The organism is Gymnodinialimonas sp. JB5-7, assembly GCF_055693405.1.
The window spans coordinates 619,981-674,614 of sequence record NZ_JBVFUX010000004.1 but is presented as its reverse complement, the minus strand read 5'-3'; the positions used below and the strand labels follow the sequence as shown (position 1 = coordinate 674,614).

Here is a 54,634-nt window from a genome sequence, read left to right as displayed (position 1 = left end):
GAGAAGGGCGTTTTCTTGAACGCCTGCTCCAGCAATTCGCGGATCAGGCGGGCCGTGCCTTCGCCGGTTTTCAGGGCCACATTGCCGGTAAATCCGTCGGTCACGATGACATCGACGCGGTCAGACGGCAGGTCGGAGCCTTCGACGAAGCCCACAAATTCGAAATCAGCAGCGCCCGAGGCGCGCTCGATCAGATCAGACGCGACTTTAAGTTCAGCACGGCCCTTATGTTCTTCCGTGCCAACATTCAGCAGGCCGATGCGGGGGCGGGGCAGGTCCAGGCCGTTGCGGGCATAGCTTGCGCCCATCAGCGCGTATTGCAGCAGATCTTCGGCATCCGCGCGGATATCGGCGCCAACGTCGAGCATGACGTTGAAGCCTTGTGGATTGCGTGAGGGCCAGAGGCAGGCGATCGCGGGGCGGTTCACGCCTTCGATCTTGCGCAGGCGGATCATCGAGATCGCCATCAGCGCGCCAGTATTCCCGCAGGACACCGCAACCGTGGCCTCACCTGAGCGGACGGCCTCGATCGTGGACCACATGGAGGTATCTTTGCCATTGCGCATCACGTGGGACGGCTTGGCGTCCATCGTGACCACCCCCTCGGCGTGACGGATCTCACATTTCTCAGAGAGGCCGCGTTTGCGGGCGATCAACGGTTCCAACTCGGCCTTTGGGCCGTGCACGATGAAGCGTAGATCGGGGTTCTTGGAGACGGCTTTGGCGAGGCCCGAAATGACGGCAGAGGGGCCAAGATCGCCCCCCATCGCGTCCACAGATAAAACGGTGCCGTTCACCGTTCCTCCTGTCAACGCTGCGCCATCGGTCATGTGATCGGGCCCGCCCTTGGGTCAGGCGGCGATCAGGCCGCGTCTTCGTCGAGGTCGATTTCGTCAGCCTGCGCAATGACTTCGCGGTCATTGTAGGTGCCGCAGGACGGGCACACATGGTGCGGGCGCTTCAGTTCGCCGCAGGACGGGCATTCGTTGGGGTTTGCACCGTCAAGCGCATCGTGGGCGCGGCGCATGTTACGCTTGGAGCGCGTCACTCGATTCTGGGGGACAGCCATGTCACAACCTCGGGTTAGAAGGCGCAATCGGCGCGCCCTACTTGTCAAAATCCGTCTCGCATCCGGGCCAGTTTCAAGCTGCAAACGCGGCTGCGTCGCAAGCCCGAAAAAGGTCTGAAAAACCGGGGGCGAATGAGGCCGGGAACATACTCCGATTCCCCGGCCATGCAAGCCCTTTTCCACAAGGCATTTCCGGGGCTGCTCAGCCCTCGTTTTCGCCGTCTCCGTTGCCCTTTGCCAGTTGGTCGCGCAGGCTTGCCAGCCCGGCCAAGGGCTTGGCCTCTTCGTCCGTCATCGGGATCACGCCGGGTGCCGCATAAACTGCCTCGCCCAATTCGACACCTTCGGCGCGGGGGTAGTCCGGCACGGCAAGCGCCAGCGCCTCGGACAAGAGCTGCGCAAGGTCCAGAGACGTTGGCAAAGGCTCGATCGTGTCGTCCTCGGGCATCTCCATCTCTTCGCCGGAAGGTTCAGGCAAATCGACACGGTAGCTGCGCGTCACGGGCGCGTCGATCCGCGTGGTGACAGGCTCAAGCGTGACGACGCAATCCTGCACGACGGTGGCCCCCAGTTTGGCCTCCAGCCGCCAATCGGCCTTGCCCTCTGGCCTGACTTCACCCACAAGACGCACCTTTCGTAGGCCACGCAATTCCAGCGCCTCGGCCAAGGCCTTGCGCGCCTCAGCGTCCGGTTCCACCGAAAACGCGGTTGGCGCGGCGCGCCCCAAACGGGAAAGGGACAGTGTTGTGGATGGCATCGTCTCTCCTTCGCACAAGTCCTGTGGGGTCCTCGCTTGCCCCGTGCGTGCCTCTGAGGTAAGCCGATATTGCGGTTTTCAGCCTGTCGCAAGCAGGCCGCCGCCCAAACGAGCCCCCAAATGAAATTGGGGGCCCAGACGTGCAGTTCAGGCAGGACCATTTGAGATGTTTGATTTTCTGATTTCAAAGATGCGGGTCGCCCTATTGCCCCTTGGCCTTATTGCCGGACTGTCGGCCTGTGCCGCGACCTACACCAACCATGGCTATGTGCCGCCGCCGGAAGTCCTGTCGGAAATCGGCATCGGAGCCTCGCGTGATCAGGTGGCCGAGATTGCGGGTGCACCCGGCTCTGCCGGTGTGGTCCGGGATGAGGCGTGGTTCTACACCCAATACCGCGTGCGCAATTTCACGTACAATGCGCCGCAGGTGATTGAACGCGATATCGTCGCCATTTCATTCAGTGATGCGGGCCGTGTCACAAATATCGAACGGTTCGGGCTGGAAGACGGCCAGATCGTTCAGCTTTCACGCCGTGTGACGGAAAGCTCGGTCCGCGATGTGGGCTTCTTCGCGCAGATCTTGTCGAACTTTGGCCGCATCAACATCGCCGACGCATTGGGCGGTTGACGCAAAGATATCTTGCACGCTGGGGTTGTGGCGCACATCTTGTGAATGGCGCGCCTTGGATTGGCACGGCGCGAATGCATGTCCGCTGCTGGAGCAGGCCGATGATCAACTTGCGCAAAGGGCGCTACAGCGCCCGATTGGCCGATGGAGCGGATGATATCGACGCCGTGCATCGCTTGCGCGCCTTGGTTTTTCGCGGCGCGCAGGGGGACGACCATGATCCGTTTGATACCGATTGCGCGCATATGCTGGTGGAAGATCAACGATCCGGCACGGTTGTGTGCTGCTTTCGGATGATGCACCTGCCGTCGGGCGCAGACATCGGACGCAGCTATTCCGCACAATTCTATGAGCTTTCGGCCCTCAAAGACTTTGATGGTCCGATGGTTGAGATGGGGCGCTTCTGCATTCACCCCGAGTGGAAGGACGCCGATATCCTCCGAGTCGCCTGGGGTGCGATGACGGCTTATGTCGATGCCGAAGGGGTTGAGATGCTGTTTGGCTGTTCTTCGTTCCACGGAACGGAGGCTGATGAGTATTTTGACGCCTTTGCGTTGTTGCGGGATCGCCATCTGGCGCCCAAACGCTGGCTTCCGCGCGTAAAGGCGCCCAGTGTCTTTCAGTTTGCGCGGCGATTGACGGGCAAACCTGATTTGAAGGCGGCGCAAGCCAAGATGCCACCGCTGCTGAGGACCTATCTGCTGATGGGGGGATGGGTCAGCGACCATGCGGTGATCGACGATGATCTTGGCACTTTGCATGTCTTTACGGGGCTGGAAATTCGTGCGGTTCCGGCCACTCGTGCGCGGCTGTTGCGGGGCGTGGCGGGGTAGGGCGGTTGCGCCTATTGGCCCGCGTGGAAAGCCCGTGCCGTGGACAGCAGGTGCATATGGCGCGTCCCAAGCAAGCCTTCCAGCACCCGGGTGCGTGCCGCGCGCCGCTTTCGCATGGCCCACGTTGTATCCAGCCAAGTTCCACCCAAAGCCCGCAGGTCCGCCCCAGTGCCGCGTTTGAACCGCGCGAGGCCCGGCGCATGGTCGGGATCAGCTGCGCCCAGGTCGATTGCGGATATCCCCATCTGCTGTAGATCGACCATGGCGCGCCACATCAAGGCCGGTCCGGCAGACCGTGTCCGGCCTTCCGAATTGGTCCAGCCGATCTGATAGGTCGCGGTTGTGCTGTTGCGCAGGAATAGCATCGCCGCAACACGCTGACCGAGGTGATAGGCGGTGAACAGTTGGGCGCATCCAGGCCTGCTGCCTGCAAGGGCCGCAATCATCTCAGGCGGCAGGGGCTGGTACCAGAGGCGGGACGATTGCTTGGCCTCCGCCCGCAATAGCCAATGGTTGGGGTCCGCAGGCATCGGGCGGCGATGTAACTCCAAATTTTGCGTCAGCCCGTGGCGGAGGCGGTTGCGCCATTTCGGCGCGAGGCGATGCGCCATCTCCTCCGCTGTGGGTGCGAGGGTCAGCTCCGCGACCATGCGGGGCGCGGCGATCCGGTGAAACCCGGCTGTGGCAAGGGCTGCGGCGTCGTCGATCGTTTCGCTGTTCACAATCAAGTGGCGCGCGCCAAGCTGCCGTCGCAAATCAGCGGCGCTTTCCGGTGATAGGCCCATTTGCGCCCTTGAAAGCAAGGCCGTCTTGCCGATGACAGGAAGGGTCTTTCGCAAGGTCAGCACCTTGGCTGGGCCGATCCGTTCCATCCGGGCGTCAGACCCAAGCGCGCGGGAGGCGCGCAGCCAGACCTCGCTTTGTTGCAATGGCAGGATCGGATGGGGCTGTGTCGAAGGAAGGGAAGGGGCGCAATCAAACATGCGCCCCAGAATTCGGTCAAACTGCCAAAATTTGGTTAATGGTGCCGGTTCAATTCGCCAATGTCACCAAGGCATGGCGTTTCTTGCCCGCGCTCAACTTGATGGGCGTCCCTAGATCGCTGGCGACAACCATCAGCCCCGTATCGGTAACGGCTTCATCGTTCAGGCGGGCGCCACCTTCGGCGATCAGGCGCTTGGCCTCTTTGCCGGATTTCGCAAGGCCAGACCGCGTGATCAGTTGTACGATTGAAATGCCGTCGCCCAGATCATCCGCCGTCAGTGCAAGTGTCGGCAAATCCTCTCCGGTGCCGCCCTTTTCAAACACTTCGCGCGCTGTCGCCTCGGCCCCCGCGGCGGCCTCCGCGCCGTGCAGCAGGGTTGTGACTTCGCGGGCCAAGGCGATCTTGCCTTCATTGATCTCGGCCCCTTCGAGTGCGCCCAGGCGGTCGCATTCTTCAACGGGCAGCTCAGTGTAGAGCTTCAGGAACCGCCCCACATCCGCGTCCGGCATGTTGCGCCAGAATTGCCAGAATTCGTAGGGGCTGAGAAGGTCCGCATCGAGCCAGGTGGCGCCGCTGGCGGATTTGCCCATCTTGGTGCCGTCCGACTTGGTCAGAAGTGGCGTCGTCATGCCGAAGATCTCTTGGTCCAGCACACGACGGGTCAGGTCGATCCCGTTGACGATATTGCCCCATTGATCCGAGCCACCGAACTGCACACGGCAGCCGTAGCGCCGGTTCAGTTCCAGGAAGTCGTAGGCCTGCAGGATCATGTAGTTGAATTCGAGGAAGCTGAGCGATTGCTCCCGATCCAGCCGCGATTTCACGGATTCAAACGACAGCATGCGGTTCACGCTGAAATGCCGCCCGATATCGCGCAGGAAGTCGAGGTAGTTCAACCCATCGAGCCATTCGGCATTGTTGAGCATCAGGGCATCATTCGGCCCGTCACCATAGGTGATGTAGGTCGAGAAGACCTTTTTGATGCCCGCGATGTTTTCATCAATTTTTTCGGGGGTTAGCAGCGGACGTTCATCCGCCCTAAAGCTCGGATCCCCCACTTTGGTCGTCCCGCCGCCCATCAGTGTGATCGGCTTGTGGCCGGTCTTTTGCAACCAACGCAGCGTCATGATCTGCATGAGCGAGCCGACGTGCAGCGACGTCGCTGTCGCATCGAACCCGATATAGCCTGGCACCACCCCCGAAATCAGGGCGTCATCCAGACCCTGATAATCGGTGCAATCGGCGAGGAAGCCGCGCTCGATCATCACATGAAGAAAGTCGGATTTGGGGTGGTAGGTCATGACATGTCCGGGCCATTCTAGGGGTGCCGATGAAGTGCCGGGAGGGTCTAGCGGGAATGGCAGCCAAGGAAAAGGGGCGCGTTTGGGTCGCGGGTGCGATGTCGGGGACAAGCTTCGATGGGGTCGACGTTGCGGTCATTGAGACCGATGGCATTGAGGTCTTCGATTTCGGCGAGGTTCGCGAAGCCTCCTATTCCGATGAGGATCGCGCGGTGTTGCGCGCGGCGATGGGGGCCTGGCCCGGTGAGGCGCGCGCCGATGCAGCGGCAAAGGTCGTAGAAGCGGCCCATATTGCGGCGCTTGCAGGCCTGAGAGACGTGGACATGCTGGGCTTTCACGGCCAGACACTGGCCCATGACCCTGCGACCGGGCGCACCCATCAGGTGGGCAATGGGCAGGCGCTAGCCGATGCGCTGGGGATAGACGTGATCTGGGATTTCCGGTCCGCCGATATGGGGCTTGGCGGGCAAGGTGCGCCGCTGGCACCGTTCTACCATTGGGCCTGTGCACGCTGGATCGGGTCTGATGCGCCGGTTGTGTTTCTCAATCTGGGCGGCGTCGCCAACATATCGTGGGTGGATCCCAGGATGGAGGCGCCAGAGGCCGACGGTGCCTGCCTTGCCTTTGACACCGGGCCTGCCAATGCGCCTGTGGATGACCTGATGGCCCTGCGCGGCCTGGGCCGCTTCGATAAGGATGGGGCGCTGGCCGCGACGGGGCGTATCGACATGGGCATCCTCGAACGCATGCTGGCGGACCCGTGGTTCGATCTCAGCCCGCCCAAATCCCTCGATCGGGATGCCTTCTCGACCCTGGCGGAGGAGGTGGCGGGCCTTTCCGATGCCGATGCGGCTGCGACGCTCACGGCCTGCTCGGCGGGTGCCGTTGGGCGGGCCCTGGCCCATTTGCCGGTGAAACCCGACACAATCCTCGTGACGGGTGGCGGCAGGCGAAACGAGACGCTCATGGCAATGGTGGCGGATGCCACGGCGGCAGGGGTGCAGCCAGTTGAGGCCGCGGGCCTTGATGGCGACGCGCTTGAGGCGCAGGCTTTCGCCTATCTTGCGGTGCGCGTGGAACGCGGATTGCCCACGTCGGCACCTGGCACCACGGGCGTCGCGGCCCCGGTTGGCGGCGGCAAACGCGCACGAAAGCCCCGCGTGCTGCTCCCCTAAAGCCAATGCGCCCTCGCGGGCGTTGCGCCGGCTTTGCCGTCGCCGGGGGCCTCGCGCGCGTGGCGCGCGCTCGGCTTGAACCTAGTTCGAACAAGGGCGCGTCGCGGCACGCTATGGCGTAAAGGGACAGGTCGGACTTGCATATTTTTGGAACAAAGAGGGCCAGTTGGCACGCACTTTGCCCATCTTTGTTCCCTGAAAATGCCCGCCGGAGGCAAACCCGCAGTCGCGACGAGCGCAACAGGGCCAGTTTACGTGTCGCCCGGGCGGATCGCTGCGCTGCTAGCTTCTGGGAATGTCGAACCCCGGCGCTGCGAGCGTGAAGCCGTCAAAGGTGAATCCCGGGGACACGGTGCACGAGACGAGCGTGAAGGCGCCTGTCGTGCGCGCCGCCTGCCAATGGCCTTTGGGCACTATTAGTTGCGGCGCGCCTGCGGATAGATCTGGTGTGAGAAGCAGGTCACGCGCTGGCCCCTCATCCCGCTCGGCCAAGGACAAAACCAAGGGCGCGCCTGCATGGTAGAGCCAGATCTCCGTTGCATCGACCTTGTGCCAATGGCTGGCCTCGCCTTCTTTCAGCAAAAAGTAGATACAGGTCCCCGTTGGTCGGCCCTTGTTCTCGGCGATCCAGGTTTGACGAAAATGGCCCCCCTCAGGATGGGGGGCCAGATCCAGGTGCGCGATGATGTCATCCGCGGTCATTCGGCAGGGCGCGGCGCAGCCCCGTTGGTCGGGGCGTCTGATGCCTCTGGCGCGGGCGCATCGAGGGCCTCTGGCGCCGCACTCTTGGCGACGGGGCGGTCGTTCAGCGCGCTTTCGGCCAGGCCTTCGACGCCATTCTCAAGGCTCAGACCCAATTCATCCCCCAATTTGCGCAGGGCAGGCATCTGGACGGCCATGCCCATGATGCTGTCGAGCGCCTGGTTGACCACGGGCTTGTCGCCCGCCGCCGCGCCATTGCCACCGCCGCCATTGGCGCCGCCGAGCCCACCGACCTGATGGATCTTGATCGAGTCGATCTTTTCGACCGGCTTGACCATTTGCTCCATGATGGCAGGGATCGCCTCAATCCGGGCCATGTCGACCTTCATGCCAACGATCTGTTCCGAAAGCGCGTTCTCGGCCTCGGTAATGGCCCGCGTACCTTCGGCTTCGGCCAGCATGTCCTTCTTCTTGGCCTCTGCACGGATCGAGATGGCATCGGCCTCGGCCTGCGCCTCTTCACGACGGGCTGCGGCCCTGTCGGCAGCGGCGGCTTTCTCGGCCTCTGCTTCAACCCGTACGCGGGTCGCGGCACGTTCAGCTTCCCGCGCGGCTTCGATCAGCGCAATCTGCTTCACGCGCTCGGCCTCTGCCACTTCGCGGGCCGTGGCCACGGCCTCGGTCGCTTTGGTGGCCTCAGCCCGGGCGAGGTCCGCGGAGGCACGGGCGCGGCTTTCTTCTTCGGATTTCTGCTGAATGATGATCTGGCGTTCCTGTTCGGCCACCTCCAGCTCACGTTCCTTGGTGATCTCTGCATCGCGGATATTGCGTTCGCGGGCGATCTCGGCCGAGCGGACCTGTTCTTCGCGGGCAATCCGGGCGCGCTCACTTTCGCGGACGGAATCTTCGCGACGGAGCGCGATTTCCGCTTCCTGCGCGGCCTTCATCGTCTCGATCTGCTGGACCTGCGCGATGGCCGCCTGCTCTTCATCCTGCTGGATGGTGAGTTTCTGACGCTCGGCCTCCATTGCGGCACGGCGCACGGCGACGTCGGCTTCTGCGTCGATCTCGGCGCGTTCCTTCTTGGATTTCGCGATCACCTCGGCCAGCTTGCGCATACCGACGGCGTTAAAGGCGTTATTTTCATCGAGCGCTTCAAACGGCGTTTGGTCGAGCGCGGTGAGCGAGACCGATTCCAGCGACAAGCCGTTCTTCAAGAGGTCCTCGGAAATTGCGTTCTGCACCTGCTGGACGAAGTCCGAGCGGTTCTCGTGCAGGCCATCCATCGTCATTTTCGCGGCCACGGCGCGCAGGCCGTCGATCAGCTTGCCTTCGATCATCTCGCGCAGCTGATCCACGTAAAAGGTCCGGTCGCCCAGGGTCTGCGCAGCCCGTGCGATGCCTTCTTCGTTGGCCATGACGGAGACGTAGAATTCCACGCCCACATCCACACGCATCCGGTCTTGCGTAATCAGCGCGCCTTCGCCCGTCCGACGTACTTCGAGGCGCAGGGTTTTCATGTTCACGGGGCTGATTTCGTGCAGAAGGGGCACGACAATCGTGCCACCATCCATGATGACCTTCTTGCCGCCTGCACCCGTTTTGACCAGCGCGACTTCGCGCGTGGTGCGTTTGTAAAGCCGTCCGACGACCAGTCCGACGAAGACGAGCGCCGCAATGACGGCGATGACAATGATGCCAAGAAATCCAAGTTCCATAACGTGTCCTTTCTATGGGGGCGCCTGAAGGGGAAGAGCGCATTGAATGGGATTGTGCGGGTTACATCGGGATCAGTCTGAACCCGCCAGTGGGGCGATGGCGCAGCACAAGCACCTCTGTCCCCTGTTCGATTTCCGCCGCGTCCTGCATTGGCTCCGCGCGGAGGTAATGGGTGTTGCCGTAGCGATCCGTCACGCGTACCTCGGCCGGGCTGCCGCGCCGCGCCGTGCCTTGCGTGACCAGCCCGCGCCGGCGTCCGAGTGTGCGGGTGGACACCGACTGGCTTTCCGTCTTGGGCAGCAAACGGGCAAAGAGCGCTCCGAACCGGCCCGTGAACCACAAGGCGACGACAGTGCAAGGGACGACGGCAATCATGGCGGGCAGGGCAAAGCCCATGGTCGACGACAAGGTGCCCTGCAGTAAAATACCTGCCACTCCGAACGACAGAAACAGGCTCGTCAGCCAGATCAACGTGGGCATCTTGCCCAGACCAAGCCAGGACAGGGGCGACGCCCCAGCCTCGGCAGCGACAGGCGCTTCAACTTCCAGCTCATCCACGGCCAGTTCAAATTCGCCGGGATCGACATCAAAGGCGTCCAGCTCAACCTCTAGATCCAGATCGAGAACCATATCCGGGCCGTCCGCCAGATCGAGCTCAACCTCCGCCTCGCTCTCGCCAATCAGCGAGGCGCCAACAAGCAGCAGCAAAACCTCCAAGGCCAAAAGGCCAAAGAGAAGGGCAAGCGATACGGTAAAGGGCGCAAATGGCCCTGACAGAAGTGTGTCGAGCATTCGTTAAGGATCTCTGATTGTATACAGGTGTATACCAAACATAAGTGTTCACGGACCCGTTACAAGGGGCGCGCGCGGGAAGGGGGCGTGCAGTTACGTTAGAATTGCGGAGTTGTCCGCACATTGCAACGGCATGGATTCCTCCAGTTTGCGCCCGTTTTTGGGCGCGACCGCGCAAAGAAAAAGGCTCGCCGCAGGGGCGAGCCTTGAAAGCCGAATAGATCTGGGCTTTAGCCACGCAGGATCGACTTGCCCGCGTAGACAGCGGTCTCGTCCAGCTGCTCTTCGATGCGGATCAACTGGTTGTACTTCGCAAGACGATCCGACCGGGCAAGCGAGCCGGTCTTGATCTGTCCGCAATTGGTGGCAACGGCGAGGTCGGCGATGGTGGCATCTTCTGTCTCGCCCGAACGATGCGACATCACGCAGGTCATACGCGCGCGCTGTGCCATGGACACAGCCGAAAGCGTCTCGGTCAACGTGCCGATCTGGTTCACTTTCACCAGAAGGGAGTTGCCTGCCCCCCGCGCGATCCCGTCGGCCAGTCGCACCGGGTTGGTCACGAAAAGGTCGTCGCCGACCAGCTGCACCTTGTCCCCAAGCGCTTCGGTCAGGGCGATCCAGCCGTCCCAATCATCTTCCGACATGCCGTCCTCGATGGAGAGGATCGGGTAGTCGTTCACCAGTGCCTCCAGATAGGATACATTCTCGTCTGAGGAGAGGGATTTTCCTTCACCTGCAAGCTCATACTTGCCATTCTTAAAGTATTCGGTTGCGGCACAATCCAGCGCCAGCATCATATCGTCGCCCGGTGTGTAGCCCGCCTTTTCGATGCTTTTCAGAACGAAATCCAAGGCGTCACGGGTGGAAGACAGGTTCGGGGCAAAGCCGCCTTCGTCGCCAATGCCCGTCGAAAGGCCTGCAGCCGAAAGCTCCCCCTTCAGCGTGTGGAAGACTTCCGCGCCCATCCGTACCGCTTCCGCGATGGACGTCGCAGATACCGGCATGATCATGAATTCCTGAATGTCGATCGGGTTATCGGCATGCTCACCGCCGTTGATGATGTTCATCATCGGTACGGGCAGGATATGGGCCTGTGTACCACCGACATAGCGATAGAGCGGCTGCGCCGTGAAATCGGCGGCAGCTTTGGCGGTGGCCAAAGACACGCCAAGGATCGCGTTTGCGCCCAAACGGCCTTTGTTGTCCGTTCCGTCGAGCTCGCACATCGCGGTGTCGATGGCGACCTGCTCGGTCGCGTCAAAGCCTACCAGCGCGTCTGCAATTTCGCCGTTTACGGCTGAAACGGCCTCTTGCACGCCTTTGCCCTTGTAGCGGTTCTTGTCACCGTCGCGCTTTTCCACAGCCTCATACGCACCGGTTGATGCGCCTGAGGGAACGGCTGCGCGGCCCATCGTGCCGTCATCCAGCAAAACATCGACCTCCACCGTCGGGTTGCCGCGGCTGTCGAGGATTTCGCGGGCGTGAATGTCGATGATCAGGCTCATGGGATGTCTCTCCGTGCCGGGAATGGGCAGTAACGAGGGCGCTATAGCACCCTGTGCGGGGGCAGCAACAGCCATGTTTTGCGACTTTGTTAGCGGTAACATGCCGCAGCGTCAGCCAGCAGTCCTCTGCTCGCGCCAAAGCGTGTAGAGGCCGGTGGCGATCACAATGCCTGCGCCGATAAGGGTCAAGGCGTCGGGCCGTTCGCCAAAGACCAGCACGGCAAGGATCAACGCAAACACCAACCGTGAGTACCGAAATGGGGTGACAACGGCGATCTCGCCGATCCGCATGGCCGCAGTAATCGCGTAGTAGGCGACAAGAACGAAGGCGAGGCCGCCGATCAGATAAAGCATTACGCGCGGCTCCGGCATCGCGGCACCCCCTGGAAGGGCAGCATTGCAAGGCCCGAGGCACAGACCGCGGCAAAGCCCCAGGCGGCAAGCAGGAGGGTCGAGACCGATTGCGGGATCGCACGTGTTGCCAGGTCGCGCGCCGCAAGGCCGATGGCTGCGGCAACGGCCAGAAGGGCCGCGGGCTCAAACGTGGCACCGCCCGGGCGCACGATCAGAAGAACGCCGCCTAGGCCTACGACAATCGCAAGCCAGCGCCGCCAGCCGACATTTTGGCCAAAGACAAAGACCGCACCGATGGTCACAAGCAGGGGGTTGGCCTGAATAATGGCCGATAGAAGCGACAGGTCGATCAGGGCGAGCGCCGTCACAAAGCTGACGGTTGCGATGGCTTCCGCGACCAATCGCGCGATGAAGGGGGCGGTGAAAAGGGCAGGGTCAAAGACCCGTTGGCCCTTGGCTTTTGCCCAGAGGCCGAAGATCAGCGCACCGCCGCCGCCGAAAAATGCCATGACCTGGCCGACAGGTAAGGTGTTGAGGCTAAGCTTCAGGCAGGTATCGGCCAGTGCGAAGCCCAGGCTGGCCAACACCATCCATCCCATGCCTTTGAGGTTGTCCATTCCGGCTCCGTTTTCTTGTCAGAGCCGGCCCGGTTGAGGCCGTCCCTGAGCGGGTCCGTTCGGACCCAGCTCGAACTTTCAGGGGCTAACAAACGGTTAAGATTAGATCGGATTATGACTTAAAATCAGACTGATTAACCCCTGGTTGCAAGCGTGCAACCAGGGCCAATAATCGCTACTTTCGCTTTAGAGGTACCCCATAGAGCTCTAATCTATGGCCCTTCAGCTGATAGCCCAGTTTCGCGGCGATCTTTTCTTGCAAGGCTTCGATTTCGGGGTCCACAAATTCGATGACCTCGCCGGAATTGATGTCGATCAGATGGTCGTGGTGATCGCGTTCGGCATCCTCGTAGCGGGCGCGGCCATCGCCGAATTCCAGCTTTTCCAGAATGCCCGCCTCTTCGAACAGCTTCACAGTGCGGTAGACTGTTGCAATCGAAATCCGGGGTCTTCCGCACTGGCGCGTGCATAGAGTTCTTCAACGTCCGGATGGTCGTCCGAGCCCTCCAACACCCGCGCGATGACGCGACGTTGTTCCGTCATGCGCAGGCCCTTCTGGGCACAGCGGGCCTCGATCGTGTCGCTCATACGGGTCTCTCCGGGCGCGAATTGGCGTGCGCCAGAGGTCATATGGGATTTGCCCGCGCGGTAAAAGCCCGCGCGGACATGCGGCCTAGCCTTTGCGACCGGGTGGTAGTGGCGGGGCGGGAATGGGTTGCGAATAGGCGCGGGTGTTGTCGGACTTTTCCCATGGCTGATCAGACGCCGCACCATAGTGGCCTGACATGCGCCGTTGCACATGCCCGCGCGCCTTGTCCTCCAACCCCAGCGCAGCTGCGAGGTCTTCGGCGAATTGCCGTTCTGCGGCGCTGTCCACATCGATGGCCGACATCGCAACGGCAAAGATCTGGGCCTTGAGGGCGGGATGATCCGGCACGTCGCGCACGAAATCCTGGACGTCAATGCGCGCGTTAAGCTCCTCCATCACAAAGGCCCGTTCGCCCGGGTCCAAGCCTTCAAGATGGCGGGTCAACGCCTCACGCTCGGCCCCATCTATGCGTTCGTCCGCCTTGGCGGCCATGATCATCGCGCGGATCATGAGTGCGGCCATGGCCTCTTCATCATCGGTTGGCGGGTCGTCAGGCTCACCGCCATTTGTCAGGGCCTGGTTCAACCTGCGGCCAAAGGCCGGTTCGCGACCCGCGCCACCGCCGCCGGTCAGACCACCCAACAAACCGCCGAGCCCGCCCGCTGCGGCACCACCCCCCAGCATGCCGCCCAGACCACCAAGGGCGTTTGAGCCGCCGAATTCTTCGAGAAGGTCACCCAGGCCGCCACCCGATCGCCCGCCCGATCCGCCGCCGCCCAAAAGCTGGCCGATCCCGCCGGTCGAACCGCTACCCGATTGCGCACGCAGCGCGTCGAGCAATCCGCCCTCGCTGTCGCCTGACCCACTGCTTCGGTTTCGATTTGCAAGCGCCTGCGCGCCCTTCGTGGCCGCAACGCCTACTGCAACTGCGGCCAATGTTCTCATCAGGCTCATCGTGCATTCCTCCCCGTGCATGGATCACCATGGCCAAGCATTGCAGAGATTGGCCGTTCCACGAAGGGGTTTCGTGCGCAGGTCTTCCCCGCAGCTTGACACCGCCGATGGCCCATGACCTGTGCGAAGGGGTTTTCCGGAACGGAGCATTCATGCCCTCAAAACCCCGCATCGATGCCTTTGGCGCCCTGTCCCTAACCGGGTTTGCCGTGCTTCTGGCGTTCAATCAGGTTGTCATCAAGGTTGTGAACGAGGGGTTGCAGCCCGTCTTCTTCGCCGGGCTACGGTCGCTTGGTGGGGCGCTTCTGATCTTTGGCTGGATGCGGCTGCGCGGAATTGCACTGACCCTGCCGCGCAACACGCTTGTGCCCGGCATTGCGATGGGCGCGCTGTTTGCCCTTGAGTTCGTGTGCCTTTTTTGGGCGCTCGATCTCACCACGGTCACACGCACATCGGTGATCTTCTACACGATGCCGATGTGGATGGCGCTTGGCGCACATTTCTTCATTCCCGGCGATCACCTGACCGCTGCCAAGGGTGCAGGTCTCGCGCTTGCCTTTGCGGGTGTAGTCGTCGCCCTGACACTGCGTGGGGAGGGGGAGAGGCCTCACTCCTTGGGGATCTGCTGGCTCTTGCAGGCGCCATGGGATGGGCGGGATTGGCATTGCTGGCACGTGGTACAGCGCTGAGGCATGTCCGGCCCGAGGTGCAATTGCTGTGGCAATTGACGATCTCGGCGCCGTTGCTTTTGGTGGCGGCACTGTTTTTCGGGCCGCTCCTGCGCGCGCCTGAGGTCATCCATTGGGCCGGGTTGGGCTTTCAGATCGTGGTGATCGTATCCGCAGGCTTTCTGTTCTGGCTCTGGCTGCTGTCGATCTACCCGCCCAGTTCGGTGGCCGCATTCTCATTCCTGACGCCAGTATTCGGCGTTTTGATGGGTTGGTTGATGTTGGGCGATGCGGTCGGGCCCGGCATCTTGATTGCGCTGGCCCTGGTGTGCGCCGGGCTGATCCTGGTTAATCGCCAGCCGCGCGGGGCGTAGCGCGGGCTCAGGTGCCGCAGAAGGTTTGCTTAACGCGTTCGCCTTCTGTTGGCGCGCGTTGCAAATCTTCAATCTCAGGGCGGTCTGTAAAAGGATCGGCGAGGGCGGAATTCAATCGGTGGAAGGGGGCGTAATCGCCGGATACGGCGGCCTGAATGGCCTCTTCCACGCGGTGATTGCGCGGGATCAGGGCCGGGTTGACGGCGCGCATTCCCGTGATGCGGTCGGCATCGGTGCGGCTCTCACGCCCGAGGCGGGCGTGATACTCAACCAGCCATGGGTCAAACGCTGCGGGCGCGGCGAAGACTTTGCCTGCATCCTGCGGTGTGTCCGGAGCTGAGGGCCCGGAAGGTTTGCGTGAAATCCGCCCCCCTTGCGCCATGCGATTGAGCAAGTCGAAGGCGAGCGCTGCATCGCCATCCTCTTCGGTTTCTAGCCCCAGCTTGTGCGCGCAAGACCCGGTGCCATTCCGCGTCAAACCGCGCGGCAAAGCCGTTCACGGCCTCAGTGAAGTCTTCGATGGCGGCGTCTCGATCCGGCATCAACGGCAGCAACGCGGTGGCCAGTTGCGCCAGATTCCACGCGGCAATCTGCGGTTGGTTGGCATAGGCATAGCGCCCAAACTGATCGATGGAACTGAAAACCATCTCAGGATGGTAAATGTCCATAAAGGCGCATGGACCATAGTCGATGGTTTCGCCCGAGAGGGTCATGTTGTCGGAATTCATGACGCCGTGGATGAAACCCACACCCATCCAGGCCGCAATTAACTTGGCTTGGGCGCCGATGACGGCACCGAGCAGGCCAGACGGGCCCTCCGCCTCCGGGTAGTGGCGGGCAATGGTGTGATCGAGCAGGGATTGCAAGGCATCGGTATCGTTGCGGGCAGCAAAATATTGGAAGGTGCCCACGCGGATATGGCTCGACGCGACGCGGGTGAAGATCGCGCCCGGCATTCTGCCTTCGCGTAGGACGACCTCTCCCGTCTCCACAGCCGCGAGTGCGCGGGTCGTGGGGATCCCTAACGCGGCCATCGCTTCAGAGATGATGTATTCGCGCAGCACCGGCCCAAGCCATGCCCGCCCATCCCCCATGCGGGAATAGGGGGTCTGGCCGGCGCCTTTGAGCTGGATGTCAAAACGCGCGCCGTCGGGGGCAAGAACCTCACCCAGCATGACAGCGCGACCGTCGCCCAATTGGGGTGACCAACCGCCGAATTGGTGGCCCGCATAGACCTGCGCCAAGGGGGCGGCGCCCTCTGGCAGATCGTTGCCCGCAAACAGGGCGGCTAGCGCCGCTTCATCTGTTGGCAGCGTGAGGCCTAGGCGATCTGACAGGCCCGTTGTTCACCGCGATCAGCTTGGGTGTTGCGACTGGAACGGGCGTTTGCCGTGTAAAGAACCGCTCCGGCAAGGTGGCGTAACTGTTGTCGAACGGGAAATGGGCGGTCATCGGGCGCTCCGGCTTGGATGCATGGTATGTAGGGCTGTGGGGCGCAAGTTCACCAGTGGGCTTACGGCGACCAGAAATGGGTTTCGATATGGATTGGGATCGGCCCGGTGTTGGGCACCATTGCTTCCCCTTCAATCACGATGATCATGGCGTCGGTGCCGCCGGAAACCTCAGTCACTTGCAGCTGGTCTGGGGCGAAAACCATGGGGGGTGAGGTGCTGGGTCGCTCAAGCCGCAAGTTGGTGACGGACCAGCCGCCATTTGCCTCGGCTTCCCGCAGGGACATGGACAGGAAAGGTGGGAGGGGAAGCCCAGATGCATCTGCGCAAATGAAAGCTGCACGTCGCCGGGAATGTCCGGGTCCATCTCAGGTAACGGATTGCGCGATGTCAGCGTTATGGTCTGACCTTCAACTGTCAGATGCGAAAGGGCAGGGCCATCGGCGCTGGCGGGCGTGGCGGTGGAGATCAGTCCGAGGACTGCCAAGCAACGGATCAACGCAATTCACGCGTCTGGCGTTCCATAATGCTCTCGATACCAGACGCGCCCATGTTCGATGGAGGGCGTTTGGATCAGAATCACGACGGCGAAGCCGATGATCCCGCCCACAATCGCGCCCATCAGCATCCCCGATAGCCCAAGAAGAACCGCGCCGACCGCAACGATGATGCCGACGATCACCAGATAGACCCAAGGCATGACACCAATCTGTTTGCGGCCCTGTTTGTTCATTTCCTTGAACCGCTTCATTTGCTCTTTGCGATCCACGCCCTGGAGTTCGGGAACGGCGTTTGCGGACCAATAGATTTTCATGAATACCTCCGGTTTTTGAGCGCTCTGGTCAGAGGCGTCCGATGCGTTCGGTCAACAGATCAAAGAATCCTTCGGCGTCCACATCGCCCATGAACATGGCATTGGGCGCGCGATCTGTCACATGCCACCAATCGGCGACAGTCATGCCACGGGTCAATTCGGACTGCGTTTCGATCTCAACATTGACATGGCGGCCTGAAAACAGCTCAGGCCGGATTAAGTAGGCGATGACGCATGGGTCATGGAGCGGTGCACCGGCGCTGCCGTACTTTTCCTTGTCGAACCGCTCAAAAAAGTCGGTCCATTCGGCCACCATGCGACCGGGTTCGGTGCCGAGGGCGCGGAACGCCTCCACCCGGGGCGCGGTGGTCAGCGCCTTGTGGGTGACATCGAGCGGCATGACCGTGATCGGACGGCCGGATTTAAACACGATATCAGCGGCTTCGGGGTCGACGTAAATGTTGAATTCGGCAGCGGGTGTGATGTTGCCGACCTGAAAATAGGCCCCTCCCATCAACACGATTTCCTGCACATGCGCCACAACATCAGGCGCTTTCTCAAACGCGGTTGCGATATTGGTCAGCGGGCCAAGCGGACACAGTGTGACGCTGCCCGGAGGCTCGGATCGCAAGGTTTCGATGATGAAATCGACCCCGTGTTGATGTTCCAACGGCATGGACGGGTCTGGCATGACAGGGCCATCGAGGCCGGTTTTGCCGTGTACATGTTCAGCCGTGACCAATTCATGCCGCAGGGGCCGATCACATCCGGCAAAGACTTTGATGTCAGGCCGACCGGCCAGTTCACACACAATGCGCGCGTTCTTCGTGGTCAGATCAAGCGGCACATTGCCGGCGACGGCCACAACGCCGAGCACTTCAACCTCGGGTGAGGCGAGGGCCAGAAGAATAGCCACCGCATCGTCCTGCCCCGGATCGGTGTCGATGATGATCTTGCGCGGCATGAGCCACCTCCACTTGATGCGCGGGATGTTTGACCGATTGGTCAGGGGATGCAAGCTAGCGCGTGCGGGCTTGACGCCAACACAGGCTCGGCGCATCTGGAGGGGTATGCGCATTCTGCTTTATATCGTGATCGCGATCGTCGTGCTGGCTGTGGCCGCCGCTGCCTATTTCCGCCTCGCTCCGCTGGATGCCGAGGCGCTGCACGTGGATCCGGCGGAAGTGAGCCCGCCCGCCAGCCCCAATCACGCGTTGATGGTCGGTACGTCCGGGCATTTCATCCAGGCCACACCAGAGGAGATTGCCACGCGGATTGCAGCCGTCGCCGCAGCTGATGGCGCGACACGTCTTGCCGGATCACCTGAAGAGGGGCACGCCACCTATGTCGTGCGCTCTCGCGTCATGGGTTTTCCTGACATCATCAGTTTGCGCTGGCAGGCGCAGGATGGCGGCACGCAACTCGATATTTTTTCACGGTCGGTCTACGGCTATTCGGATTTGGGCGTGAACACGCGGCGTGCGCATCGGTGGTCGCAAGCCGCGCGCGGGGCCACGGTGTTCAGCGACGGGGATTAGCGCGGGTCATACCTGCCACACCCGTTCCTTGCCAGAAAGCCAAACCCATGTTGCCCCGTGACCGCCTCCGCCAGATCACCGACCGGTTCGAATTCCTCGAAGCGCAGCTCAATGGCGGACCAGATGCCAGTGAGATTGCGCAAATCAGCCGTGAATATGCTGAACTGAAGCCCGTTGTCGCCGAGATCGCCGCCTACGAGCAGTTGCTGGAAGACATGGCTGAGGCTGAGGCGATGCTGGACGATCCGGACATGAAGCCGCTGGCCGAAGAGGAGTTGCCGCGCTTGCGCGAAGCAATCCCCAAGGCGGAGCAAAGTCTGCAAATCGCCCTGCTGCCCAAGGATGCGGCAGATGCCAAGCCTGCCATGATCGAGATACGGCCGGGCACGGGTGGCGACGAGGCGGCCTTGTTCGCCGGTGACTTGCTGCGCATGTACACGCGCTACGCAGAAGCGCGGGGGTGGCGGCTGGAAATCATTGATCTGGCGGAAACGGAGCTGGGCGGTATCAAGGAAGTCACCGCGCGCATTGAGGGGGAGAATGTCTTTGCGCGCCTGAAGTTCGAATCCGGCGTGCATCGGGTCCAGCGGGTGCCAGAAACGGAGTCCGGCGGGCGCATTCATACTTCGGCGGCGACCGTTGCGGTTCTTCCCGAAGCGGAAGAGGTGGATATCGACATCCCCGCCGGCGACATTCGCATCGATACGATGCGATCGTCCGGGGCAGGGGGGCAGCACGTCAACACGACCGACTCAGCCGTTCGTATCACACACCTGCCATCAGGCATCGTGGTGACCAGTTCCGAGAAATCGCAGCACCGCAATCGTGAGATCGCAATGTCGGTGCTGCGCGCGCGGCTTTACGATCTTGAACGGCAAAAGATCGACGACGAACGCGCGGCAGATCGCAAATCGCAAGTTGGATCTGGCGACCGGTCCGAGCGCATTCGCACCTACAATTTTCCGCAAGGGCGCATGACAGACCACCGCATCAACTTGACGCTCTACAAGCTGGACCAAGTGATGACTGGCGATCTCGATGAGATTGTCGATGCTCTGACCGCCGAAGATCAGGCCATGAAATTGGCGGAGATGGCAGGGTGAGCACGACGGTCGGTGCGGCACTGCGTGACGCGCGCGCGGCGCTGCGCGCCTTTCTGCCCGACAATGATGCGGACCGCGAAGCGCGGCTTATGCTTGGGCAGGTCACAGGCCTGTCGCAGGCTCGCTTGGTGTCTGAGCCTGGGCAAACGCTGGAGCCGGGCCAAGTTCGTGCCATGGCCGATCTTTTGCGTGCACGCGAAATGCGCCAGCCGCTGAGCCAGATTTTCGGTGCTACGGAGTTCTACGGACGCCTGTTCACCGTAACCCCCGATGTGTTGACCCCGCGTCCCGATACGGAAACTTTGATCGATGTGGCCCTGTCCGAGGATTTTGCCCGCGTCCTTGATCTTGGCACCGGTTCGGGTTGCATCCTTGCCACTCTGCTTTCCGAGCGTACTGCCGCAACCGGGGTCGGGACCGACATATCAGGTGCGGCTCTCGAGGTGGCGGCCAGAAACGTTGCGGCCCACGGCCTTGAACCGCGCGCCGAATTGCGGAGGTCCGACTGGCTGGAGAATGTGGATGGCCCGTTTGATTTGATCGTGTCGAACCCGCCTTATATCGCGAAGGCTGAGTTGGACGCGCTTGAGCCAGAAGTCCGGGATTGGGAGCCGCACATCGCGCTTTCGCCGGGCGATGACGGGCTTGCGGCATACCGCGTCATTGCTGGATCGGCGTTGAAGTATCTTAGTCAGAATGGGCGACTGATGGTGGAGATCGGCTATAGCCAGGGACCTGACGTGTATCGCATTTTCGAGGAAGCGGGGCTTGATCAGGTGCTGTTGCATACCGACATCAACGGGCAGGACAGGGTTGTGATGGGGCGTCTGCCGGCATCAGCGGAATCCGTCTAAACACCCCGTTATTTGGGTAAAGGACCGCGTTTTTTGCGGTTTGGTTGACTTTGCGCTGGACAGGCGCGTCTGCCCATGTTTACTCAAGTCCAGGTGCGCAATACCGGGCAAGCATCGCCCAACCGCACCTTCCTTACCAGATAGCGTTGAGGCCAGCGGGGATGCAGGCACGCGCAAACTGAGATTAATTCTGGCCCGCCAATTGCGAGTGGCCGACCAACCAGGACAACTGGACCAAAACACACATGAGATCATCGAAGAACCGCTCGCGGTCCAAAGGGAACCGCAACCGCTCTGTCGGAAACATCGTCAACCGCGTTTTTGACAGCTCGGGGCCTGAAGGTAAGGTGCGTGGCACCCCGCAGCAGATCATCGACAAATACAACCAGCTGACGCGTGATGCGCAGTTGAGCAATGACCGCGTTGCTGCCGAAAACTTCCAGCAGCATGCGGAGCATTACTTGCGCATGCTGGCCGAAGCGCAGCGCGAGATGGATGCGAAGCGCGAAGCGCAGCAGCAACAGCAGCAGACCAACAATCAGAACAACCAAAACAACCAGCAAGGCGGTGGTGAAGGTGGTGGCGGCAAAAACAATCGTCGCAACCGGGACCGTGATCGCGACCAGCAGGGCCAGCCCGGCGCCGGTGATCAGCCGCAACCAGACGTCGCGGCCCAACAGCCCGCCGAGCAGGCCGGTGCTGAGCAGGGTTCGTTCGATGCAGTGATCGATAACGCAGCCGAAGGCGAAAGCGGGTTGGTGGAAACACCCGAGAGCGCGCCGAAGCCCAAGCGTCAACGTCGGCGCCGCAAGCCCGAGGGCGAAGGCGGCGATGGCGGTGGCGACCAGCCGCCACAAGAAGCCGCAGAATAAGAATTTAAGGGCCCGCGAGGGCCCTTTTTCATGGTCGGGCGATTTCACGCGCGAGAGCACAAAACCCTTCGATCGGCACTTGTTCTGCCCTTTCCGTGGGTTTGAGGCCTGCGGCCAGCAAACGATCTTCGATATCAGGGGCCAGACCTTTCAAGCCTGCGCGGAGCATCTTGCGGCGTTGCGCGAAGGCGGCCTTAACCACCCGGCTGAGGGTATCGGCATCCGCTTCGAACTTCGGCTCTGCCAAAGCCTCCAGATGGACAACGGCCGAGTGGACCTTCGGCGGTGGCGTAAAGGCTTCGGGCGGCAGGGTCATGGCAATCCGCGCAGTCGACCTCCACTGCGCCAGGACGGCAAGCCGGCCGTAGGCCTTGCCGCCGGGCTGCGCCACGATCCGTTCGGCGACTTCGCGCTGGAACATCAGCGTCAGGCTTTCCCATGGCGGCGGCCAGGACGAGGGCGTGAGCCAGCGTACCAATAGCTCGGTTCCCACGTTGTACGGCAAGTTCGCGACGACCTTGCGGGGCGCCAACAGAGCCTGCGGCCCAGTTGACCTGCAAGGCATCCTCGTTCAGGACGTCTAGGCGGCCCGGATAGGCCGCGGCAATTTCGGCCAGTGCAGGCAGGCAGCGCGCGTCCTTTTCGATCGCCACGACCCGTCGCGCCCCTTCGGCCAATAGGCCGCGCGTCAATCCACCGGGACCAGGTCCAACCTCCAGAATATCCGATTGGGTCAGGTCCCCAGCCACGCGGGCAATTTTTGCGGTCAGGTTCAAATCCAGCAGAAAGTTCTGCCCCAAAGACTTCCGCGCAGACAGGCCATGGGTGGCAATGACATCCCTCAGCGGGGGAAGGTCGTCAATCGCGCTCATCTGCCCGCTCCGTCACTCTGCGCGCGCCCGAGCGATGGCCATGTCACGGGCCATCTCAAGCGCTGCAATCAGACTTGTCGGATCCGCCATACCTTTCCCGGCAATGTCGAGGGCTGTGCCGTGATCTGGCGACGTGCGTATGAAGGGAAGGCCAAGCGTGACATTCACGCCACCGGCAAAGTCGATTGTCTTGATCGGTATAAGTGCCTGATCGTGATACATCGCGACCGCCGCGTCATAGTGCGCCCGCGCGCCGGCATGGAACATTGTATCGGCTGACCTCGGCCCCAGAAGGCTCATCCCCTGCGCGCGGAGCTTATCGAGGGTCGGGATGATCAGGTCGATCTCTTCCTGCCCCATGGCCCCGCCTTCACCGGCATGGGGGTTCAGACCGGCCACGGCGATGCGGGGATTAGTCAGCCCGAAGTCTTTGATTAACGCTGACCGCGTGATCTCAAGGGTTTCCGTGAGAAGGGCCTCGGTCAACACTTCTGGCACCTGAGCAAGGGCGATGTGGATCGTGGCGGGTACGACCTTCAGGTCGGGGCAAGCCAGCATCATGACGACGCGGTCTACTCCCGCGAGATGGGCCAGAAACTCAGTATGACCGGGAAAGGCGAATTGCGCCCCATCGATGAGAGCCTTTTTGTGGATGGGGCCGGTTGTGAGCGCCGACGCCTCACCCCGCATGACCAGATCTACGCCAAGTGTGATCGCTTCTACGACCGATGCGGCGTTGGCGGGATCGGCTACGCCGGGTGAGGCATTGCCGCCAAAGGCCAGCGGCAAGACTGGCAATCCATTGGCAGACGCTGCCATCGCGTCTGCGGGCACTGCAATCTCCACCAACGGTGTGTTCAGACCAGCTAAGTGTCTCGGGATCGCCAATTACGAAGAAGGGGAGGTCGGCGCCAAGATGTTCCCACGCCTTGGCCGCGATTTCCGGGCCAATGCCTGCAGGTTCACCGATGCTGAGCGCAATGGGTTTTGAAAGGCCCATGGGCCGCCCGCTCAATTCTCGAACGTGATGCGGGCTTCGGCCCGCAATTCCTCAAGAAATCCCGTGGCATAAGCTTCCAGGCGCTGGCCGATCAGCTGTTGGCGCACTGCGTCGCGCCCTTGTTCCGGCTCGGACCGTTCGCGATCGCACAGCATCAGTGCCAGCAACACGGTGCCGCCCGAGCGTGTGACGGACATGGACATTTCCCGTTCGTCCAGGGCGCGCAGGGCCAGGGCCACGTCTTCGGGCAAATCGCGCGGGGCGACCGACTGACGCTGGAAGCCGCCGGGGATGACACCGTTGAAATCGTTGCAAGTATCGACAGCATTGCGCAGACGCTCGGCCTCGGCCAGTGCCTCGGGCGTGCGCCCGCCGGGGATCGCAATGGACACGTAGTCAATCGCAGTCACCGGAAGATCGGGTGCTTCGACCTCGCGCTGCCCCCGGAACTGGAACAGCGCATAGGCCTGACCACCGCCAAGTGGCACGGGCTCCGTCACTTGGCCCACGCCCATGGACATGAAGAGATCCCGCAGACCTTCGGGCAGTTCGTTCAAACCACGCCACCCGGTCAAGCCGCCGTTTTCGCGGGTTGGTGCCGCGGAGAAGCGGCGCGCGGCCTCGGAAAATGTTTCCGTGCTGCCTGCAATCTGTGTGCGCAGACGCAGCAGTTCGGACACGAGGTTTTCTTGGTTCTCCGGTGTTACGGGAATGATGATTTCCGCCAGCGCAATCTGGATCCCGCCGCCAAGAACGGTGCCCAATTCCATCGCGCGGTCGATCTCTTCATCGGTGATCTCTGCGCGGGAACCGAAGCGGGACCGCACGACATTCCGCCAAGTGATGCCGTTGGCCACAAAATCCCGAACCGTTTCGGGCGCGACACCCTGCGATGCCATTTGGCGCAGGAATTGCTCAGGCCCCAGATTTGCGCGGGCTGCGAATTCGGTCAGACCGGTTTCGATTTCATCTGGCGAGGCTTCGGCCCCCAGTGCCAAAGCTGCAGCCACCTGAAGGCGTTCGTTGACCAGCGCTTCGGTGGCCTGTTGGCGCAGATCGCCTTGCGCGTTCAGGATTTGCAGAAAGCGGGCGCGCTGTTCGATTTCATAGTTCGTGACGACGGCGTCATCGACGCGTACGGCCACGGCAAACGGGTTCTGGGCCGCGGCCGGCATCGCAACCAGCGCCACCATGCCAAGGGCCAACCCTGCGACGAACACAGTGCGTGCCCCGTGGAGCAGCCGCTTCAATGTTCCAATCATGCCCGTCTCCCAGCTCAGATTTTTCAATCGCTTTTGCGGCCCGCTTACCGTGCCGTTTGTTTATCCTACCCGCGACAGCTTCTTGCCACGGACCGTCCTTCACGCCCTGCGCCGAAGCCAGCGAGCGATACGGTCAGCCCGACCCGGCCCGACGGGTCGAGACTGCTGCTGTCCGTATATCTGCGCGAAACGAAGAATTCCATATCGACGCACTCATTGCTGTAGCCGAGCGACAGGCGCGCGCGGCTGGGTGCGCTTTCAATGAAGTCGTAGCGCCAATCGACGCCGGCTTCCCACCCATTGGCGAGGCCATATTCGGCCTCAAACGCCCATTCGGAAATATCGTTGGGGCGTTGTTCGCCGGGGTCAGCCTCAAGGAAAGTATATGTGGATACGACCTGATGCCGGTCGCCCATCCAGTAAAGCGACATCTCCGACGAGGTGAAGTCGAAATCGGTGTCAAAAAGCGCCCTGTTTACCAGGCTGAGATGGTCGTTGAACCGCACATGGGCAGCGACGAGGAAATCGGATTGTACGCCATTTAGGCCTGAGCCGTCCGTCAATTGGCCTTGTTCATCTGTGCGCAGTACCACACCACCCGCCAGTGAATAGCTGAACCCCGATGGGGCCGTGCGCGTGTAAGTCAGGCCAAGGTTGGCGCGTGGGCCAATCTCGCGTTCATCAGCGCCAGGGAAGCGGTCGAGGGAGAAGAGGTTTGCCTCATCAAATTCCACAATGAAGCTGTCCTCGTTGGGGACTTCGTTGCCGTATGTCTCGGACCAGACAAGCTGGGCGACCGGCTCGATGATATGGCTGACGCCAGAGTCGGAAATGGCCTGAAGCGGATAGCGAAACTCGACTGCGCCGTAGGGTGTGATCCGGGTTTCGGTGCCATTGAGCACGCCACCCTGTTGGGTTGAGTAAACACCGCCGTGCACCGCCCCCTCAAAAGTCATCTCCAAACCGCCGAAAATCTCGGTTCGACGCCAGTCAAGCTCACCCGTTACGCGGAAAACATCGCGGCCATTCGCATCATCCCCCACGCTTTCGGCGGTCGAGAAACGGTAGAAACCCGTCCCTTCCAGCTCAGCGGTTAATGTTCCGCCAATCAAGGAAGGGGAGTAGCGGCGCACGATTTCGGCGTGTCCCACCCGCGTCGGCAAGACATCGTTGTCGACGCCTTCACGCAGCGACTCATAAAGCGTGCCATAGGCTTCGATATATTCATCACGGCGGACCCGGCTGATCCGTGCGAAGCTTTCCAAGATGTCGGGATCGGGAAAGCCATAGGTTGTCAAATAGCCCCGGTCACTGACCGCTTGCGCCTGCAAGTCCAGAATGAACCCACCGCCAACATCAAATTGCGCATCCGCGAAAAGGTAGGCGCGTGTTGCGTCGTCAGTCAGATCGTCCCAGCCGACGGCGCCTTCAGCTTCCAGCCTGCCGTTGCGGAAGGCCTGCCGATAGCGCAATTCAACGGTCTGGGTGCCCACGCCAATCCAGGGCGTGACCGTTATGTCGGCGTGATCGCCGAGCATGATGAAGTATGGCACACGGATCTGCGTACCGGTCCGGTCATCTGCGCGCACAGAGGGTGCAAGAAAGCCGGTTGCGCGTTCCAATGTGGGGTCCGGCAGGCGCATGCGCGGCAAATAGAATACCGGAACACCCATGACTCGGAACGTCGCGTTGTCGAAATAAAGCTGCTGTTCGATTTGATCGTGGACGATCCGCCGGGCGCGGATTTCCCAAATCGGTGTTGGGTTTTCGAAGCACACTTCACACGTGGACGCCACGGCCTGATACAATTGTGTATAGCGACCATCGGTGCGGTCAATCTGTGTAGCCGCAATCTGCAATTGGCGGTCCAGAACGAGCCGCGCTGATTGCAGAACACCGTTTTGAAGATCGCCAGACAGTTCGGCGAAATCCGCGAAAATCTGAGTGTTTCCGCCGGCATCTGTCAGCGTTAACGGGCCTTGGACGCGCAATTGGTCCGTTGCGCCATCGAACGAAATGGATTGGGCCCGCAGGCGCGCTCCGTTGTAGAAAACCTCGACTGAGCCGTTGGCCGAAACGGAAGAAGTTCCATCAAATCGGATATTGTCAGCGATCAACGTGGCTGGCGGCAGCGAAGGGGAGCCCTGCGCTGCGAGGGAGGCACCCCAGCAGAGGAACACGGCCAAAAGGGCCGCAAACATATGGCGCATGCGGCGCGTCACCCGTCCTCCGTATGCAATAACAGGCCGGTGGCCAAGAGAATTGCAGCAACCGGTGGCGTCCAGGCCACGAGTGTTGCCGAAAGTTGGCCGGTCTCGCCAAGCACTTCGGCAAATCGGCGGAGGAAGACGACGCCAAACCCGAGAAGAATAGCGCTGAGCACCATTACCCCGGTTTTCCCGAACCGCGTGTGGCGCATCGTGAAGCCCGCGCCGATCAAAACCATTGCCACCAGAAGAAGGGGGAGGACAACTGCATCTGGAACCAGGTTCGGTGTTGAAGCGCCGCAAAGCCCGCATCATTGAGTTGTCGAATAAACCCGGGCAGCTCAAAAATCGGTACCGTTTCAGGTTTGCCGAAACTGTCACGGATCTGCTCGGCGGTTAGCGTCGACGGCAAGGTTAGGACATCGTGCGTTGTGGCATCCGCTTCCGGGTTGCTTGACCCCACGAGGGGCCATCGCCGCACATCCGAAAGGGTCCATGCCCCAGACTCCAAAAGGGCTTCACGGGCATCCATGCGTTCCAACAATTGACCGTCGGCGTCGAACGTAAAGAACGATGTGTCAAACAGATGCGTCCCATCGCCGTTGGTGACAGCTGCGCGGATCACCGTCTGCTCGCTTCCCACGCCCTGCCGCAGCCAAAGCCCTTGGCCCGTGACGGAAACGGTTCTGCTTTCCTGTCCCAGAAGACGCGCCAAAGTCAGGTCGTATTGCCGCGCGGTCGCCGCAACCAGAGGGTTCAGTACAAGCAGCGACAAGATCCCGATCAGGAGCGCGGTCACAACGGGTGCGGCCGCAGAGCGCAGCGCAGAGCGGCCCGCCGCACGCGCCACTACAAGTTCAGACGTGCGCGACAACCCGAGAAACAGCACCAAGGTTGCCAACATCACAAAAAGTGGCATCAGCCCGTTCAGGCTGCGGGGTAGGTTGAGCAACGCAAGTTCCAGGACTGCACCAAAGCCCTGATCCCCGCCGATGCGACGCAGCTGATCCGCCATGTCGATCGGCAAAAGGATGGCAACAAAAACGGCCAGAACAATACCGAATGCGCGCAAGAAGCGCCCCGCAATGTAGAGATGAAGGATCATGCTGGAACAGCCCCCCATCCTTTGCGACGTCGCATAGCCAGTGCGACCATCGATATGGCCACAAATGCGGCGACGGCAGGTTGCGCGTAGGCCATCGGCCACGCATCGGCATCCGCACGCACGGCGGCCTCGCCTGCGTTGCGCACGATTTGCAGTGGCAGGACCAGCAGCACGGCAATCAGGATTTGTCGCCAAACGCCAAAGCGGCTGAACGAGCCCAACATCAAAGAAGCGGCGCCGATGAGCGGCACAAAGATCACAAACAGGGATTGTGCGATCCTGTCATGACCTTCGAACACCATATGCGCGAGTGGTACGTTCAGGACCTCGGCCATCATCTCGTCCGCGCTCAACAGCAGCGGCGTTGGCAATTCGCGAACATCGACCTGACGCAGGTCGCCGCCATCGATCAATGCGCCCACGTCGTACGTGAAATCGCTAAACGAAACCGTAGCAAGACGCCCGGTTTCCAAATCCAGCGTCTGGGCCAAACCGTCAAACATCACCAGACGCGGACCAGTGGGCGATCTGACCAATAGAGCATTGGTCGCTGAATAGGAGACTTCAACGCCACGGTTGGATGCGTCTTGCAGGAAGAGATCTCGAAACTCTCCCAACTCGGTGATCTCGCGGATGTACAGGGTCAGCCCGCCAGTAGGGTGAATGAACTCTCCAGCGCGCAGGAAGCGCCCCGTCAAATCATCGCGCACCTCGTCCTGGCGGTCGATGAATTGCGCGCGGGCTGTTGGCGCAAGAACATTGCCAAGCACGCCGATCAACACGGCCATCAGCAAACCGAAGAAAAAGACCGGACGCAGCAAGCGCAAAGCCGACAAACCAGCGGTTTGCAGAACCACCAATTCACTTTCACCAATCATGCGGTTGAAGATGTAGAGGGTTGCGACAAAGGCTGCGACCGGCAGGATCAACTGCACGATCCAAGGCAGGGTCAGGGCCGAGAATTCCAGGAAAACACTTACATTCTGGCCGTCGGCGATCAGGCTGTCGAACAAACGTGCGGCCTGGTTGACCCAATAGACCGACACCAGCACGAGGCTGAAGAAGCCGAACAGCATAACCAGCTGTCGCAGGACATATCGGTCATACTGACCCAAATGCACGAACCCCCATATGCGGTGTGTGGTTGGCAGACCGACCGCGTTATCTATGTTCTAAATCAGTTTTTTCGGGAAGCGTAGGGGTGATCTGGTCAACCCCCAATGACCAGCCTAATGTCGCGACCTGAATGTCACGCTTTTCACGCGCAGGAGCCGCCAGATGACCAATCCGATCGCCATAGATTTCGCCGAAACCGATCTTGATGCGCTGGCAGGCGCGGACGGCAAGATGGCGATTCTGGTAACGCCAGACGGCAAGCTTGATCCTGCCGGGCGACGGGTGAACCGCTTGACGAAACAGGCGGTGGCGCGGCTCGTTGAGAGCGACCGCTGGGAAAAAGTGAAGGCAGGTGAAGGGTTTACGATGGGCTTCCCGGCTGGGTTGGCCGCGAAATCCCTTCTCGTGGTGAAGTTGGATCGACGACCAACCGTGGAAGAGACTAGGCGCGCGGGTGCGTCGCTTGCGAAGTTCAAAGGCAAGGGCGCGCTGACAGTCTGTGTTGGTGCGCTGAACAAAGTGGGGGAACTCGCCTTGGGGCTTGCCCTGCGCGCCTATGAATTCACGGATCACAAGACCGCCGACAAAGAGGCATCAGAAGGTGCCATCGTCATGTGTTCGAAGCCCGACGAAGCAGCAGAGGCGGGAAAGACTGCGATGGCCGTGGTGGAAGGTGTCTTCTTCACCCGCGATCTTGTGAACGAACCTGCCAACGTCCTGACAACCCAGGAATTCGCAGACCGGCTGGAGGCGATGAAGGACATCGGCCTGAATGTTGAGGTTTTGGATGAGCCGGAACTGGAAAAGCTCGGCATGCACTCGCTTCTGGGTGTGGGCGTAGGCTCGGAAAGCCCGTCGAAGGTAGTTGTGATGGAGTGGAACGGAGGCGGCGATGAAGCGCCGCTGGCTCTGGTCGGGAAGGGTGTGGTCTTTGACACAGGCGGCATCAGCCTGAAGCCTGCGGGCGGCATGGAAGACATGACCATGGATATGGGCGGGGCGGGCGTCGTCTCTGGCGTTATGAAAACGCTGGCCTTGCGCGGGGCGAAGGCGAACGTCGTGGGCCTTGTTGGATTGGTCGAGAATATGCCCGACGGACGTGCGCAACGCCCGGGTGATGTCGTGAAATCCATGAAAGGCGACACGATTGAGGTCATCAACACCGATGCTGAGGGCCGCCTCGTTCTGTGTGATGTCATGTGGTACGCACAAGAACGATACAAGCCGACCGGCATGATCGACCTTGCAACGCTGACGGGTGCCATCATCATCGGACTTGGCCATGAAAACGCGGGCGTCTTTTCAAACAACGATGCACTTTGTGGGGCGTTTCTCAAAGCCGCCGGTGCGGAAGGGGAAGGCGCATGGCGCATGCCATTGGGGCAGGCTTATGACGACATGCTGAAAAGCCGGATTGCAGATATGAAGAACGTGGGTGGGCGTGCTGCGGGCTCGATCACCGCTGCGCAGTTTCTACAGCGGTTTGTGAAGGACGAAACCCCGTGGATTCACCTCGATATTGCAGGGACTGCATCGGTCAAGTCTGACACGATGCTGGCGCCCAAGGGGGCCACCGGATGGGGCGTGATGGCGCTGGATCGGTTGGTGCGGGACGAGTATGAACAGCCTTAGGTCAAATGAAGATCGCCAGCAAAGTCATGGGTGAGGTTTATTTTTATCACCTGACCCGCGCGCCGTTGGAAGTGACGCTCTTGACCCTATTGGGGAAGTCCCTCCAGGCCGGTTGGCAGGTGGCCGTCAGGGGCAGAACCGATGCCATGTTGGATCGGTTGGATGAACAGCTTTGGCTGCGCCCGGAAGACGGGTTTCTGCCCCATGGACGGTCCGGTGGCGCCCACGATAGTGCGCAGCCGGTTCTTCTGACCAAAGACGAAGCTGCTAATGATCCCACTTGCCTGATTTTGGTTGAAGGTGTTGACGCGACGCCGGAAGAGGTCGGCCAGATGGAGCGGGTCATGGTCTTGTTCGACGGCCATGATCACGGCGGCGGTGCAATCGGCGCGGGAGCAATGGAAAACGCTGACAGGTGCGGGCGCGGCTGCAAAGTACTGGTCAGAAGAGTCCGGTCGGTGGGAGATGAAGGCAGAAAGCGGCGGAGGCTAAGGTCTAGCGTTCCAAGAGCAACTGTCCGTCGGCAATCTCCAGTCGGGAAAACCGGCTCAGGTAAGACATTCCAAGCAAGCTTTCATCCATTTCGCCATTGTTCACGACCGCGCGCACGCCCGTATCCAGAGAACCGCCAAGGGCAAGCGTATCAAGGCGCACTGGCGCGGTCTCCACGGTGCCATTCGCTGTATTGGCCCGACCCGAGAACACAAGGCTCCCGGTATCTACACCGGCAGCTTCCGCGTCCGCGCGGGTTAGAACAATGGCGGTTGCGCCAGTATCGACCACAAACCGTGTTGGGGTGCCGTTGACCTCAAGCGTCAGATAAAAATGCCCGTCCGCCGCGCGGGGAACCGTCACCGCCTGATCGGTCAAAACCACCTGCTGTGGCTGAATTTGGCCGCGCAGATCGTTCCAAAGCAGAACGCCCACGAGGATGGTCATGAAAATCACACCCCAAAGCGCTAGTGCCTTGCCCATCTGGCTGAAATTGGGGCGGCGGTTGATCAGTGTGAAGCCGACAAGGCCAACCAGCAGCACCACGAGGTAGATGATATTTCCAGTGACCATGTCCATTGGCGCGTCCTCCGATGGCGTAGATATAGGTGCGGATCAGATGACTTGCAGGTCCCTCAGGCCGTCGATGACGAATTGAACCGAAAGCGCCGCCAGAAGCATCCCAAGGAGGCGAGTCACTACTGTGATCCCGGTGGGTCCCAGCAACCTTTCTAAGGGTGCCGCCAGCAAAAACAGGGCAAGCACGATCAACAGAACCAGGACCATGACACCGTGAACGGCAACGATGTGGAGGGCGCCAACCTCTTGCCCGGTGAGCAGTATCATGGAAGCGATCGCACCGGGGCCACCGATCAGCGGGATGGCGAGGGGGAAGACCGATGGGTCGTCATGGGCGTCCTCGGCTTGCGCGCTGTCGGCCTGCCCCTGGCGACGCTGCGTGCGGCGCTCAAACAGCATGTCGAGCGCGGTCAAAAACAGCAAGATGCCGCCCGCCATACGAAACGCGGGCATAGAAATGCCCAGGAAATTCAGCACCGCTTCACCGGCCAATCCGAACAAAAGAAGGATGCCGAAGGCCACGGCGACAGACCGGAACGCGATGATGCGCCGGTCTCGCGCACTCATGCCTTGGGTCATCGCCACGAATAGCGGCGTCAGGCCGATCGGGTCGATCACTACGAACAGGGTGACGAAGGCGGAAATGTAGAGGCTGAGGTCCATTGCGCGTCTCGGCTGTTATCCAACGGTGCGGCTTTGCCGCGCGTTCTTTTCTTCATAGTGGCGGCTCTGCCCCTGGCGCGTCTTTCCCCGTTCGGGAAAAACGCTATCCCCCGAGGTATTTTTGAAACAAGGAAGCGGGACGTCAGGGGGACGCGGCCTTTTCAAGCTTTTCTTCGGCCTTCACCCAAAGCGCCTCAGCCCGGTCGAGGCCTTCCATGACTTCTGCATATTTTGCCTGCCAAACCTGCAGGCTGTCTGCGTTTTCTTCTTCGTAGAGCGCAGGGTCAGCAAGTTTGGTGGCCAGCTTGTCGCGCATTTCTTCGATTTTGGCGACGCGCGCCTCGGCGCGTTTGACCTCGGATTTCAGGTCTTTGATATCGGCTTGGCTGACCTTTTTCTTTGGTTTGGCCGGCTTTTCCTTGGGCGGTGCCGTGTTCAGCAGCGAGGCGCGGTATGTCTCAAGGTCATGCTCATACGGGGCGACATGGCCATCTTTGACCAGCCACAGGCGATCGGCCACGAGACTGAGCAGGTGCATGTCGTGCGAGACGAGCACGACGGCGCCTGAATAGGCAGTAAGCGCCTCGACCAAGGCTTCACGGCTTTCGATATCGAGGTGGTTTGTCGGCTCGTCGAGGATAAGCAGATGCGGCGCGTCGAGCGTGGCCAGCAAGAGCGACAGGCGGGCCTTTTGACCGCCGGAGAGTTTGGCCACCAGCGTTTCGGCCTGATCGGCCCCCAGGCCAAAGAGGCCAAGCGCGCGCGAAGCTTTGGCGGCGCTTCCTCGGGGCGTTCGCGGCGGACATGGTCAAGTGGCGTCTCATCCAGATGCAACTCATCTACTTGGTGTTGCGCGAAGTAGCCGATGCGGAGTTTGGACGATGACGTGATGCGCCCATCCATCGCTTTAAGTTTGCCCGCCAAAAGCTTGGAAAGTGTCGATTTTCCTTCGCCGTTGCGCCCCAAAAGGGCGATGCGATCGTCCTGATCCAGGCGCAGGTTCAAGCGCTTGAGGACCGGTGTGTCGGTATAGCCCACGGCGGTTCCGTCCATGTTGACGATCGGCGGGCTCAACTCTTCTGGCGTTGGGAAGGTGAAGACGGTGCGCGCGGCGTCCTCGGGCGCGCGTATCGTCTCCATCCGTTCAAGCATTTTGACGCGCGATTGCGCTTGTTTTGCTTTCGACGCCTTGGCTTTGAACCGGTCCACGAAGCTTTGCAGATGGGCGCGCTGCGCCTCTTGCTTTGGCCGCCGCCGCCTGAACGGCGCGGCGTTCGGCTCGGGTCTTGGCGAAGGTGTCATAGCCACCGGTATAAAGCGTCAGTTGGCGGTCGTTGAGGTGCAGGATATGGCCCACCGCTCGGTTCAGCAGGCCACGGTCGTGGGAGATCACCAGCACCGTGTGGGGGTATTTCGCCAGATACGCCTCGAGCCAAAGGGCGCCTTCAAGGTCGAGATAGTTCGTTGGCTCGTCCAGCAGCAACAAATCGGGTTGGGCAAAGAGCACGCCGGCCAGCGCCACGCGCATGCGCCAGCCGCCGGAAAAAGCCGAACAGGGCATTTGCTGCTCGGCATGGGTGAAGCCCAGACCTTTGAGGATGGAGGCCGCGCGGGCTTCCGCCCCCAGGCATCGATGGCGCTAAGCCGTTCCTGTACATCCGCGATTCTTGCGGGGTCGGTCGGATCTTCGGCCAGAAGGGCCGCGCGTTCGGTGTCGGCCTCCAGCACGGTGTCGATCAATGAGGTCTTAGAAGAAGGCACCTCCTGAGCGACCCCGCCGATCTTGGCGCCAGAGGGCAGGGTGATGGTGCCAGAGTCCAATGTCAGCTCACCGCGCATCAGGCGGAACAGCGTGGTCTTGCCGGTTCCGTTTCGACCGACAATGCCGACCTTGTGCCCCGTTGGGATGGTGGCAGACGCGCCCTCCAGCAACGGTCGCCCGGCTACGGAATAGTTTATGTCATCAATGCGCAGCATGACGGGGACATGACGAATGCGCAGGGCCGCGTCAATCGGTCTTGGCTGGTAGGTTGCGCGGCGCGCTGGTAGGCGGAGAACATGTCCCGCGCCGCGCCCCATCTTGTCACGCTTGTTCTGCTCACGGCGCTGACCGTCCTAACGCTGAATATGTTTCTGCCCGCATTGCCCGCGATGCAGGACGCCTTCGGCGTATCAGAGCAGCAGATCGGGCTGGCAATCTCGCTTTACATGGCGGCAGCGGCCGTTTTGCAGCTGATCCTCGGCCCGTTGTCCGATCGCATCGGGCGGCGCCCGGTGATCCTTTCCATGTTGGGGATCTATGTGGTGGCGTCGGTTCTTTGCCTGTTGGCGACAGACATCACCATCTTCCTGATCGCGCGTACCGCGCAGGCCGTTGCGGTGGGTGGCGGAATCTTGTCTTCGGCCGTTGTGCGAGATTTGTACGAGGGGCGCCGAGCTGCCGCCAAACTCTCGCTGATCGCCTCTGCGATGGCCGTCGCGCCGATGCTGGCTCCGATGATCGGAGGTGTGATGGAGGCTGCCTTTGGGTGGACCTCCATCTTCATGGCTTACGCCATCTTAGGGGCCGCACTGCTGATTTGGTGCTGGCATGATTTGGGGGAAACCAAGGTATCAGGCGGGATTGCTACACTGGGTATCTCGGAATTGCTCATCTCGCCGTTGTTCTGGTCCTATGTTGGCGTTCAGGCGCTGGGGGTAGGGGTCTTCTACATCTTTCTGACGGGTGCTCCGTTTGTGATGGTCGACGCCTTTGGCCTGGGATCGTCCCAAACAGGCGTGGTGCTCGGCTCCACAACCGCCGGGTTCCTTGTTGGGGCCGGGGTGAGCGCCCGGATGGTGGAGCGTTTGGGCGAAATGCGATTGATCCTGTTCGGTCGCGCACTGCCTGTTCTGGGTATTGGTGCAGCCTGGGTCTACTTCACACTGGATGGCGCAGCCTTGTGGCCGCTTTTGTGTGCGACACTATGCGTTGGATTTGGCAACGGGCTATCGATCCCCAGCGCGGCGGCGGGGGCCCTGTCCGTTCAGCCAGAGCTTGCAGGAAGTGCGTCCGGGCTAAGCGGGGCAGTGATCCTGGCGCTCGGCGCGGGGTTGACGGCAATCGCAACAGCCGTTGTTGGGGCGGAGACGACGCCAGCCACATTGCTGGCGGTCATGGGGCTCGCTGCATTGGGCGCGCTGGCCTTTGCGGTAGCTGCCAGGGTGTTGGACAAAAGCTAGGTGGATACACCCTGTGCTTCGCCCCAGGTCTTCATGGCGTCCACTACAGGCAAGAGGGATTGGCCCTTCGCGGTGAGTGAGTATTCCACACGTGGCGGGATTTCGGCGAAGATCTCCCGATGCAGCAGGCCGTCAGCTTCCATCTCGCGCAGTTGTTTTGTCAGCATTTGCTTGGTGCAGCCCGGCGCCGCGCGTTGCATTGCGCCGAATCGATTCACATCGTTCATCACCATGAACAGGATCACAGGCTTCCATTTTCCACCGATCATGGACAGACACTGTGTCACCGGGCAGGCCGGCTCGCCCTGATTTGGCACTATTAGTCCCGATTTCATGACTACCTCAAAAAATATTGCGTAGTTGTCGGTAGCATATCTTTGACACCACCCTTTGACCATCGAAAATCCATGGATGGAGCGCCAAGATGAAACGGCTATTGATCACCGCTGCGGTAAGTCTTTCCGGGCTACCCGCTGCCGCCGACCCCTTGCTGGAAGGATTGCAAGAGCGGATCGTTGGGACTTGGACATCAATCACGTGCGAAATACGCCCGAGCCCAGATCCTGCGGGCGGAGCGCCGACCCCAACCTACCTGACCCGTGACTTCACATACGACGCCGATGGTGGGTTCGCTGCAAATATCACGGTCTATGCGGACGCGGCCTGTGAGATCCCGGCCGTGGCCTATGATTTTGCAGGTGAGATTGTCTGGCACGGTCCAAACCCGGCAGCCGAAGGCGCATGGAGCCAGGATTATGTGCTGAACCGGCAGTTGGAACTGACCCTCCTTGCGCCGCCAATGGTTGAGCAAATGAACGAGTTGCCAGAGGGCGCGTGTGGCGCGGGACCATTCGAGCTGAACGCCGTTCGCGACATCCTCGGCCAGCCCTGTGCGTTGCTGAATTTTGTCGAGGGCTCGGATATCGTCGTGGACCACGATTTTCTGTATGTCCGCGAAGACACCCCCAACATGCTCTTCATGGGCGGAAAACATGTGGATGGCACGGGATTTTACTACCCAGAGAACCGACCGACCGTGGGGTTGCAGCAGCCATTGATCCGAGAGGAGTAGGGGCCTTTTCAAGACCGGATGGGCATGTTAGCCCGCGCGCAAATCCAAACGCCCGAACGGAGCATCTCCCATGGCCATCCAGCGCACCTTTTCGATTATCAAACCCGACGCCACCAAACGGAACTTGACCGGCCAGATCGCCGCCAAGTTCGAAGAGGCAGGCCTTCGCATCGTTGCCTCCAAGCGCATCCAGCTCACGCTGGCGCAGGCGCAGACCTTTTACGGTGTGCACAAAGAACGCCCTTTCTTTGACGAGCTTTGCGAGTTCATGATTTCCGAGCCAATTGTTGTTCAGGTTCTCGAAGGCGAAGACGCGATTGCAAAAAACCGCGAAGTGATGGGGGCAACGAACCCCGCTGAAGCGGCCGAAGGCACGATCCGCAAGGAATTTGCACTGTCGATCGGCGAGAATTCGGTGCATGGGTCTGATGCGCCGGAAACGGCTGCAGAGGAAATTGCCTTTTTCTTCTCCGGACTTGAGCTGGTCGGCTAACCCCGTTCCATCCCAGACCACAAAAGGGCGCCCCACCGGGCGCCCTTTTTCGTATGAAAACGCCCCCCACCGTTTCCAGTGAGGGGCGCGTCCGGGGGAGAGAAACCGGAGAAGTCTTACTCGTCTTCAAGCGAGGCTGCGCGCAGGCGGTCGAAGATGTCCGCGCCGTAAGCGGGCTGGCCGTTGACCAGCGTCGCGCCGTTCACGCCGCGCAGGTCGGAGGCGACGTCTTGCGTGCCGTTGAGGACGCTGAAAGGTGGTGCCAAGCGCGCCATTTGGCGAAACCGACTGGCCGACGCTGTTCACGTTGGTGCGCTCCAGCGCGCTGTCTTCAGACAGGTTGAAGTGCTGGATCGCGGCGACGGAGGCTGCGGATTGGGCGAAGGCCGGGGCGGCAACGGTGGCGGCGACGGCGGCGATAAGAGCGATCTTTTTCATTGTACTGGTCCTACTCAGTTTTGTGTGTGTGGGCCTGATTTGGGAGGGGGCCCGGGGTTGGTTTGGTTTCGGTGGAGAGCCTCTGTGGCCGTCCGATGGGATGAATATGAGGGGGAGTGGCCTCGCATTCCATACACGGAATCGCGAGAAATAGCGGATATAGGTGCGTATGTGCACAGACATGCTCAGGCCCTGCACGAACCCCACGCCCGCGTGAACGCCAGTCGCGGGGGCGTGAGAAACGGGCATGGGGTTTGAAATATTTTAGAAATCAAATGGAGCGGTTGGTTAGGACTAAGACTTAACGAGTTCTGCCCGTGCCAATTCGGTTCAACACATGCTCAAGCTCCGAGTCGATGCCGGAACCGACTTCTTCATTCGTGAGAATATCGAATTTCGTGCGCAAAGCATCCTTTTCGGGACCTTTGCAATCATTCCAAGGGCGCCCTTGCAGGGACATCTCCAACACGTAGTAGGTGATGAAGTGCGCTCTGACGCCAGCGCGCAAAACGCGGCGATACGCTTCGTGGGCACCAAGATCCCGCAACGTACTTACGTCTCTAATGCCCGCAGCTTCGAGGATCTCCGCCATAGCGGGCCCTATATTGCGGATCGACGTTAAGTCGCTATCCGTGATGGCTTTGGTCATCTGAGGCCTCCGTGACCTCAGGATGTATCAGATGCTGGCCCAATCTGAGAAGCGGATTGGCACTGGGCGCTCTTTTGCCGGGGCCTGTCCCTTAGCCGGTGTAGGCGCGGGTTTTTGCGTTGGCATGGGTCTGCTCCATTTTTTTTGTTTATCCCAAAACCCTCCGCCGCAAATCTGTCATTTCCCGGTACATCAATATGTCGAAAATGTGGCGGAGCCACCGAAAGCAATATGAATTCAGGAAGAAGAAGTGCGCTGACGGCCAACCTCGAAGTGGAAGAGAGACGAAGGAGTAGGCCGCCAGCACCAAGGTGCGCGAAGTAGCGTGGTCTAGCGAAGGGAGGAGACGACCACACGTCTGTTCGCATTTCCAGTTAGCGGCCGAATCTCAAACGGTGAAAGTCGAAGCAGCTCTCACCAGCCCCGGTTTTCCCAACCGCTCAATAATGAAGCACGTTGTCGCGGGTTTTGGATTGCAAACGTGCAGTCTGGTACAAACCGCGCTGGGACATGTGAGAAATCAAATATTTCAAACCCCATGCCCGTTTCTCACGCCCCCGCGACCGTCGATCACGCGGGCGTGGGGTTCGTGCAGGGCCTGAGCATGTCTGTGCACATACGCACCTATATCCGCTATTTCTCGCGATTCCGTGTATGGAATGCGAGACCACTCCCCCTCATATTCATCTCATCGGACGGCCACAGAGGCTCTCCACCGAAACCAAACCAACCCCGGGCCCCCTCCCAAATCAGGCCCACACACACAAAACTGAGTAGGACCAGTACAATGAAAAAGATCGCTCTTATCGCCGCCGTCGCCGCCACCGTTGCCGCCCCGGCCTTCGCCCAATCCGCAGCCTCCGTCGCCGCGATCCAGCACTTCAACCTGTCTGAAGACAGCGCGCTGGAGCGCACCAACGTGAACGGTGTTGGCCAGCGTGTGACACCCGCCGGCAGCCTCGGCACCACCTTTGATGTGCTCAACGGCACGCAAGACGTCGCCTCCGACCTGCGCGGCGTGAACGGCGCGACGCTGGTCAACGGCCAGCCCGCTTACGGCGCGGACATCTTCGACCGCCTGCGCGCAGCCTCGCTTGAAGACGAGTAACTTGGCGAACACAAATGCCCTGAAAAGGACGCTCAATCGGGCGTCCTTTTCTTTTGTGACGTCGGTTTTTAACGGGACAGGCGTCGCAGCCGGGTAGTAAGCGTGGGCCATGCATGTCGTTCACAACTCACCGGCCCTCCGCGTTGCTGTCTTGGCGAGCCTGACAGACATCCCCTTTCCGTCCACCATGGCCGAGCGGCCGGCACGTTTGCTGGAAAGATGCCCAGTTGCGCGCCAGACACCCTTGGTGCCCTTGACCGATCTCGCGAGGGAGATTGGTGTTGCAGCTATCCACGCGAAGGATGAACGCGGACGGATGGACCTGGGCAGCTTCAAGGCCTTGGGAGCTGCCTACGTGATTGCGTGTGACGCCCAAGAAGGGCGCGCGGCAGGAACAGCCTATTATACAGCCAGTGCAGGCAATCATGGCCTTTCTGTTGCCGCCGGTGCCAAGGCGTTTGGCGCCCATGCTGTTATTTTTCTTGCGAAAACTGTCCCACCCGCATTCGCGCAACGTCTGGAAGCCATGGGGGCGGAAGTGCGATGGCGCGGCGCGATCTATGAAGTCAGTATGGAGGCAGCCGCACGCGAAGCTGAGGCAGATGGCGCGGTTTTGCTCTCTGACTCCTCGTGGCCGGGATATCTGGACCGACCGCATCGTTTGATGGAGGGCTATCTTGTTTTGATGCGAGAGGCCGCGGCACAAATCCCCAGGCCACCAACGCATATCTTTCTGCAAGCCGGTGTCGGCGGGCTGGCCTGTGCCGCAGCGGCTTATGCGCGGAAGGTTTGGGGGATGCCCCGCGGATCATTGTCGTCGAACCTGAGGCTGCGCCTGCCTTGCAAGCGTCTATGCAGGCGGGACGCCCTGTGGTGTCGGTTGGCCCGCCCTCTACCATGGGACGGCTCGATTGCAAGGAGCCGTCGATGATCGCGCTCAACGGACTTGCCCGTGACGCGAATGATTTCATGACGATAAGTGAGGCAGAGGGTCAGGCCGGGGCCGATAAAGCCAAGAACATTGGGCTGCCTTCAACGCCGTCCGGGGCGGCCGGTTTGGCTGGCCTTTTGGCTGCAGATCTGGACCTTGGCCCGACGTCGCGAGTTCTGGTTATCCTCAGTGAGGGTCCGGAATGACACCTTCACGAGGTTTTCCGGACAACGAGTTTCAATCCCGCTGCGCCAGAGCCCAGGCTTTGATGGCGCAAGCGGGTCTGGACGCCTTGCTTCTGACCACAGAGGTCGAGGTGCGATACTACTCGGGCTTTCTGACACGCTTTTGGGAAAGCCCGACGCGCCCGTGGTTTTTGGTTTTGCCAGCCTCTGGCATGCCGATTGCGGTGATCCCATCCATAGGCGCACATCTGATGGGGCAAACCTGGTTGACCGACATTCGAACATGGGCCGCGCCAGATTATCAGGATGACGGGATCGGCCTGCTGAGTGAGACGCTGCGCGACGTTGTGCCCGCGCAGGGGCGGATCGGTCTGGCCGCCCATCTCGAAAGCCATGTTCGTCTTCCGCGGAACGCGATCGCGTCATTGGAAGCAGAGCTTGGTTCGCGCCGGATTGTACCGGACGACGAAATCACCTGGCGATTGCGTAGGGTGAAATCGGAGGCCGAGATCGCAAAGATCACGGCTGCCATAGCCGTTGCAGATCGGGCCTTTGCGCGCGCGGGCGAGGTTGCGGGCGAAGGTATTGCCTTAAGCGATGTGTTCCGCCGCTTTCAGATGCTGTGTCTTGAGGAAGGGGCAGATTGGGTGCCGTATCTGGCGGGGGCGGCCGGGCAGGGCGGATACGGCGATGTGATCTCGCCCGCCAATGATGCCCCTTTGCGACGCGGCGATGTGTTGATGTTGGACACTGGTGTCATCCGTGACGGGTATTTCAGCGATTTCGATCGGAATTTCAGCGTGGGCCAGCCCTCTGATGCGGTAAAGGCAGGGCATGCGCGCTTGATAGACGCTGTCGATGCCGGGTTGGAGGCAGCGAGGCCGGGCGCCCGGTTCTGTGACATCTTCCATGCGATGGACAATATCCTGCGAACTGATGGGTCCGTGTCACATGCAAGTCGTTTGGGTCACGGGCTTGGGATGCAGTTGACAGAAGGGCCTTCAATCCTGCCTGCGGACCAGACGGTGTTGCAGCCCGGAATGGTTCTGACCCTTGAGCCGAGCCTGTCCGTCGGTCACGGGAAAATCCTTGTACATGAGGAGGATATAGTAATCCGCGAAGGCGAAACGGTATGCCTAAGCCAGCGCGACGGCCGCGACATGAGGGTGATATGAGCGCGCTTCCCTACACCTTGGTTGATCGTATGCCGCCGCAACTCGGCCTCGTCGCGCTGCAATCTGATGAAACCATCGAGAGGGATTTGCGTCAGTTGCTTCCTGACAGCGTCGAACTGCTCGTCACCCGCATTCCGTCGGCGGAGGAAGTTACGCCAAAGACGCTGGCCGCGATGGAGCCTGAACTCGCAAACGCCGTCTCCCTCCTTCCGCGTGCTGCGCAATTCACTGCCCTGGGCTACGGCTGCACGTCCGGCACAGCACAGATTGGGGAGGAAAGAATTGCCGAACTTGTGCATGCTGGGTGTCGTACCCGCGCAGTCACACAGCCGATCTCGGCGCTTGGGGCGGCCTGTGCGGCCTTGTCTGTGCGAAGGCTGGCAATTGTCAGCCCCTATGTTGCGGCAGTGTCCGAGCGATTGATCGCAGAAATGAATAGCCGGGGACTGCACATTTCTGCGTTCGGAAGTTTCGAAGAAGGGCAGGAGGCTCAGGTGGTGCGCATCGCGCCGGACGCGGTGCGATCAGGGGCCATCGCAGTTGCAGAAGAAGCCGAATGCGATGCGATCTTCCTGTCCTGCACCAACCTTCGGACCCTGGACGTCATTGAAGATGTTGAGGCGGCAACAGGTCTGCCGGTTTTGTCGAGCAACCTTGTTCTGGCGTGGGATATGATGCGGCATGCCGGTGTGGCGCCGCGGCCGGGTGCGCCCGGGCGATTGTGGGAAGCAGAAATACCCCTCAGAAACACGGAAAGCTCAGCCAAGACCTGAGCGGCAAAAAGAGAAGACCAGAAGGGAGCGTCCAATGCGTGCAGCGGTAATTCGCGATTTCAGTGAAGATTTGTCGATTGAGACGGTCGCGGACCCGGCCTGCCCGGACAACGGCGTTGTTTTGGAAGTCGCGGCCTGCGGCGTGTGCCGCTCGGATTTTCACGGCTGGGTCGGAGAGCATCCCAAGGTCAATCCCGGTTCCATCCTTGGGCACGAGTATTGCGGAACAGTTGTGGAAGCCGGGCCACAGGCGCAGCATCAGGTTGGGGACCGCCTGATCGCGCCCTTCATTCTCGCCTGCGGTGCGTGCCCGGCCTGTGCGACGGGCGTGTCAAACACCTGCGCCAACCAGATCACGCCGGGCTTCGGCACACCTGGTGCCTATGCGCAATTCGTGGGTGTCCCGTATGATCATAACCTTGTCAGCTTGCCGGATAGCATCTCACCGGCCTTGGCGGCTGGGTTGGGATGTCGTGTGACAACAGCCTGGCATGCATTGACGGACCGCGCACAAGTGCGGGCCGGAGAATGGGTGGCGGTCCATGGAACCGGTGGGATCGGCTTGGCTACGCTTCTGCTCGCTCAAGCATTGGGTGCGCGCGTCGTTGCGGTCGATGTTGTCGATGAAAAACTGGAACATGCGAAAGCCCATGGCGCGGAAGCGGTCGTCAACGCTTCAGCCGGGAATGCAGCCGACGCAATCCGCGACATCACTGGAGGTGGCGCGCATGTCTCCATTGAAGCGCTTGGGATTGGTCCGACAACCAATGCGTCACTGGAATGTCTGCGTATCTTAGGTCGGCACGTGCAAGTGGGCATGCCAGCGGGAAGTGGCATGATGGAGGTCAACATGCGGGCGATCTATGCCAAGCAGCTTTCCTTCTTCGGAACGCGCGGCATGCCGTCGTGGAAGTACCCGAGCCTGCTTGACATGATCGAGCGGGGTGCCGTGGATATCTCGCCCATGCTGGCGCGCGAAGTGCCGCTTTCCGGCGCAAGTGCGGAATTGCACGCCATGAAGGGGCCAACCTCGCCTGGAACGGCCGTGATCACCGATTTCGCGAACTAGTCGAGCTTGAAGCCGATGGATCGAATGTAGGCCCCGAAATCTGCGCGCTCGGGTTGGCTGTATTGGCGCATCTTGTCCTCGGACCAAGTGTAGAGATCGGCTGTGCCAAACGTCTCGACAAATCGTTGTGTCCGATACGGCTGCGTCAAAGCGCGGTCGGCATCGTAACGCGCTATGGCATCGGAAAGCGCTGTTTCACTGTAGCGATCGGTGTGCACGGTTACGGATAACGGCAGACGCTTAGCGATGCGTGGCGCGTTTGTCGGCCAACCAATGGCCAGCCCGGCAAACGGGAAGACATGATCAGTCAGGTCCAGCAGATCGGCAACGGCACGTGCCTCATTCCGTACCGCGCTGATCGGGCAAGTGCCCAGGCCGATGGCATCTGCGGCAGTTGTGAAGGCCCCAAGCGCAATTGCTGCGTCGCAGGCCGCATTGAACACGGCATCGAAATGGTCGTTGGCAAAGGGAATATCAGCCTGATCATGCAGCATGCGTTGGCGTCGATTGTTGCCACAGAAAACCGCAAGCATCGGAGCGTTCGCGACCCAGTCCTTGCCCACCGACAAGGGCCGCCAAAGATGCGCGCTGTTTGGGATCCTCAAGTAAGATGATGTCGCGCTGCTGCAGATCGCTTTTTGTGGGCGCGGCCAGAGCAACAGCGCACAGGGTTCTCAGCAAGGCGGGGTCAACGGATGCGCTTGTGAAGTCACGGCAAGAGCCGCGCTGCGCCATGGACTCCAGTGCTGGGTTGGGCGGGGTCTGTGGGGCACCCTCAAATCGCGCGTCCAACGCAGCCTGGAGGCGATTTTTGTTAGTATCACTTACGTTATCTGTCACAATAATTCGCATTCATTAAGGCGGACTTTCAGTGTAGAGCCACGTTAAGCCAAGCAAACATGCGGAGCAAAGATGCCAACGGGCGTTCTGAACGTGACAATTGACCGGGACGGCGGGGCAGAACGCTTTGAAGTTCCTGCATATGACAATCAGACCGTTCTGGATGTCGTCTCCTGGGTGCAGCAGCACGCTGATCCGACGCTGAGTTATCGCTTCGCCTGCAGGGTCGGTATGTGCGGAAGTTGTGCCATGATGGTCAACGATGTGCCGCGCTGGACGTGCCGAACCCACGTCTCAAAGGTGACCGATGGCGCGGATATTCATATTGCCCCGCTAAGAAACCTGCCGGTTATCAAGGATTTGGCCGTCGACATGGACCCGTTCTTTGACAAATGGATTGCCGCGGAGGGGGTGCACCATGGCGCGCTCACCCGAGATGACCCGATCGCCCGCGTCGATGCAGTAAGCGTGGGCCGGGTCGAGGCGAATGCCGGCATTGAATGCATCAATTGTTCTGTCTGCTATGCCGCTTGCGACACGGTTACGGGCAATGCGGATTATCTTGGGCCAGCGGCGCTGCAACGGGCCTGGACCTTGCTAAACGATGCAAAGGACGATGCACGGCAAGACATTCTGGATGCGGTCAGCGGGTCTGGCGGATGCCACAATTGCCACTCAATGGGCTCTTGCACGGCCTATTGCCCAAACGATCTCGATCCCATGTCAGCTATCGCGGGACTGAAGCGGGAAACGGCAAAGAATTTCTTCAGGAGAGGGCGCTGATGCTTGGGCTCAAGCTCTATATGGCGCAACGGATCACGGCGCTTTTGATGGGGCCGTTCGTGCTGGGACATATCGCTGTGATGATCTACGCTATCCAAGGCGGCCTCAGTGCGGCTGAGATCCTTGGGCGCACGCAGGGGTCGATCCTGTGGTTCTTGTTCTACGGACTGTTCGTGGTTGCAGTCTCGATCCATGGCGCCATCGGGTTGCGCGTGATTGCCCATGAATGGGGCAAGGTTTCAGGCCGGGCTTTGGATGTGTTGATGTGGGGCATGGGCCTTGCCTTCTTTGCACTCGGCGCACGGGCTGTCTGGGCTGTTACCTTTGCGGGAGTAGGCGGATGAAAGCCCCGGCGCGCGCACATCCGCTTTGGATTGCCTATATCGTGCACCGCCTGTCCGGCGTTGCTTTGGCCGCATTCTTGCCTCTGCACTTTTGGGTACTCGCCATGGCCGTGTCCGAACCGGGGCGTTTGGACGGTTTCTTGGCAATGACTGAGGCGACGGCGGTTAAGGTTGCCGAGTTCGGTCTCGTTTTCCTGCTGGCCGTGCACATGTTCGGGGGACTGCGTCTTTTGGCGTTGGAATGGCTGCCATGGCGCCCCGCGCAGAAATCCCTTGCGGCGGGGGCAGCGGCGCTGTCGTTCCTGATTGCGGGCGCGTTCTTCCTACAGGCGGTGTGAGATGGTTGCGATCGAACGGCACGACACGGATATCCTGATCCTTGGCACCGGGGGCGGGTCTGTTTGCCGCGCTCCACGCGCAACAAACCGCGCCTGAGGGGACGAAAATTACCATCGCGGTCAAGGGCTTGATCGGCAAATGTGGTTGCACGCGGATGGTACAGGGCGGATACAACGTGGCCCTTGGAGGCGGCGACACCGTCGAGCGACATTTCATGGACACGATCAATGGCGGCAAATGGCTGCCCAATCAGGACATGGCCTGGCGGCTGTGCGAACAGGCCGTCGTGCGCATCCGGGAGCTGGAAAACGAAGTCGGCTGCTTCTTTGATCGCAACCCCGACGGCACGCTCCACCAAAAGGCCTTCGCGGGCCAGACCGCAGACCGGACGGTGCATAAAGGCGACCTGACGGGTATCGAGATCATCAACCGGCTGATGGAGAAGGTCCTCGCCAGCGGTGTTGAGAAGCTGCAGGAACACCGTGCGATTGGGCTTATCCCGACAAAGGACGGCTCGGCCTTGGCCGGTGTTCTTATGATTGATATGCGCACCGGCGGTTTCCGGTTTGTGCGCGCCAAGACGGTGTTGATGGCGACGGGCGGCGGCCCGACAATGTACAAATATCACACCCCATCGGGCGACAAGACGATGGATGGCATCGCCATGGCTCTGCGCGCGGGCCTCAAGTTGCGCGATATGGAGATGGTGCAGTTCCACCCCACGGGCCTTCTGGCAGGCGATCATACGCGGATGACCGGCACAGTGCTGGAAGAGGGGCTGCGCGGGGCTGGTGGGCAACTGATCAACCATGCCGGTCAGCGGTTCATGTTCGACTATGACGGCAAGGGCGAACGCGCCACCCGCGATGTCGTCAGCCGCGGGATCTATGCAGAGATGCGCAAGAACAACAATCCAGAGCAGGAGGGTGTGTTCATCTCGATGTCGCATCTCGGGCCGGATTGGGTCGCGCAGAAGTTCAAGGGCATGGTCAAGCGTTGCGCCGATAGCGGGTTCGATCTGGCGGGCGGCAAGGTCGAAGTTGTGCCAACTGCCCACTACTTCATGGGCGGTGTGGTTGTGGATGTGGATACACGGACCGAGATGGAGGGTCTCTACGTCGCTGGGGAGGATGCGGGCGGCGCCCATGGGTCCAACCGCTTGGGCGGAAATGGTGTCGCGAATTCAACAGTCTATGGTGGGATTGCGGGCGATACGATGGGGCGTGATGTCGTTGGAATGGCCTTGCGGGAACCGGACGAAGAGGTGCTGCAAGCCGAAGTCGCACGCGCGGTCTACCCGCTTTCAAAGACACCCGATCTGATCCTGCCGCTGCGCAAAGAACTGCAAGAAGTCATGTGGGAAGAGGTCGGCGTGATGCGCACCGAGGCGGGTATGAAACGCGGCCTCGACGGGATCGCAAAGGTCTCGGGCGCGCTCATGGAGGTCGGCGTGGATGACAATAATCTCGCATTCAACCTGACCTGGCACGATTGGCTGAACCTGCGGTCCTTGTGCGATGTCTCTGAGGTCATCACCAAAGCCGGCATTGCCCGCGAGAACTCCCGCGGGGCGCATTTCCGCGAAGATTTCCCCGAGGATGGCGGGCTGGAGAACAGCGATTTCACAGTGGCTCGGATGACAGGGGACACTGTTGATGTGAGCCGAGAGCCCGTCCAATTCACTATCGTTCGCCCGGGCGAGACGATCCTGCCCGATGGCGAACCCGAAACCCTGGTAGCCGCACAATGATACCTATCCAACTGATCCAGAAGTCGGCCGAAACTCTCATGGACAAGGCGGCCATTGAGATCCCGCAGGACTACCTCGACGGGTTGAAACGCGCGGCGGAGACGGAGGATGGGGATCTGTCATCGTTCGTCCTGAAAGCGATGCTCGACAACTACGAGGCCGCCAAGGAAGACCGCCGCGCCATGTGCGGCGATACCGGCGTGCCGCGTTGGTTCGTGAAGATGGGGAATGAAGCGCGGGTAGAAGGCGGCATGGTGGCCCTAGAGGCTGCATTACGCCGTGCAACGGCCAGCGCCACGAACGGTGTCCCGCTGCGCCCAAACCGGGTGCATCCGTTGTGGCGAACGGATCACAACAACAATGTCGGGATTGGCGCACCCGAGATCGAATATGGCTTTGAGCCCGAGGGCGAATGGATTGACCTGATCACCGTCCACAAGGGCGGACTTTTCGGCACCGACTACCGCATGCTGTTTCCGTCGGACGGCATTCAGGGGATCAAGCGCTTCTACCTCGACAGCTTGATGGCCTTCGGGAAGCGGGGATTGGCCTGTCAGCCCGCGATCATCGGGATTGGTCTGGGCGGCTCAAAGGACACCTGCATGGTGCTTGGCAAACGCGCCTCGATCCTGCGCACGGTGGGCAGTCGCAACAGCGACCCGCGCATCGCTGAGATGGAAGATGAGTTCAAGGAGCTTGGCAATTCAATTGGCATGGGCGCAATGGGATTTGTGGGCAAAAACATGGTGATAGACTGCAACATTGAAGTTGGTTACTGCCATACCGGGGGCATGCCGATGTCCGTGCACGCCTTTTGCCTGTCGTCGCGCCGGGCGGTTGCGCGCATCCACGTGGATGGACGGGTTGAGCATCGCACTGACCCGGATTGGTTCACCGACTATCAACGCCGTGAAACGGTGGAATGGGAACCCCAGCGGGAGGCTGCGGAATGACCGGACCTCGGGAAATCACACTGTCCACAACCCCGACGGATGAAGACATCGCTCAACTGCGCCTCGGCGATGTCGTGTACTTGTCTGGCCTGATGTACACCGCGCGCGAAGGCGTCTACATGCGCGCGCTGGAAGAGCAGGCGAATATTCCCATGGAATTGCCGTCGCAATCGGCCGCGAACTTCCATTGCTCACCCGCCGCGCGCATCAACCCCGACGGTTCCTTCGATATGGGCGCAGTCACAGCCACCGCAAGCTTTCGGTTCGCAAAGTGGTTGCCGGAATGGATGGCAAAGACGGGCGCCAAGCTGATCGTGGGCAAGGGTGGGATGTCGTCGAAAGACTACAAGGAATACTTCGTGCCGAACGGGGCCGTTTATCTCAGCACGGTTGGCTACGGCACGGGCGCGTTGCTGGGGCGTGGGGTGGAGAACGTCGAAGCCGTGCATTGGAACGAGGAATTGGGCCTTGCGCAGGCCATGTGGGTAATCAAATGCAACCGCATGGGGCCGTTCATTGTGGCCTCTGATCTGAACGGAAACTGCCTGTTTGAGCGTGAGAATGCCAAGATCGCCGAGAATGTTGCGCGGGTCTATGAGGGCACCAAACCCGCCGTTCTCAAGCGGTACGGCGAAAGCGACGACCGAACGGACGAAGTGATCTAGACGATCTCGCTCAGCAAGACGCCGATCCCCATGGCAAGGCAAAGCAAGATCAGAACGCGTCGAAAGCCCGTATCGCTGAGCCGTTTGAAGACAAAGATGCCGATCTGGGCGGCAAGCAAGCCGCTTGGGATCGTGATCGCCAGGGCCGGCAACGCGCCGTCATAGGCACCGCGAAAGAACAGCAGCGCCACCGTTGTGACAAGCATAACCATGTTGAACGGCTGCAGAACGGCGCGGGTTTCGAACTTTGTCCATGGACGCAATGACATCCACATCGACGGCAGGGCGCCCGACATGCCCGCTGCACCACCAAGAACCCCACCCAACCCGCCGACTATGCTGTCGATCACCGGGGTCGGGCGCGAGAACGCGGGCAAGGCTTTGCGAAAGGCGAAGTAGCCGCCGTAAAGGATCAGGAACGCCGCTACTCCCAGCCGCAAAACGCTTGTGTCCAACCCACTCAGCAACCAGACGCCAACGGGCACGCCAATCAAACCGGGCAAGGCAAAGCGCAACAGCCGTTTGGGATGGTCAAGAATGGCATGGCGCACAACCCACAGCCCTTGGATGCCCGCGATAACCGACATCAACGCCACAATAGCCACAGCGGTAACCGGATCCAGAACCACAAGGTAAAAGCCCAATGCAAACAATGCCGTTCCGGTTCCCGACAGTCCGTTGATAAATCCGCCAGCGCAAGCGCCTGCAACTAGGAAAAGGATGGTCTCAGGCGTCATTGGCATTTCCGATGACATGCCTCAGGGCGCTCAGAACCTCGTGGATGGCTTTGGATTTCAGGGCTGACACGGCGTGCGCCAACCCGACGATCCGCTCGGGCGCGTCGGCCCCAAGCCGAATGCGTTTGACTGGTGCCGCCTCGGCAGGTGACACAGCAAGTCTTGGCAGGATCGAGACGCCCAGATTTGCGTGCACCATGCTGGTGATCGCCTCCGGACTGTCGAGTTCCATCGTCTCCCGAACCTCCACGCCCTGCTCAATGATCCAATTGTCAATCAGCGTGCCGACGACAGCGTTGCGGTTGAACCGGATATAGGGCCGGCTCGCAAGCAGGAGGAGAGGATCGTCATGGTGTTCATCGGGGGAGGCGATCAGTTCCAACGGTTCATGGGCAAGCTCATGGAAGGTGAGACCGGTTGGCAGAAGGTGCGGTTTTGAAGTGATGGCCGCATCCAGATCGCCGCGCTGCAGATCAGCGAGAAGCGCGCTGGTCAGCCCGGTTCGGATGTGCAGACCAACTTCGGGGAAACGGGCTTTGAGAATGGCCATGGCCTGTGGTGTCAATCCCGTCAATGTGGTCCGCAAAGCACCCAGTTTGAAGGTGCCATTCAGTCCGTCATCCGAAAGAACGGCATCGACCAACCCGTCATAGTCGGCAATCAAACGGCGGGCCCGTTCGACCACCTGTAGGCCCGCAGGCGTCAGGGTCGGGGTGCGTTTTGAGCGGTCAAACAAGGCAAGGCCAAGATCATCCTCAAGCGTGCGCATCTGCTGGCTGACGGCAGCATGGGTGACGTGCACGGCTTCGGCCGCAGCGCTGAAGGTCTTTGTATCAGCGACGGCCACCAGTGTCTTGAGAAGGCGTATGGTCATGTGAAAGTCAGGCTTACGGTATTTCGCCGAAATACGCGCAGGTTGTAAGCGGGACTTCAACAGAAATCGGCCCGCGGAACGTGCCACGGGCCGTGTGACTTCTAACGGCGAGATGCCTCAGATCGCGAGGTACTCTTCACGCAATTCCTTGTTGTCGAGCACTTCTTTGGCCGATCCATCAAAGACCACGCTACCGGTGTCGAGGATAACCGCACGATCAGCCAGGTTCAGGGCCGCGACGGCGTTCTGTTCGACAATCACCGTGGTGATACCCTGTTCGCGGATCACATCGAGCGTCTTGGCGATTTCCTGAACGATCACGGGGGCAAGGCCCTCATAAGGTTCATCAAGCAGCAGGACCTTCACATCCCGCGCCAAGGCGCGTGCGATGGCCAGCATCTGCTGTTCTCCGCCCGACAGCGTTACGCCCTCTTGCTTGCGACGTTCGCCGAGACGCGGGAACAACTCATACAGCCGCTCAAACGACCAGCCGATGGGCGGGGCGATTTGGGCAAGCTTGAGGTTTTCCTCAACCGTCAGACCGGGAATGATGCGCCGATCCTCAGGCACCAACCCGATGCCTGCACCAGCCGCCTGATGGCTCTTCATGTTGTGCAACGGCTGGTGATCCAGCCAGATCTCGCCATGGCGCAGCTCTGGGTCATCAACCCGCGCAATGGTGCGCAAAGTCGATGTCTTGCCAGCCCCGTTCCGGCCCAGAAGGGCAAGGATTTCGCCCTCGTGCACGTTAAAGGAGACGTGCTGGACGATGTAGCTTTCGTCGTAATAGGCGTCGATTTCCCAGACCGAAAGAAAGGCGGGGGCGTGTGAGGAATAGTTCGTCGACTTGTCGAACTTCGGCTTCTCGTTCATGTCCTTGTCCCTTCCTCAGACCTGCGCTTCGCCAAGATAGGCTTCGCGCACCTTGGGATGGCCTTTGATGTTTTCGGGCGTGTCCTCCACCAACGGTGTGCCTTGTGCGAGCACCGTGATCCGGTCGGCAAGCGAGAAGACCACGTGCATGTCATGCTCGATGATCGCCATGGTGATGTTGCGCTTGTCCTTGATCTCTTTGAGGAGCTCGATCGTGTTGTTGGTGTCGGCGCGCGCCATACCAGCGGTCGGCTCGTCCAGCAGCAGAAGGCGCGGTTGCTGAACAAGACACATGGCCATTTCCAGACGCCGCTTGTCGCCGCGCGAGAGAGAACTTGCCTGCATGTCCCGCTTTTCGAGCATGTTGACCTCGTCCAGCATTTCTTCGGCCTCGGTGTTGAGTGCCTTTTCCGAAGGGATGCTGATGAATGCCTTCAGGCTGTACGATCCGTCACGCCGGGCGAGGCAAGGAATCAGCATGTTCTCCATCACCGTCAGATCACCGAAAATCTCGGGCGTTTGGAACACACGGCTGATACCCATCTGGTTGATCTCGTGCGGCTTGCGGCCAAGGACGTTCTTTTCCTCGAACGTGACCGACCCTGTATCCGGGATCAGCTTGCCGACCAGCACGTTCAGCAAGGTCGATTTGCCTGCCCCGTTTGGTCCGATGATCGCGTGGCAGCTGCCTTCCTGGACCTCGAGGTTCACATTGCCCAAGGCTTGAAGGCCGCCAAAGCGCTTATTGATGTTCTGGACTTCAAGAATTCCCATCCGTCCTCTCCTTACTCACCGGGGCCCGGTTGGGCGGCTGCATTTGGGGGCGTTGCGTCGGATTGGCGGCGTTTGCGGCTGAACAAGCCGTAAATCCTGCGTCCGCCTTCGACGATTCCACCCGGCAGGAAGATCACGACCGTCATGAACACCAGGCCAAGGGTCAGGTGCCAGCCTTTGCCCACGAAGGGGTAGAGGATGTTGACCATGAAGTTCTCCAGACCGTCCGGCAGACCACTGAACCATTCATGCAGGATGGTCGAGTTGATGGTGGACACGATCGCTTCAAGATAGGTGATCACACCTGCGCCCAGGATCGGGCCGATCAACGTGCCAACACCGCCCAGAATGGTCATCAGAACGACCTCGCCAGAGGCTGTCCACAGCATCCGCTCGGCACCCGCCAGCGGGTCCATAGAAACCATCAGGCCGCCTGCAAGGCCCGCGAACATGCCGGAAATCACGAAGGCTGCCAGCGTGTAGGGCCGGGCGTTGAGGCCAGTGTAGCTCATCCGGCTTTGGTTCGATTTCACCGCGCGCAGCATCAGGCCAAAGGGCGACCGGAACAGGCGGATCGTGAAGTAGAAGGCAAGTGCGAAGATAACGGCGGCGAAGTAGTATCCGACCGAGAAGGTGAACGACCACGCGCCCAGGTCCAACGTTGTGTTGCTGTTCATGGGCAGGCCAAACAGATGCGGCACAGGGATATTGCCCTCGGCCGTTTGCTGGGTGCCGATGATGCGCGGATCATCGAGGGCCAGCTGCAGCCCGGTTTCGCCGCCGGTGATGGGGGTCAGAACCGAATAGGCAAGGCTGTAGCACATCTGCGCAAAAGCCAGTGTCAGGATCGAGAAATAGATGCCCGAGCGCCGCAACGAGATGTAGCCGATCAGCAGAGAGAACAGGCCCGCCGCAATGGTGGATACGATCAAGGCGGGAAGGACGTTCATCGTCAAAAGCTTGAACATCCAGACCCCAGCGTAGGAGCCCACACCCAGGAAAGCGGCGTGACCGAAGGACAGATACCCCGTCAGACCGAAGAGGATGTTGAAGCCCACCGCAAACAGGCCGAAGATCACCAGCCGCTGCATCATGTCGGGGTAGCCTGCATTGAATTGCGCAAGCCCCGAGGTTTCAGGGAAGGGGTTGAGGAAGAAGGGGGCGAAGATCAGCATCACCAGCACAATGATGTAGAGGCGTGCGTCTTTTGCGTTCAGACCCAGCATGTTCTTATTCCTCCATCACGCCCTTGCGGCCCATCAGGCCACGCGGACGGGTCAGCAGAATGACGATTGCGACAAGGTAGATAACCACCTGGTTGATGCCCGGGATCAGCTCGATGATCCACGACATGGAGGCAAAGCTTTGCAGGATGCCCAAGAGGAAGCCCGCGGCGACCGCGCCGGGCAGGGACCCCATGCCGCCGACGACCACCACCACGAAGCTCAGGACAAGGAAGTCCATCCCGATATGGTAGTTGGGTGACAGGATCGGCGTGTACATCACACCTGCGAGCCCTGCCACAATGGCGGCTATCGCGAACATGGTGACGAAGCGCTTGTCGATGTCGATGCCCAGTAGGCCGACCGTTTCCCGGTCTGCCATCCCGGCGCGCACTACCATCCCGAAGGTGGTGAATTGCAGGAAGGCAAAGACAAGGCCGATGATCAGCGCAGCAAAGAAGAAGTAGACGAGGCGCCAATAGGGATACATGACGGCGAACGGGTCGAAGCCAAGAAGCTGACCCACATCGAACGAACCCACAAACGCCTCAGGTGCTGGGGTCGGGATCGGGTTGGCGCCGTAGAAGGCCTTGATGATTTCCTGCAGGACGATGGCTAGGCCGAATGTCACAAGGATCTGGTCAGCATGGGGACGCTTGTAGAAGAACCGGATCAGGCCCCGTTCCATCGCGATCCCGATCAGCGCCATGACTGGGATGGCAACCACGACCGAGATTGGGACGGACCAGTCAATCAACCAATTGCCGACACCTTCTCCG

Annotated in this window: 53 protein-coding genes and 9 pseudogenes (2 of these 62 running past the window's edge); 25 read left to right on the top strand and 37 right to left on the bottom strand. The window is 60.6% G+C overall.

Annotated features, from left to right (window positions below; translation table 11 throughout):
• The 3 genes from plsX to ACZ1HK_RS04180 all read right to left on the bottom strand — a co-directional run.
• On the bottom strand, positions 1-830 hold the 5' portion of the coding sequence (plsX, locus tag ACZ1HK_RS04190) for a phosphate acyltransferase PlsX (protein ID WP_472627594.1). The gene continues 268 nt to the left of window position 1, outside the view; 830 of the gene's 1,098 nt are visible here — the first part of the coding sequence; the start codon lies at positions 828-830; the stop codon falls past the left edge of the window.
• A 32-nt stretch (positions 831-862) separates the two neighbouring features.
• Positions 863-1,069, bottom strand: coding sequence for a 50S ribosomal protein L32 (gene rpmF, locus ACZ1HK_RS04185; protein ID WP_472627593.1), 207 nt, complete (start codon positions 1,067-1,069; stop codon positions 863-865).
• A gap of 202 nt (positions 1,070-1,271) precedes the next feature.
• Positions 1,272-1,826 (bottom strand): YceD family protein, encoded by a 555-nt coding sequence (locus tag ACZ1HK_RS04180; RefSeq protein WP_472627592.1) that lies wholly within the window; start codon positions 1,824-1,826, stop codon positions 1,272-1,274.
• 166 nt (positions 1,827-1,992) lie between these two features.
• On the opposite strand from ACZ1HK_RS04180, the gene ACZ1HK_RS04175 reads away from it, so the two are divergent.
• On the top strand, positions 1,993-2,454 hold the full coding sequence (locus ACZ1HK_RS04175) for an outer membrane protein assembly factor BamE (RefSeq protein WP_472627591.1): 462 nt from the start codon (positions 1,993-1,995) through the stop codon (positions 2,452-2,454).
• Positions 2,455-2,555: 101 nt separating this feature from the next.
• Complete coding sequence (locus ACZ1HK_RS04170) at positions 2,556-3,287, top strand: GNAT family N-acetyltransferase (protein WP_472627590.1); 732 nt, start codon at positions 2,556-2,558, stop codon at positions 3,285-3,287.
• 11 nt (positions 3,288-3,298) lie between these two features.
• On the opposite strand, the gene ACZ1HK_RS04165 is transcribed toward ACZ1HK_RS04170, so the two are convergent.
• The gene (locus ACZ1HK_RS04165; RefSeq protein ID WP_472627589.1) at positions 3,299-4,270 is read right to left on the bottom strand and encodes a GNAT family N-acetyltransferase; all 972 of its coding nucleotides are present in this window, start codon (positions 4,268-4,270) and stop codon (positions 3,299-3,301) included.
• Positions 4,271-4,319: 49 nt separating this feature from the next.
• The gene (gene tyrS / locus ACZ1HK_RS04160; protein WP_472627588.1) at positions 4,320-5,573 is read right to left on the bottom strand and encodes a tyrosine--tRNA ligase; all 1,254 of its coding nucleotides are present in this window, start codon (positions 5,571-5,573) and stop codon (positions 4,320-4,322) included.
• Between the two features lie 56 nt (positions 5,574-5,629).
• Here tyrS and ACZ1HK_RS04155 point away from each other — a divergent pair, with 56 nt between their 5' ends.
• Entirely contained in the window at positions 5,630-6,748 is a 1,119-nt protein-coding gene (locus tag ACZ1HK_RS04155; RefSeq protein ID WP_472627587.1) for an anhydro-N-acetylmuramic acid kinase, read from the top strand.
• A 282-nt stretch (positions 6,749-7,030) separates the two neighbouring features.
• On the opposite strand, the gene ACZ1HK_RS04150 is transcribed toward ACZ1HK_RS04155, so the two are convergent.
• The 8 genes and pseudogenes from ACZ1HK_RS04150 to ACZ1HK_RS04115 form a co-directional block, all read right to left on the bottom strand.
• Positions 7,031-7,450 carry a cupin domain-containing protein gene (locus tag ACZ1HK_RS04150; protein ID WP_472627586.1) on the bottom strand — a complete coding sequence of 140 codons (420 nt, stop codon included), beginning with the start codon at positions 7,448-7,450 and terminating at the stop codon, positions 7,031-7,033.
• Positions 7,447-9,168, bottom strand: a complete 1,722-nt coding sequence (locus ACZ1HK_RS04145) for a flotillin family protein (RefSeq protein WP_472627585.1) — start codon at positions 9,166-9,168, stop codon at positions 7,447-7,449. The genes ACZ1HK_RS04150 and ACZ1HK_RS04145 overlap by 4 nt, the downstream gene beginning before the upstream one ends.
• Positions 9,169-9,229: 61 nt before the next feature.
• Entirely contained in the window at positions 9,230-9,961 is a 732-nt protein-coding gene (locus ACZ1HK_RS04140) for an OB-fold-containig protein (protein WP_472627584.1), read from the bottom strand.
• Positions 9,962-10,191: 230 nt separating this feature from the next.
• Positions 10,192-11,469 (bottom strand): phosphopyruvate hydratase, encoded by a 1,278-nt coding sequence (gene eno, locus ACZ1HK_RS04135; RefSeq protein ID WP_472627583.1) that lies wholly within the window; start codon positions 11,467-11,469, stop codon positions 10,192-10,194.
• Positions 11,470-11,580: 111 nt separating this feature from the next.
• The gene (locus tag ACZ1HK_RS04130; protein ID WP_472627582.1) at positions 11,581-11,823 is read right to left on the bottom strand and encodes an EamA family transporter; all 243 of its coding nucleotides are present in this window, start codon (positions 11,821-11,823) and stop codon (positions 11,581-11,583) included.
• On the bottom strand, positions 11,823-12,440 hold the full coding sequence (locus ACZ1HK_RS04125; protein WP_472627581.1) for a DMT family transporter: 618 nt from the start codon (positions 12,438-12,440) through the stop codon (positions 11,823-11,825). Before ACZ1HK_RS04125 ends, ACZ1HK_RS04130 begins: the two co-directional genes overlap by 1 nt.
• 175 nt (positions 12,441-12,615) lie before the next feature.
• A pseudogene (locus ACZ1HK_RS04120) lies at positions 12,616-13,028 on the bottom strand (Fur family transcriptional regulator).
• 85 nt (positions 13,029-13,113) lie between these two features.
• Positions 13,114-13,983, bottom strand: coding sequence for a DUF533 domain-containing protein (locus tag ACZ1HK_RS04115; protein ID WP_472627580.1), 870 nt, complete (start codon positions 13,981-13,983; stop codon positions 13,114-13,116).
• 152 nt (positions 13,984-14,135) lie between these two features.
• On the opposite strand from ACZ1HK_RS04115, the gene ACZ1HK_RS04110 reads away from it, so the two are divergent.
• The gene (locus tag ACZ1HK_RS04110) at positions 14,136-14,672 is read left to right on the top strand and encodes a DMT family transporter (protein ID WP_472627579.1); all 537 of its coding nucleotides are present in this window, start codon (positions 14,136-14,138) and stop codon (positions 14,670-14,672) included.
• On the top strand, positions 14,648-15,025 hold the full coding sequence (locus ACZ1HK_RS04105; RefSeq protein WP_472627578.1) for an EamA family transporter: 378 nt from the start codon (positions 14,648-14,650) through the stop codon (positions 15,023-15,025). Before ACZ1HK_RS04110 ends, ACZ1HK_RS04105 begins: the two co-directional genes overlap by 25 nt.
• A gap of 7 nt (positions 15,026-15,032) precedes the next feature.
• Here ACZ1HK_RS04105 and ACZ1HK_RS04100 read toward each other — a convergent pair whose 3' ends face one another.
• From ACZ1HK_RS04100 to ACZ1HK_RS04080, 5 genes are all read right to left on the bottom strand, one after another.
• On the bottom strand, positions 15,033-15,236 hold the full coding sequence (locus ACZ1HK_RS04100) for a hypothetical protein (protein WP_472627577.1): 204 nt from the start codon (positions 15,234-15,236) through the stop codon (positions 15,033-15,035).
• A gap of 70 nt (positions 15,237-15,306) precedes the next feature.
• Positions 15,307-16,308, bottom strand: coding sequence for a protein adenylyltransferase SelO (locus ACZ1HK_RS04095; RefSeq protein WP_472627881.1), 1,002 nt, complete (start codon positions 16,306-16,308; stop codon positions 15,307-15,309).
• A gap of 230 nt (positions 16,309-16,538) precedes the next feature.
• Positions 16,539-16,763, bottom strand: a complete 225-nt coding sequence (locus ACZ1HK_RS04090; RefSeq protein ID WP_472627576.1) for a hypothetical protein — start codon at positions 16,761-16,763, stop codon at positions 16,539-16,541.
• Between the two features lie 218 nt (positions 16,764-16,981).
• Positions 16,982-17,290, bottom strand: coding sequence for a hypothetical protein (locus ACZ1HK_RS04085; protein ID WP_472627575.1), 309 nt, complete (start codon positions 17,288-17,290; stop codon positions 16,982-16,984).
• Positions 17,291-17,318: 28 nt separating this feature from the next.
• Positions 17,319-18,254, bottom strand: a complete 936-nt coding sequence (locus ACZ1HK_RS04080; protein ID WP_472627574.1) for a nucleoside hydrolase — start codon at positions 18,252-18,254, stop codon at positions 17,319-17,321.
• 106 nt (positions 18,255-18,360) lie between these two features.
• On the opposite strand from ACZ1HK_RS04080, the gene ACZ1HK_RS04075 reads away from it, so the two are divergent.
• From ACZ1HK_RS04075 to ACZ1HK_RS04060, 4 genes are all read left to right on the top strand, one after another.
• Positions 18,361-18,828, top strand: coding sequence for a DUF1499 domain-containing protein (locus tag ACZ1HK_RS04075; protein ID WP_472627573.1), 468 nt, complete (start codon positions 18,361-18,363; stop codon positions 18,826-18,828).
• Between the two features lie 47 nt (positions 18,829-18,875).
• Positions 18,876-19,931: a peptide chain release factor 1 gene (prfA, locus tag ACZ1HK_RS04070; protein ID WP_472627572.1), complete on the top strand. Its 1,056-nt coding sequence runs from the start codon at positions 18,876-18,878 to the stop codon at positions 19,929-19,931.
• On the top strand, positions 19,928-20,785 hold the full coding sequence (gene prmC, locus ACZ1HK_RS04065; protein ID WP_472627571.1) for a peptide chain release factor N(5)-glutamine methyltransferase: 858 nt from the start codon (positions 19,928-19,930) through the stop codon (positions 20,783-20,785). The genes prfA and prmC overlap by 4 nt, the downstream gene beginning before the upstream one ends.
• A 245-nt stretch (positions 20,786-21,030) precedes the next feature.
• Positions 21,031-21,657, top strand: coding sequence for a DUF4167 domain-containing protein (locus ACZ1HK_RS04060; RefSeq protein WP_472627570.1), 627 nt, complete (start codon positions 21,031-21,033; stop codon positions 21,655-21,657).
• Positions 21,658-21,685: 28 nt separating this feature from the next.
• Here the strand turns inward: ACZ1HK_RS04060 and rsmA are convergent.
• The 6 genes and pseudogenes from rsmA to lptF form a co-directional block, all read right to left on the bottom strand.
• A pseudogene (gene rsmA, locus ACZ1HK_RS04055) lies at positions 21,686-22,529 on the bottom strand (16S rRNA (adenine(1518)-N(6)/adenine(1519)-N(6))-dimethyltransferase RsmA).
• A gap of 12 nt (positions 22,530-22,541) precedes the next feature.
• A pseudogene (gene pdxA / locus ACZ1HK_RS04050) lies at positions 22,542-23,529 on the bottom strand (4-hydroxythreonine-4-phosphate dehydrogenase PdxA).
• Between the two features lie 11 nt (positions 23,530-23,540).
• Positions 23,541-24,791, bottom strand: coding sequence for a peptidylprolyl isomerase (locus tag ACZ1HK_RS04045; RefSeq protein WP_472627569.1), 1,251 nt, complete (start codon positions 24,789-24,791; stop codon positions 23,541-23,543).
• Between the two features lie 65 nt (positions 24,792-24,856).
• On the bottom strand, positions 24,857-27,001 hold the full coding sequence (locus tag ACZ1HK_RS04040; protein WP_472627568.1) for an LPS-assembly protein LptD: 2,145 nt from the start codon (positions 26,999-27,001) through the stop codon (positions 24,857-24,859).
• A gap of 8 nt (positions 27,002-27,009) precedes the next feature.
• A pseudogene (gene lptG / locus ACZ1HK_RS04035) lies at positions 27,010-28,103 on the bottom strand (LPS export ABC transporter permease LptG).
• Entirely contained in the window at positions 28,100-29,224 is a 1,125-nt protein-coding gene (gene lptF / locus ACZ1HK_RS04030) for an LPS export ABC transporter permease LptF (RefSeq protein WP_472627567.1), read from the bottom strand. Before lptF ends, lptG begins: the two are co-directional and overlap by 4 nt.
• A 157-nt stretch (positions 29,225-29,381) precedes the next feature.
• On the opposite strand from lptF, the gene ACZ1HK_RS04025 reads away from it, so the two are divergent.
• Together ACZ1HK_RS04025 and ACZ1HK_RS04020 are read left to right on the top strand one after the other, a co-directional pair.
• Positions 29,382-30,851 (top strand): leucyl aminopeptidase, encoded by a 1,470-nt coding sequence (locus ACZ1HK_RS04025; protein ID WP_472627566.1) that lies wholly within the window; start codon positions 29,382-29,384, stop codon positions 30,849-30,851.
• A gap of 26 nt (positions 30,852-30,877) precedes the next feature.
• Positions 30,878-31,343, top strand: a pseudogene (locus tag ACZ1HK_RS04020) (DNA polymerase III subunit chi).
• Between the two features lie 3 nt (positions 31,344-31,346).
• Here the strand turns inward: ACZ1HK_RS04020 and ACZ1HK_RS04015 are convergent.
• The 3 genes and pseudogenes from ACZ1HK_RS04015 to ACZ1HK_RS04005 form a co-directional block, all read right to left on the bottom strand.
• Entirely contained in the window at positions 31,347-31,922 is a 576-nt protein-coding gene (locus tag ACZ1HK_RS04015; RefSeq protein ID WP_472627565.1) for a retropepsin-like aspartic protease family protein, read from the bottom strand.
• Positions 31,923-31,958: 36 nt separating this feature from the next.
• Complete coding sequence (locus tag ACZ1HK_RS04010) at positions 31,959-32,585, bottom strand: MarC family protein (protein WP_472627564.1); 627 nt, start codon at positions 32,583-32,585, stop codon at positions 31,959-31,961.
• A gap of 142 nt (positions 32,586-32,727) precedes the next feature.
• Positions 32,728-34,562: pseudogene (locus ACZ1HK_RS04005) on the bottom strand (ABC-F family ATP-binding cassette domain-containing protein).
• An 81-nt stretch (positions 34,563-34,643) separates the two neighbouring features.
• Here ACZ1HK_RS04005 and ACZ1HK_RS04000 point away from each other — a divergent pair.
• Positions 34,644-35,807, top strand: a complete 1,164-nt coding sequence (locus ACZ1HK_RS04000; protein WP_472627563.1) for an MFS transporter — start codon at positions 34,644-34,646, stop codon at positions 35,805-35,807.
• Here ACZ1HK_RS04000 and ACZ1HK_RS03995 read toward each other — a convergent pair.
• Complete coding sequence (locus ACZ1HK_RS03995) at positions 35,804-36,142, bottom strand: winged helix-turn-helix transcriptional regulator (protein WP_472627562.1); 339 nt, start codon at positions 36,140-36,142, stop codon at positions 35,804-35,806. The genes ACZ1HK_RS04000 and ACZ1HK_RS03995 overlap by 4 nt on opposite strands.
• A gap of 89 nt (positions 36,143-36,231) precedes the next feature.
• Between ACZ1HK_RS03995 and ACZ1HK_RS03990 the strand changes: the two genes are divergently transcribed.
• Both ACZ1HK_RS03990 and ndk read left to right on the top strand, forming a co-directional pair.
• Positions 36,232-36,879, top strand: a complete 648-nt coding sequence (locus ACZ1HK_RS03990) for a hypothetical protein (RefSeq protein ID WP_472627561.1) — start codon at positions 36,232-36,234, stop codon at positions 36,877-36,879.
• A gap of 70 nt (positions 36,880-36,949) precedes the next feature.
• On the top strand, positions 36,950-37,372 hold the full coding sequence (gene ndk / locus ACZ1HK_RS03985; protein ID WP_368475452.1) for a nucleoside-diphosphate kinase: 423 nt from the start codon (positions 36,950-36,952) through the stop codon (positions 37,370-37,372).
• Between the two features lie 116 nt (positions 37,373-37,488).
• Here ndk and ACZ1HK_RS03980 read toward each other — a convergent pair whose 3' ends face one another.
• Together ACZ1HK_RS03980 and ACZ1HK_RS03975 are read right to left on the bottom strand one after the other, a co-directional pair.
• Positions 37,489-37,638: a hypothetical protein gene (locus ACZ1HK_RS03980; RefSeq protein WP_472627560.1), complete on the bottom strand. Its 150-nt coding sequence runs from the start codon at positions 37,636-37,638 to the stop codon at positions 37,489-37,491.
• Between the two features lie 473 nt (positions 37,639-38,111).
• Positions 38,112-38,459 carry a TfoX/Sxy family protein gene (locus ACZ1HK_RS03975; RefSeq protein ID WP_472627559.1) on the bottom strand — a complete coding sequence of 116 codons (348 nt, stop codon included), beginning with the start codon at positions 38,457-38,459 and terminating at the stop codon, positions 38,112-38,114.
• 787 nt (positions 38,460-39,246) lie between these two features.
• On the opposite strand from ACZ1HK_RS03975, the gene ACZ1HK_RS03970 reads away from it, so the two are divergent.
• The 5 genes and pseudogenes from ACZ1HK_RS03970 to ACZ1HK_RS03950 all read left to right on the top strand — a co-directional run bounded on the left by ACZ1HK_RS03970 (position 39,247) and on the right by ACZ1HK_RS03950 (position 43,700).
• Positions 39,247-39,567, top strand: a complete 321-nt coding sequence (locus tag ACZ1HK_RS03970; protein ID WP_472627558.1) for a hypothetical protein — start codon at positions 39,247-39,249, stop codon at positions 39,565-39,567.
• Between the two features lie 109 nt (positions 39,568-39,676).
• A pseudogene (locus tag ACZ1HK_RS03965) lies at positions 39,677-40,704 on the top strand (pyridoxal-phosphate dependent enzyme).
• Positions 40,701-41,858, top strand: a complete 1,158-nt coding sequence (locus ACZ1HK_RS03960) for a M24 family metallopeptidase (protein WP_472627557.1) — start codon at positions 40,701-40,703, stop codon at positions 41,856-41,858. The pseudogene ACZ1HK_RS03965 and the gene ACZ1HK_RS03960 overlap by 4 nt, the downstream one beginning before the upstream one ends.
• Entirely contained in the window at positions 41,855-42,631 is a 777-nt protein-coding gene (locus tag ACZ1HK_RS03955; protein WP_472627556.1) for a maleate cis-trans isomerase family protein, read from the top strand. The genes ACZ1HK_RS03960 and ACZ1HK_RS03955 overlap by 4 nt, the downstream gene beginning before the upstream one ends.
• A 34-nt stretch (positions 42,632-42,665) precedes the next feature.
• Positions 42,666-43,700 (top strand): zinc-binding dehydrogenase, encoded by a 1,035-nt coding sequence (locus tag ACZ1HK_RS03950; protein WP_472627555.1) that lies wholly within the window; start codon positions 42,666-42,668, stop codon positions 43,698-43,700.
• On the opposite strand, the pseudogene ACZ1HK_RS03945 reads toward ACZ1HK_RS03950, so the two are convergent.
• Positions 43,697-44,435 (bottom strand): annotated as a pseudogene (locus ACZ1HK_RS03945) (nitroreductase family protein). The gene ACZ1HK_RS03950 and the pseudogene ACZ1HK_RS03945 sit on opposite strands and share 4 nt — an antisense overlap.
• Before the next feature lie 177 nt (positions 44,436-44,612).
• On the opposite strand from ACZ1HK_RS03945, the gene ACZ1HK_RS03940 reads away from it, so the two are divergent.
• From ACZ1HK_RS03940 to ACZ1HK_RS03915, 6 genes and pseudogenes are all read left to right on the top strand, one after another.
• Positions 44,613-45,323: a succinate dehydrogenase/fumarate reductase iron-sulfur subunit gene (locus ACZ1HK_RS03940; RefSeq protein ID WP_472627554.1), complete on the top strand. Its 711-nt coding sequence runs from the start codon at positions 44,613-44,615 to the stop codon at positions 45,321-45,323.
• The gene (locus ACZ1HK_RS03935) at positions 45,323-45,667 is read left to right on the top strand and encodes a succinate dehydrogenase (RefSeq protein ID WP_472627553.1); all 345 of its coding nucleotides are present in this window, start codon (positions 45,323-45,325) and stop codon (positions 45,665-45,667) included. The genes ACZ1HK_RS03940 and ACZ1HK_RS03935 overlap by 1 nt, the downstream gene beginning before the upstream one ends.
• The gene (locus ACZ1HK_RS03930) at positions 45,664-46,005 is read left to right on the top strand and encodes a succinate dehydrogenase, cytochrome b556 subunit (RefSeq protein WP_472627552.1); all 342 of its coding nucleotides are present in this window, start codon (positions 45,664-45,666) and stop codon (positions 46,003-46,005) included. The genes ACZ1HK_RS03935 and ACZ1HK_RS03930 overlap by 4 nt, the downstream gene beginning before the upstream one ends.
• A 1-nt stretch (position 46,006) precedes the next feature.
• A pseudogene (locus tag ACZ1HK_RS03925) lies at positions 46,007-47,756 on the top strand (L-aspartate oxidase).
• A complete protein-coding gene (locus ACZ1HK_RS03920) occupies positions 47,753-48,709 on the top strand; it encodes a fumarate hydratase (protein ID WP_472627551.1) in 957 nt (318 codons plus the stop codon). The pseudogene ACZ1HK_RS03925 and the gene ACZ1HK_RS03920 overlap by 4 nt, the downstream one beginning before the upstream one ends.
• Positions 48,706-49,374, top strand: coding sequence for a fumarate hydratase C-terminal domain-containing protein (locus ACZ1HK_RS03915; protein WP_472627550.1), 669 nt, complete (start codon positions 48,706-48,708; stop codon positions 49,372-49,374). Before ACZ1HK_RS03920 ends, ACZ1HK_RS03915 begins: the two co-directional genes overlap by 4 nt.
• Here the strand turns inward: ACZ1HK_RS03915 and ACZ1HK_RS03910 are convergent.
• From ACZ1HK_RS03910 to ACZ1HK_RS03885, 6 genes are all read right to left on the bottom strand, one after another.
• Positions 49,371-50,111: a sulfite exporter TauE/SafE family protein gene (locus tag ACZ1HK_RS03910; RefSeq protein WP_472627549.1), complete on the bottom strand. Its 741-nt coding sequence runs from the start codon at positions 50,109-50,111 to the stop codon at positions 49,371-49,373. The two genes, ACZ1HK_RS03915 and ACZ1HK_RS03910, sit on opposite strands and share 4 nt — an antisense overlap.
• Positions 50,101-50,985: a LysR substrate-binding domain-containing protein gene (locus tag ACZ1HK_RS03905; RefSeq protein WP_472627548.1), complete on the bottom strand. Its 885-nt coding sequence runs from the start codon at positions 50,983-50,985 to the stop codon at positions 50,101-50,103. Before ACZ1HK_RS03905 ends, ACZ1HK_RS03910 begins: the two co-directional genes overlap by 11 nt.
• 117 nt (positions 50,986-51,102) lie before the next feature.
• On the bottom strand, positions 51,103-51,858 hold the full coding sequence (locus tag ACZ1HK_RS03900) for an ABC transporter ATP-binding protein (RefSeq protein WP_472627547.1): 756 nt from the start codon (positions 51,856-51,858) through the stop codon (positions 51,103-51,105).
• 15 nt (positions 51,859-51,873) lie between these two features.
• Positions 51,874-52,632, bottom strand: coding sequence for an ABC transporter ATP-binding protein (locus ACZ1HK_RS03895; protein WP_472627546.1), 759 nt, complete (start codon positions 52,630-52,632; stop codon positions 51,874-51,876).
• Positions 52,633-52,643: 11 nt separating this feature from the next.
• Positions 52,644-53,858: a branched-chain amino acid ABC transporter permease gene (locus tag ACZ1HK_RS03890; RefSeq protein ID WP_472627545.1), complete on the bottom strand. Its 1,215-nt coding sequence runs from the start codon at positions 53,856-53,858 to the stop codon at positions 52,644-52,646.
• A 4-nt stretch (positions 53,859-53,862) separates the two neighbouring features.
• On the bottom strand, positions 53,863-54,634 hold the 3' portion of the coding sequence (locus tag ACZ1HK_RS03885) for a branched-chain amino acid ABC transporter permease (RefSeq protein WP_472627544.1). The gene runs 260 nt beyond the window's last position; 772 of the gene's 1,032 nt are visible here — the last part of the coding sequence; the start codon falls outside the window, past its right edge; the stop codon is at positions 53,863-53,865.

Coding starts and splice junctions, on each gene's coding strand:
- ACZ1HK_RS04025 (WP_472627566.1), top strand. CDS start 29,382: ATGACCAATCCGATCGCCATAGATTTCGCCGAAACCGATCTTGATGCG.
- prfA (WP_472627572.1), top strand. CDS start 18,876: ATGTTGCCCCGTGACCGCCTCCGCCAGATCACCGACCGGTTCGAATTC.
- ACZ1HK_RS04145 (WP_472627585.1), bottom strand. CDS start 9,168: ATGGAACTTGGATTTCTTGGCATCATTGTCATCGCCGTCATTGCGGCG.
- ACZ1HK_RS04100 (WP_472627577.1), bottom strand. CDS start 15,236: ATGCGCGCCGTCAACCCGGCCCTGATCCCGCGCAATCACCGCGTGGAA.
- ACZ1HK_RS04150 (WP_472627586.1), bottom strand. CDS start 7,450: ATGACCGCGGATGACATCATCGCGCACCTGGATCTGGCCCCCCATCCT.
- eno (WP_472627583.1), bottom strand. CDS start 11,469: ATGAGCCTGATCATCGACATTCACGCCCGCGAAATCCTCGACAGCCGC.
- ACZ1HK_RS03960 (WP_472627557.1), top strand. CDS start 40,701: ATGACACCTTCACGAGGTTTTCCGGACAACGAGTTTCAATCCCGCTGC.
- ACZ1HK_RS03970 (WP_472627558.1), top strand. CDS start 39,247: ATGAAAAAGATCGCTCTTATCGCCGCCGTCGCCGCCACCGTTGCCGCC.
- ACZ1HK_RS04115 (WP_472627580.1), bottom strand. CDS start 13,983: ATGAGCCTGATGAGAACATTGGCCGCAGTTGCAGTAGGCGTTGCGGCC.
- ACZ1HK_RS03905 (WP_472627548.1), bottom strand. CDS start 50,985: ATGACCATACGCCTTCTCAAGACACTGGTGGCCGTCGCTGATACAAAG.
- ACZ1HK_RS04155 (WP_472627587.1), top strand. CDS start 5,630: ATGGCAGCCAAGGAAAAGGGGCGCGTTTGGGTCGCGGGTGCGATGTCG.
- ACZ1HK_RS03975 (WP_472627559.1), bottom strand. CDS start 38,459: ATGACCAAAGCCATCACGGATAGCGACTTAACGTCGATCCGCAATATA.
- rpmF (WP_472627593.1), bottom strand. CDS start 1,069: ATGGCTGTCCCCCAGAATCGAGTGACGCGCTCCAAGCGTAACATGCGC.
- ACZ1HK_RS04080 (WP_472627574.1), bottom strand. CDS start 18,254: ATGCCGCGCAAGATCATCATCGACACCGATCCGGGGCAGGACGATGCG.
- ACZ1HK_RS04000 (WP_472627563.1), top strand. CDS start 34,644: ATGTCCCGCGCCGCGCCCCATCTTGTCACGCTTGTTCTGCTCACGGCG.
- ACZ1HK_RS03910 (WP_472627549.1), bottom strand. CDS start 50,111: ATGACGCCTGAGACCATCCTTTTCCTAGTTGCAGGCGCTTGCGCTGGC.
- ACZ1HK_RS04180 (WP_472627592.1), bottom strand. CDS start 1,826: ATGCCATCCACAACACTGTCCCTTTCCCGTTTGGGGCGCGCCGCGCCA.
- ACZ1HK_RS04045 (WP_472627569.1), bottom strand. CDS start 24,791: ATGATTGGAACATTGAAGCGGCTGCTCCACGGGGCACGCACTGTGTTC.
- ACZ1HK_RS03920 (WP_472627551.1), top strand. CDS start 47,753: ATGATACCTATCCAACTGATCCAGAAGTCGGCCGAAACTCTCATGGAC.
- ACZ1HK_RS03900 (WP_472627547.1), bottom strand. CDS start 51,858: ATGAACGAGAAGCCGAAGTTCGACAAGTCGACGAACTATTCCTCACAC.
- ACZ1HK_RS03955 (WP_472627556.1), top strand. CDS start 41,855: ATGAGCGCGCTTCCCTACACCTTGGTTGATCGTATGCCGCCGCAACTC.
- ACZ1HK_RS04015 (WP_472627565.1), bottom strand. CDS start 31,922: ATGGACATGGTCACTGGAAATATCATCTACCTCGTGGTGCTGCTGGTT.
- ACZ1HK_RS03995 (WP_472627562.1), bottom strand. CDS start 36,142: ATGAAATCGGGACTAATAGTGCCAAATCAGGGCGAGCCGGCCTGCCCG.
- ACZ1HK_RS04165 (WP_472627589.1), bottom strand. CDS start 4,270: ATGTTTGATTGCGCCCCTTCCCTTCCTTCGACACAGCCCCATCCGATC.
- ACZ1HK_RS04010 (WP_472627564.1), bottom strand. CDS start 32,585: ATGGACCTCAGCCTCTACATTTCCGCCTTCGTCACCCTGTTCGTAGTG.
- ACZ1HK_RS04085 (WP_472627575.1), bottom strand. CDS start 17,290: ATGAAAATCTATTGGTCCGCAAACGCCGTTCCCGAACTCCAGGGCGTG.
- ACZ1HK_RS03890 (WP_472627545.1), bottom strand. CDS start 53,858: ATGCTGGGTCTGAACGCAAAAGACGCACGCCTCTACATCATTGTGCTG.
- ACZ1HK_RS04075 (WP_472627573.1), top strand. CDS start 18,361: ATGCGCATTCTGCTTTATATCGTGATCGCGATCGTCGTGCTGGCTGTG.
- ACZ1HK_RS03915 (WP_472627550.1), top strand. CDS start 48,706: ATGACCGGACCTCGGGAAATCACACTGTCCACAACCCCGACGGATGAA.
- ACZ1HK_RS03990 (WP_472627561.1), top strand. CDS start 36,232: ATGAAACGGCTATTGATCACCGCTGCGGTAAGTCTTTCCGGGCTACCC.
- ACZ1HK_RS04110 (WP_472627579.1), top strand. CDS start 14,136: ATGCCCTCAAAACCCCGCATCGATGCCTTTGGCGCCCTGTCCCTAACC.
- ACZ1HK_RS04170 (WP_472627590.1), top strand. CDS start 2,556: ATGATCAACTTGCGCAAAGGGCGCTACAGCGCCCGATTGGCCGATGGA.
- tyrS (WP_472627588.1), bottom strand. CDS start 5,573: ATGACCTACCACCCCAAATCCGACTTTCTTCATGTGATGATCGAGCGC.
- ACZ1HK_RS04140 (WP_472627584.1), bottom strand. CDS start 9,961: ATGCTCGACACACTTCTGTCAGGGCCATTTGCGCCCTTTACCGTATCG.
- ACZ1HK_RS04125 (WP_472627581.1), bottom strand. CDS start 12,440: ATGGACAACCTCAAAGGCATGGGATGGATGGTGTTGGCCAGCCTGGGC.
- ACZ1HK_RS03895 (WP_472627546.1), bottom strand. CDS start 52,632: ATGGGAATTCTTGAAGTCCAGAACATCAATAAGCGCTTTGGCGGCCTT.
- ACZ1HK_RS03935 (WP_472627553.1), top strand. CDS start 45,323: ATGCTTGGGCTCAAGCTCTATATGGCGCAACGGATCACGGCGCTTTTG.
- ACZ1HK_RS04175 (WP_472627591.1), top strand. CDS start 1,993: ATGTTTGATTTTCTGATTTCAAAGATGCGGGTCGCCCTATTGCCCCTT.
- ACZ1HK_RS04090 (WP_472627576.1), bottom strand. CDS start 16,763: ATGTCCCTGCGGGAAGCCGAGGCAAATGGCGGCTGGTCCGTCACCAAC.
- ACZ1HK_RS04060 (WP_472627570.1), top strand. CDS start 21,031: ATGAGATCATCGAAGAACCGCTCGCGGTCCAAAGGGAACCGCAACCGC.
- ACZ1HK_RS04130 (WP_472627582.1), bottom strand. CDS start 11,823: ATGCTTTATCTGATCGGCGGCCTCGCCTTCGTTCTTGTCGCCTACTAC.
- ACZ1HK_RS03940 (WP_472627554.1), top strand. CDS start 44,613: ATGCCAACGGGCGTTCTGAACGTGACAATTGACCGGGACGGCGGGGCA.
- ACZ1HK_RS04040 (WP_472627568.1), bottom strand. CDS start 27,001: ATGCGCCATATGTTTGCGGCCCTTTTGGCCGTGTTCCTCTGCTGGGGT.
- ndk (WP_368475452.1), top strand. CDS start 36,950: ATGGCCATCCAGCGCACCTTTTCGATTATCAAACCCGACGCCACCAAA.
- ACZ1HK_RS03950 (WP_472627555.1), top strand. CDS start 42,666: ATGCGTGCAGCGGTAATTCGCGATTTCAGTGAAGATTTGTCGATTGAG.
- ACZ1HK_RS03930 (WP_472627552.1), top strand. CDS start 45,664: ATGAAAGCCCCGGCGCGCGCACATCCGCTTTGGATTGCCTATATCGTG.